The sequence below is a fragment of the Mesobacillus zeae genome (assembly GCF_003570705.1).
GTDB classification, from domain to species: Bacteria; Bacillota; Bacilli; order Bacillales; family Cytobacillaceae; genus Mesobacillus_C; species Mesobacillus_C zeae.
Map to the genome: position 1 here is coordinate 1 of NZ_QWVT01000017.1, position 50540 is coordinate 50540.

73 protein-coding genes are annotated in these 50540 nt (G+C 39.6%); 13 read left to right on the forward strand and 60 right to left on the reverse strand.

Going from position 1 to position 50540, the window contains the following annotated elements; all coding sequences use genetic code 11:
• Positions 1–56: 56 nt before the first annotated feature.
• Entirely contained in the window at positions 57–629 is a 573-nt protein-coding gene (plsY, locus tag D1970_RS10585) for a glycerol-3-phosphate 1-O-acyltransferase PlsY (RefSeq protein ID WP_119112840.1), read from the reverse strand.
• A gap of 756 nt (positions 630–1385) precedes the next feature.
• On the opposite strand from plsY, the gene D1970_RS10595 reads away from it, so the two are divergent.
• Entirely contained in the window at positions 1386–1640 is a 255-nt protein-coding gene (locus D1970_RS10595) for a hypothetical protein (RefSeq protein WP_142921012.1), read from the forward strand.
• 60 nt (positions 1641–1700) lie between these two features.
• On the opposite strand, the gene D1970_RS10600 is transcribed toward D1970_RS10595, so the two are convergent.
• From D1970_RS10600 to D1970_RS10780, 40 genes are all read right to left on the reverse strand, one after another.
• Positions 1701–2405, reverse strand: coding sequence for an N-acetylmuramoyl-L-alanine amidase (locus tag D1970_RS10600; RefSeq protein ID WP_119112843.1), 705 nt, complete (start codon positions 2403–2405; stop codon positions 1701–1703).
• Positions 2406–2455: 50 nt separating this feature from the next.
• A complete protein-coding gene (locus D1970_RS10605) occupies positions 2456–2692 on the reverse strand; it encodes a phage holin (RefSeq protein ID WP_119112844.1) in 237 nt (78 codons plus the stop codon).
• Positions 2693–2694: 2 nt separating this feature from the next.
• Positions 2695–2964, reverse strand: a complete 270-nt coding sequence (locus D1970_RS10610) for a hemolysin XhlA family protein (protein WP_246370330.1) — start codon at positions 2962–2964, stop codon at positions 2695–2697.
• A 71-nt stretch (positions 2965–3035) separates the two neighbouring features.
• Positions 3036–3170 (reverse strand): hypothetical protein, encoded by a 135-nt coding sequence (locus tag D1970_RS22995; protein WP_259339661.1) that lies wholly within the window; start codon positions 3168–3170, stop codon positions 3036–3038.
• A complete protein-coding gene (locus tag D1970_RS10615; protein WP_119112845.1) occupies positions 3170–3460 on the reverse strand; it encodes a YomQ N-terminal domain-containing protein in 291 nt (96 codons plus the stop codon). The genes D1970_RS22995 and D1970_RS10615 overlap by 1 nt, the downstream gene beginning before the upstream one ends.
• Before the next feature lie 14 nt (positions 3461–3474).
• A complete protein-coding gene (locus tag D1970_RS10620; RefSeq protein WP_119112846.1) occupies positions 3475–5571 on the reverse strand; it encodes an XkdV family phage structural protein in 2097 nt (698 codons plus the stop codon).
• 14 nt (positions 5572–5585) lie between these two features.
• Positions 5586–6221 carry a hypothetical protein gene (locus D1970_RS10625; protein WP_119112847.1) on the reverse strand — a complete coding sequence of 212 codons (636 nt, stop codon included), beginning with the start codon at positions 6219–6221 and terminating at the stop codon, positions 5586–5588.
• Positions 6218–7360 carry a baseplate J/gp47 family protein gene (locus D1970_RS10630; protein WP_119112848.1) on the reverse strand — a complete coding sequence of 381 codons (1143 nt, stop codon included), beginning with the start codon at positions 7358–7360 and terminating at the stop codon, positions 6218–6220. The genes D1970_RS10625 and D1970_RS10630 overlap by 4 nt, the downstream gene beginning before the upstream one ends.
• Positions 7350–7712 (reverse strand): DUF2634 domain-containing protein, encoded by a 363-nt coding sequence (locus D1970_RS10635; RefSeq protein WP_119112849.1) that lies wholly within the window; start codon positions 7710–7712, stop codon positions 7350–7352. Before D1970_RS10635 ends, D1970_RS10630 begins: the two co-directional genes overlap by 11 nt.
• A complete protein-coding gene (locus D1970_RS10640) occupies positions 7709–8050 on the reverse strand; it encodes a Gp138 family membrane-puncturing spike protein (protein ID WP_119112850.1) in 342 nt (113 codons plus the stop codon). Before D1970_RS10640 ends, D1970_RS10635 begins: the two co-directional genes overlap by 4 nt.
• Positions 8050–8850 (reverse strand): phage protein, encoded by an 801-nt coding sequence (locus D1970_RS10645; RefSeq protein ID WP_119112851.1) that lies wholly within the window; start codon positions 8848–8850, stop codon positions 8050–8052. The genes D1970_RS10640 and D1970_RS10645 overlap by 1 nt, the downstream gene beginning before the upstream one ends.
• Positions 8840–9202 (reverse strand): phage baseplate plug family protein, encoded by a 363-nt coding sequence (locus tag D1970_RS10650; RefSeq protein ID WP_119112852.1) that lies wholly within the window; start codon positions 9200–9202, stop codon positions 8840–8842. The genes D1970_RS10645 and D1970_RS10650 overlap by 11 nt, the downstream gene beginning before the upstream one ends.
• A 9-nt stretch (positions 9203–9211) precedes the next feature.
• Positions 9212–9763 (reverse strand): LysM peptidoglycan-binding domain-containing protein, encoded by a 552-nt coding sequence (locus D1970_RS10655; RefSeq protein ID WP_119112853.1) that lies wholly within the window; start codon positions 9761–9763, stop codon positions 9212–9214.
• The gene (locus D1970_RS10660; RefSeq protein ID WP_119112854.1) at positions 9763–13482 is read right to left on the reverse strand and encodes a transglycosylase SLT domain-containing protein; all 3720 of its coding nucleotides are present in this window, start codon (positions 13480–13482) and stop codon (positions 9763–9765) included. Before D1970_RS10660 ends, D1970_RS10655 begins: the two co-directional genes overlap by 1 nt.
• Positions 13483–13726: 244 nt before the next feature.
• Positions 13727–13987 carry a hypothetical protein gene (locus D1970_RS10665; protein WP_119112855.1) on the reverse strand — a complete coding sequence of 87 codons (261 nt, stop codon included), beginning with the start codon at positions 13985–13987 and terminating at the stop codon, positions 13727–13729.
• Between the two features lie 92 nt (positions 13988–14079).
• Positions 14080–14475, reverse strand: a complete 396-nt coding sequence (locus D1970_RS10670; protein ID WP_119112856.1) for a phage structural protein — start codon at positions 14473–14475, stop codon at positions 14080–14082.
• Positions 14476–14490: 15 nt separating this feature from the next.
• A complete protein-coding gene (locus tag D1970_RS10675) occupies positions 14491–15501 on the reverse strand; it encodes a DUF3383 family protein (protein ID WP_119112857.1) in 1011 nt (336 codons plus the stop codon).
• A 1-nt stretch (position 15502) separates the two neighbouring features.
• On the reverse strand, positions 15503–15988 hold the full coding sequence (locus tag D1970_RS10680) for a phage neck terminator protein (RefSeq protein WP_119112858.1): 486 nt from the start codon (positions 15986–15988) through the stop codon (positions 15503–15505).
• The gene (locus tag D1970_RS10685) at positions 15969–16328 is read right to left on the reverse strand and encodes a hypothetical protein (RefSeq protein ID WP_119112859.1); all 360 of its coding nucleotides are present in this window, start codon (positions 16326–16328) and stop codon (positions 15969–15971) included. Before D1970_RS10685 ends, D1970_RS10680 begins: the two co-directional genes overlap by 20 nt.
• Complete coding sequence (locus tag D1970_RS10690) at positions 16321–16950, reverse strand: hypothetical protein (RefSeq protein WP_119112860.1); 630 nt, start codon at positions 16948–16950, stop codon at positions 16321–16323. Before D1970_RS10690 ends, D1970_RS10685 begins: the two co-directional genes overlap by 8 nt.
• Before the next feature lies 1 nt (position 16951).
• Positions 16952–17296 carry a DUF4054 domain-containing protein gene (locus D1970_RS10695; protein WP_119112861.1) on the reverse strand — a complete coding sequence of 115 codons (345 nt, stop codon included), beginning with the start codon at positions 17294–17296 and terminating at the stop codon, positions 16952–16954.
• A 12-nt stretch (positions 17297–17308) separates the two neighbouring features.
• Positions 17309–17632, reverse strand: coding sequence for a hypothetical protein (locus D1970_RS10700; protein ID WP_119112862.1), 324 nt, complete (start codon positions 17630–17632; stop codon positions 17309–17311).
• Entirely contained in the window at positions 17632–18537 is a 906-nt protein-coding gene (locus tag D1970_RS10705) for a DUF2184 domain-containing protein (protein WP_119112863.1), read from the reverse strand. The genes D1970_RS10700 and D1970_RS10705 overlap by 1 nt, the downstream gene beginning before the upstream one ends.
• Before the next feature lie 18 nt (positions 18538–18555).
• Entirely contained in the window at positions 18556–19011 is a 456-nt protein-coding gene (locus D1970_RS10710) for a structural cement protein Gp24 (protein ID WP_119112864.1), read from the reverse strand.
• A gap of 1 nt (position 19012) precedes the next feature.
• The gene (locus tag D1970_RS10715) at positions 19013–20098 is read right to left on the reverse strand and encodes a DUF2213 domain-containing protein (protein WP_119112865.1); all 1086 of its coding nucleotides are present in this window, start codon (positions 20096–20098) and stop codon (positions 19013–19015) included.
• Between the two features lie 47 nt (positions 20099–20145).
• Positions 20146–20337, reverse strand: coding sequence for a hypothetical protein (locus D1970_RS10720; RefSeq protein ID WP_119112866.1), 192 nt, complete (start codon positions 20335–20337; stop codon positions 20146–20148).
• Entirely contained in the window at positions 20334–21728 is a 1395-nt protein-coding gene (locus D1970_RS10725) for a phage head morphogenesis protein (RefSeq protein ID WP_119112867.1), read from the reverse strand. Before D1970_RS10725 ends, D1970_RS10720 begins: the two co-directional genes overlap by 4 nt.
• On the reverse strand, positions 21685–23028 hold the full coding sequence (locus D1970_RS10730; RefSeq protein ID WP_119112868.1) for a DUF1073 domain-containing protein: 1344 nt from the start codon (positions 23026–23028) through the stop codon (positions 21685–21687). Before D1970_RS10730 ends, D1970_RS10725 begins: the two co-directional genes overlap by 44 nt.
• An 8-nt stretch (positions 23029–23036) precedes the next feature.
• Entirely contained in the window at positions 23037–24497 is a 1461-nt protein-coding gene (gene terL / locus D1970_RS10735) for a phage terminase large subunit (protein ID WP_246370329.1), read from the reverse strand.
• On the reverse strand, positions 24478–24984 hold the full coding sequence (locus tag D1970_RS10740) for a helix-turn-helix domain-containing protein (protein WP_119112869.1): 507 nt from the start codon (positions 24982–24984) through the stop codon (positions 24478–24480). The genes terL and D1970_RS10740 overlap by 20 nt, the downstream gene beginning before the upstream one ends.
• 71 nt (positions 24985–25055) lie before the next feature.
• Complete coding sequence (locus D1970_RS10745) at positions 25056–25328, reverse strand: hypothetical protein (protein ID WP_119112870.1); 273 nt, start codon at positions 25326–25328, stop codon at positions 25056–25058.
• A gap of 151 nt (positions 25329–25479) precedes the next feature.
• Positions 25480–25674, reverse strand: a complete 195-nt coding sequence (locus tag D1970_RS10750) for a hypothetical protein (RefSeq protein ID WP_119112871.1) — start codon at positions 25672–25674, stop codon at positions 25480–25482.
• Between the two features lie 135 nt (positions 25675–25809).
• Complete coding sequence (locus tag D1970_RS10755; protein WP_142921013.1) at positions 25810–27246, reverse strand: hypothetical protein; 1437 nt, start codon at positions 27244–27246, stop codon at positions 25810–25812.
• Positions 27247–27326: 80 nt separating this feature from the next.
• A complete protein-coding gene (locus tag D1970_RS10760; RefSeq protein WP_119112873.1) occupies positions 27327–27821 on the reverse strand; it encodes a sigma factor-like helix-turn-helix DNA-binding protein in 495 nt (164 codons plus the stop codon).
• Between the two features lie 105 nt (positions 27822–27926).
• Complete coding sequence (locus tag D1970_RS10765) at positions 27927–28106, reverse strand: DUF3954 domain-containing protein (RefSeq protein ID WP_246370328.1); 180 nt, start codon at positions 28104–28106, stop codon at positions 27927–27929.
• A gap of 61 nt (positions 28107–28167) precedes the next feature.
• Entirely contained in the window at positions 28168–28326 is a 159-nt protein-coding gene (locus D1970_RS22375; RefSeq protein WP_181213479.1) for a hypothetical protein, read from the reverse strand.
• 37 nt (positions 28327–28363) lie between these two features.
• Positions 28364–28573 carry a hypothetical protein gene (locus tag D1970_RS10770; RefSeq protein ID WP_119112874.1) on the reverse strand — a complete coding sequence of 70 codons (210 nt, stop codon included), beginning with the start codon at positions 28571–28573 and terminating at the stop codon, positions 28364–28366.
• 64 nt (positions 28574–28637) lie between these two features.
• Complete coding sequence (locus D1970_RS22380; RefSeq protein ID WP_181213477.1) at positions 28638–28793, reverse strand: hypothetical protein; 156 nt, start codon at positions 28791–28793, stop codon at positions 28638–28640.
• Between the two features lie 47 nt (positions 28794–28840).
• Positions 28841–29368 (reverse strand): hypothetical protein, encoded by a 528-nt coding sequence (locus D1970_RS10775; RefSeq protein ID WP_119112875.1) that lies wholly within the window; start codon positions 29366–29368, stop codon positions 28841–28843.
• Positions 29369–29408: 40 nt separating this feature from the next.
• A complete protein-coding gene (locus tag D1970_RS10780; RefSeq protein WP_119112876.1) occupies positions 29409–29603 on the reverse strand; it encodes a hypothetical protein in 195 nt (64 codons plus the stop codon).
• A gap of 192 nt (positions 29604–29795) precedes the next feature.
• Between D1970_RS10780 and D1970_RS23395 the strand changes: the two genes are divergently transcribed.
• Together D1970_RS23395 and D1970_RS10790 are read left to right on the forward strand one after the other, a co-directional pair.
• A complete protein-coding gene (locus D1970_RS23395; RefSeq protein WP_119112877.1) occupies positions 29796–29978 on the forward strand; it encodes an aspartyl-phosphate phosphatase Spo0E family protein in 183 nt (60 codons plus the stop codon).
• 64 nt (positions 29979–30042) lie between these two features.
• Positions 30043–30537 carry a hypothetical protein gene (locus D1970_RS10790; RefSeq protein WP_119112878.1) on the forward strand — a complete coding sequence of 165 codons (495 nt, stop codon included), beginning with the start codon at positions 30043–30045 and terminating at the stop codon, positions 30535–30537.
• A gap of 361 nt (positions 30538–30898) precedes the next feature.
• Here D1970_RS10790 and D1970_RS10795 read toward each other — a convergent pair whose 3' ends face one another.
• The 11 genes from D1970_RS10795 to D1970_RS10835 all read right to left on the reverse strand — a co-directional run bounded on the left by D1970_RS10795 (position 30899) and on the right by D1970_RS10835 (position 37929).
• On the reverse strand, positions 30899–31843 hold the full coding sequence (locus tag D1970_RS10795) for a DnaD domain protein (RefSeq protein ID WP_181213476.1): 945 nt from the start codon (positions 31841–31843) through the stop codon (positions 30899–30901).
• Between the two features lie 17 nt (positions 31844–31860).
• Positions 31861–32562: an MBL fold metallo-hydrolase gene (locus D1970_RS10800; RefSeq protein WP_119112880.1), complete on the reverse strand. Its 702-nt coding sequence runs from the start codon at positions 32560–32562 to the stop codon at positions 31861–31863.
• Complete coding sequence (locus tag D1970_RS10805) at positions 32562–33461, reverse strand: recombinase RecT (protein WP_119112881.1); 900 nt, start codon at positions 33459–33461, stop codon at positions 32562–32564. The genes D1970_RS10800 and D1970_RS10805 overlap by 1 nt, the downstream gene beginning before the upstream one ends.
• Positions 33461–35443, reverse strand: coding sequence for an ATP-binding protein (locus tag D1970_RS10810; RefSeq protein ID WP_181213475.1), 1983 nt, complete (start codon positions 35441–35443; stop codon positions 33461–33463). Before D1970_RS10810 ends, D1970_RS10805 begins: the two co-directional genes overlap by 1 nt.
• An 82-nt stretch (positions 35444–35525) precedes the next feature.
• Positions 35526–35708, reverse strand: coding sequence for a hypothetical protein (locus tag D1970_RS10815; protein ID WP_142921014.1), 183 nt, complete (start codon positions 35706–35708; stop codon positions 35526–35528).
• Between the two features lie 16 nt (positions 35709–35724).
• Positions 35725–35853, reverse strand: a complete 129-nt coding sequence (locus D1970_RS23000; RefSeq protein WP_259339662.1) for a hypothetical protein — start codon at positions 35851–35853, stop codon at positions 35725–35727.
• A gap of 207 nt (positions 35854–36060) precedes the next feature.
• Positions 36061–36213, reverse strand: coding sequence for a hypothetical protein (locus D1970_RS22385; protein WP_181213474.1), 153 nt, complete (start codon positions 36211–36213; stop codon positions 36061–36063).
• Complete coding sequence (locus D1970_RS10820) at positions 36210–36740, reverse strand: XRE family transcriptional regulator (RefSeq protein WP_119112884.1); 531 nt, start codon at positions 36738–36740, stop codon at positions 36210–36212. The genes D1970_RS22385 and D1970_RS10820 overlap by 4 nt, the downstream gene beginning before the upstream one ends.
• A gap of 53 nt (positions 36741–36793) precedes the next feature.
• Entirely contained in the window at positions 36794–37495 is a 702-nt protein-coding gene (locus D1970_RS10825) for an ORF6N domain-containing protein (RefSeq protein WP_119112885.1), read from the reverse strand.
• Positions 37495–37686 carry a helix-turn-helix domain-containing protein gene (locus D1970_RS10830; protein WP_119112886.1) on the reverse strand — a complete coding sequence of 64 codons (192 nt, stop codon included), beginning with the start codon at positions 37684–37686 and terminating at the stop codon, positions 37495–37497. Before D1970_RS10830 ends, D1970_RS10825 begins: the two co-directional genes overlap by 1 nt.
• Positions 37687–37698: 12 nt before the next feature.
• Entirely contained in the window at positions 37699–37929 is a 231-nt protein-coding gene (locus tag D1970_RS10835) for a helix-turn-helix transcriptional regulator (RefSeq protein ID WP_119112887.1), read from the reverse strand.
• A 160-nt stretch (positions 37930–38089) separates the two neighbouring features.
• Here D1970_RS10835 and D1970_RS10840 point away from each other — a divergent pair, with 160 nt between their 5' ends.
• The 8 genes from D1970_RS10840 to D1970_RS10875 all read left to right on the forward strand — a co-directional run bounded on the left by D1970_RS10840 (position 38090) and on the right by D1970_RS10875 (position 44111).
• Complete coding sequence (locus tag D1970_RS10840) at positions 38090–38431, forward strand: helix-turn-helix domain-containing protein (RefSeq protein WP_119112888.1); 342 nt, start codon at positions 38090–38092, stop codon at positions 38429–38431.
• 27 nt (positions 38432–38458) lie between these two features.
• Entirely contained in the window at positions 38459–38920 is a 462-nt protein-coding gene (locus D1970_RS10845) for a DUF4429 domain-containing protein (protein WP_119112889.1), read from the forward strand.
• Positions 38921–38964: 44 nt separating this feature from the next.
• Positions 38965–39600, forward strand: coding sequence for a hypothetical protein (locus D1970_RS10850; RefSeq protein ID WP_119112890.1), 636 nt, complete (start codon positions 38965–38967; stop codon positions 39598–39600).
• A complete protein-coding gene (locus D1970_RS10855) occupies positions 39600–40805 on the forward strand; it encodes an adenine nucleotide alpha hydrolase family protein (RefSeq protein ID WP_119112891.1) in 1206 nt (401 codons plus the stop codon). The genes D1970_RS10850 and D1970_RS10855 overlap by 1 nt, the downstream gene beginning before the upstream one ends.
• Positions 40792–41523 (forward strand): TatD family hydrolase, encoded by a 732-nt coding sequence (locus D1970_RS10860; protein ID WP_119112892.1) that lies wholly within the window; start codon positions 40792–40794, stop codon positions 41521–41523. Before D1970_RS10855 ends, D1970_RS10860 begins: the two co-directional genes overlap by 14 nt.
• 67 nt (positions 41524–41590) lie before the next feature.
• A complete protein-coding gene (locus D1970_RS10865) occupies positions 41591–42073 on the forward strand; it encodes an ImmA/IrrE family metallo-endopeptidase (RefSeq protein WP_119112893.1) in 483 nt (160 codons plus the stop codon).
• A 45-nt stretch (positions 42074–42118) separates the two neighbouring features.
• Positions 42119–43291, forward strand: a complete 1173-nt coding sequence (locus D1970_RS10870; RefSeq protein ID WP_119112894.1) for a tyrosine-type recombinase/integrase — start codon at positions 42119–42121, stop codon at positions 43289–43291.
• 589 nt (positions 43292–43880) lie between these two features.
• Complete coding sequence (locus tag D1970_RS10875; protein ID WP_119112895.1) at positions 43881–44111, forward strand: hypothetical protein; 231 nt, start codon at positions 43881–43883, stop codon at positions 44109–44111.
• A gap of 224 nt (positions 44112–44335) precedes the next feature.
• Here D1970_RS10875 and D1970_RS10880 read toward each other — a convergent pair whose 3' ends face one another.
• From D1970_RS10880 to D1970_RS10895, 4 genes are all read right to left on the reverse strand, one after another.
• Positions 44336–45607 (reverse strand): RidA family protein, encoded by a 1272-nt coding sequence (locus D1970_RS10880; protein WP_119112896.1) that lies wholly within the window; start codon positions 45605–45607, stop codon positions 44336–44338.
• Between the two features lie 394 nt (positions 45608–46001).
• On the reverse strand, positions 46002–46514 hold the full coding sequence (locus tag D1970_RS10885; RefSeq protein WP_119112897.1) for a DUF3189 family protein: 513 nt from the start codon (positions 46512–46514) through the stop codon (positions 46002–46004).
• A gap of 17 nt (positions 46515–46531) precedes the next feature.
• On the reverse strand, positions 46532–46807 hold the full coding sequence (locus tag D1970_RS10890; protein ID WP_119112898.1) for a hypothetical protein: 276 nt from the start codon (positions 46805–46807) through the stop codon (positions 46532–46534).
• 422 nt (positions 46808–47229) lie between these two features.
• Entirely contained in the window at positions 47230–47418 is a 189-nt protein-coding gene (locus D1970_RS10895; protein ID WP_119112899.1) for a hypothetical protein, read from the reverse strand.
• Between the two features lie 426 nt (positions 47419–47844).
• Between D1970_RS10895 and D1970_RS10900 the strand changes: the two genes are divergently transcribed.
• Entirely contained in the window at positions 47845–48537 is a 693-nt protein-coding gene (locus tag D1970_RS10900) for a YetF domain-containing protein (protein WP_119112900.1), read from the forward strand.
• Between the two features lie 131 nt (positions 48538–48668).
• Here D1970_RS10900 and D1970_RS22390 read toward each other — a convergent pair whose 3' ends face one another.
• Positions 48669–48812 carry a hypothetical protein gene (locus tag D1970_RS22390; RefSeq protein ID WP_181213473.1) on the reverse strand — a complete coding sequence of 48 codons (144 nt, stop codon included), beginning with the start codon at positions 48810–48812 and terminating at the stop codon, positions 48669–48671.
• Positions 48813–49004: 192 nt separating this feature from the next.
• Between D1970_RS22390 and D1970_RS23400 the strand changes: the two genes are divergently transcribed.
• On the forward strand, positions 49005–49187 hold the full coding sequence (locus tag D1970_RS23400; protein WP_119112901.1) for an aspartyl-phosphate phosphatase Spo0E family protein: 183 nt from the start codon (positions 49005–49007) through the stop codon (positions 49185–49187).
• A gap of 118 nt (positions 49188–49305) precedes the next feature.
• Here the strand turns inward: D1970_RS23400 and D1970_RS10910 are convergent, their stop codons facing one another.
• The 3 genes from D1970_RS10910 to D1970_RS10920 form a co-directional block, all read right to left on the reverse strand.
• Positions 49306–49488, reverse strand: a complete 183-nt coding sequence (locus D1970_RS10910) for a hypothetical protein (RefSeq protein ID WP_119112902.1) — start codon at positions 49486–49488, stop codon at positions 49306–49308.
• Positions 49489–49541: 53 nt separating this feature from the next.
• Positions 49542–49721, reverse strand: coding sequence for a hypothetical protein (locus D1970_RS10915; protein WP_119112903.1), 180 nt, complete (start codon positions 49719–49721; stop codon positions 49542–49544).
• Positions 49722–49983: 262 nt separating this feature from the next.
• Complete coding sequence (locus tag D1970_RS10920) at positions 49984–50271, reverse strand: hypothetical protein (RefSeq protein ID WP_119112904.1); 288 nt, start codon at positions 50269–50271, stop codon at positions 49984–49986.
• Positions 50272–50540: the final 269 nt, after the last annotated feature.

Here is a 50540-nt window from a genome sequence, read left to right on the forward strand (position 1 = left end):
TTGAAAAATGTTGACAAACTATTAGCTGGTTTAGCTTGACATTATACTCAATATTTTTAAATTATTTTGTTCTCTGTTCCATTTAGAATTCTCTTTATATTTTGTCGATGTAGAATGATTATTGATACGCTTATTAGTAGAGAAAGTGCTATGATAACTTTATCTTCAAATATTAGACTGTAAATAAATAATGCTATCCCAGCCAACATTGAACTTAGTGATACATACTTAGTAAATAACAAAGTTAGTACAAACACAACAAAACCAACCAAAACACCTAAAGGTGTCAAAAATAAAAAAACTCCAGTTGCTGTCGCAACAGCTTTTCCACCTTTAAAATTAGCAAATACAGAAAATATGTGTCCTAATATAGCTAATAAACCACAAACAATAGGATTAATCGTAGAACTAAGTATTAGTGGAAGTAAACAAGCAAGTGTACCTTTTAATATATCAGCAATTGCAACAATTACTCCTGCTTTTATGCCTAAAACTCTATAAGCATTAGTTGCACCAAGATTTCCACTACCATAATCACGAATATCTTTCTTATAAAACATTTTACCGACTATTAAAGCAAATGAAATTGAGCCTATTAAATAACTTAAAATCAGAGTTAAAATGTTCAAAGTAGTATTATCTCCTCACATAGTTTGTTATTTTAAGTATTTCTATTTGTTGTATATTTTTTCCTGCAATCCTTCTTGCGTTAAACTGCCCCATTACTTGAATAAGAAAAAGGCTTTACTCCCTATAGAAGTAAAGCACACCGTTTAGTTGAATATCTTTATCCCATTAGGTTGGATATAACATATTGAAAACCATAAGCCCCTAAAGAACTAATACTTGCCACTATAGCTGCAATAGATAATACTGATTGCTTTTTCGAACGAAACATAAAAAGAATGGATAAACATAAACTAATTAAAAAAAAGACAATCCATAGTTTATTTAATGTAAATGAATCAAAATTGATAAGGTAACTCGCTATGTAAATAACATTAATCAAAAGCATTAGGATTAAGATGAATCTTTTCAAATTAAACATCCCCTTTATTTTATAATTTATCCAAATTATAACACATAATCACTATTCCTTCTTGAACTAAACCGCCCCGTTACTTTAAGTACATTCCTTCACAAACATAAATATCCAAATCAACTGCAAAGTGTTATTCAATTATCTGGCCCAATTACGGAATAAGAAAAAATCCTGCATATCAACACAGGATTTATAATCAATCTTTATTTTAAATAATCGAACTTTGTATAAATGATTAATCATTTTTATAAAATTAACAGTGAGAAGGGCTTTTTATTTTTCATAAAATTGAAACAAGGGCTTTTTTCCAGCTTGTCGAATTTACCAAATACAGGAGAGTGATATGATGAAATCCAAATTAGAGGCACTTTTTGATGATAAGAATTTTTCGGTGGGAGTTAAGGATTGTGAAACCGGAGTCATGATTAATGAACACCAGGACTTAGTTACATATATGTTTTTATTTTATCAAGATAGTGTTGAAGTATTTTTAAGTGTTTTCGATGAGGACGTACCTTATGGTAGGGATATACTTGCCAAAGGGGCAGCTGATACATTGGATGATGCGGTGGCTTTAGCCTTGGACAAACTAGAATAATTAACATATTCAATAATTAATTAAAAGAGAATCCCCTTCTTTACAGAAGGGGATTTCGTCTTACTGTTTTCTCTTTTCCATATGCCATCCTGGAAATTCCTTTTTAATTTTCGCAAATGCAGCATCAATTTCATACTGATCAAATCCCCCAATTACAATATCATGCCAAACTTTTGTTGGTTTTGTATTTGGCTTTGGTTTGGATGCTTGCTGCTTCACTGGGTAATATCGAGTTCCTTCTCTCTTGCATGCTGCTCGGACAACACACTCATACATGCCCTCCCGGTAAGTTTTGTCTTTTAACTTAGCTGCGTTCGGACCATCCACAAAATCATATTCGATAATCGTCATGTTACAGCTGCCAGTTTCTCTGTGCATGAAATAATAGTCTTTACCATTGTTCCCCTTCCGGTCAAATGCTCTCCTTACAGGATATCCAGCCTTTTTAAATTCTTCGGCCAACATTTTCTCAAACTCTCCGTCAGAAAAAATTGAGTGAATAAATTCTGCACCGGATCCACCGCCCGCATTAAAATGATGGCTCATACCGAACTTGGCTTTGGAGTCACGTACACGCTTTGTCCGTGGTCCCGAGTCAAGCGTCTCATCTCCAGACCTGGTAAGCCCGGAGGTAAGTCTGTGCTCCTTTAATCTCCTGTCCACATACCTTGCGGCTTCCAAAGCATACACCTTTTCAATAATTCCGTTAGCCACTGCACCTGGGTCTGTGCCGCCGTGTCCTCCATCATTAATCCATCTTGCCATTATTAACCCTCTCCCTTTTCTTAAAATAAAAAACCGCCCTGGGGGACGACTTAAAGTTTGTTATTGAGTTCTAAAAATTCCTTTTGTTTCTTTGCTTTCTTGGAAACGTAGGTGTTTTTCCAGATTGAATAAAAATTAATAGCTAATGCAGCTCCAGCCGAAACCATAAAGACAAATGCCTCAATGCTCGCCTGATTGAACCACTCCACTGTTACACCAATAGATCCCAAAAATAAAAGGACAGCTGATAGAAAGCCGCCCAAAAGTGTAAAGATATCTTTTTTCATGATTAAGCTCCTCCTTTAAACACATCAAATACTATCGCTATGGCTCCGCCGACAAGTGCAATGATTGATGCCGAAATTAGAGCATTCGTGATTGTCCGCTTCAGCCACTTCGTATCTTCTTTAATTTCCGTCAGTGCATCTTTTATCCCCTGAATAGTTTGGTCTTGTAAAAGCTGTTTATCTTGTAGTCTCCTGATATCAGCCTTCATGTCATTGATATCTTTTTGTACTCCGGATTTCCATGGATCAATTTGTACGTTTTCTGCCTCCAATTCCATTCCCCCCTCTTTATAATTTCTATATAAATAAAAAAGAGGACTTCTTAGCCCTCATTACAACACGATTATTCAATTAAATCTTCTCTACCTTGTGCTGTTAGGTATGTTTCAATGCCCGCCTGTAAATCTGGCCGTTTCGTAGTGACAAATAGAAATGTGTACGCGCCGTCTATGATTCTTTGGGCCATATACGCAGCCATTAAACCCCACTCCCAGCTAAGATAAGATCGTCAAGCGCTGCCTGGATAAGAGCCACCTGTTTTTCTAGCTGTGAAGGTTCTGGTACTGGCTGTGGCGGGTTCTTTTCTTCTTCTGTTGCGGTTTCAACCCAGTCATTTTTAACCTTGTCGAAAATTGGTTTCCAGCATGGCTGTGGCAAAGGTTTATCTGTAAAATAACCGCTTTCTGGTTGCTCGTCATTTTCCAGCGTGATTTCTTCACCTGGCAGCCAATTCCCCTTTTCGTCGTAAAACTGATATGTGATTTTCATTCTGATACCTCCTTTTATTCATCAACCGGATAGCAAGTGTTAATAGGAAACCAAAAACCCGTTGACGGCACTCCACCAGACATAGAATACATTTCGACAATCCCTAGTGTACTTACTGACCACCGAGCAAATCTTGCAAACCCACTTCCATCTAAACTTGTTGGCATTGCGAAAACATGACTCACACCCGACGGTCTGTATCCTGTTGGCAGGGTGGCAATGGTTATCTCGTTTTGTCCAATATTTTTTACAGCACCCCTTAAATATACAATCCCGTCTCTTTTTGCGTATTGCAGTCCCGGAAGTCCGCTAGAATACGGTATAACACCATTTTGCAAAGTAGCATTTTTCCAATCCAACGCGTCAGCACTACCAAACTTAGACCAAGCATTCCAGACACCGCCTGTCATGTTCCTGATGTACATTGTATTGGCATTTGTTGCAGCTAACTGCATACCTGTGGTTGAGCTACCCATCATTACCCAAACACGATGATAAGATGTTGTGGCTGGTGCATTCAGCATACTGTTACCGTAATAAAAACCGCTGGTTATTAGTTTGTTTAAATCTTGACCGGAACAATCAATACTCAGCCCAGAATCCATAGTTAGCTTTGCAACCTGCGTAGCGTTTACTTTCGCTGTTGCCCCTGCTACGGTTTCAACTTCCTGCCAGGCCTTCCATGTGCCAGGTCCACCAACTTCCGGCGGGTTGCCCGACCTTACAAAAACATTGCCTACGCTATTAATAATCATTTGTGAAATTGTATCTGCTCCGCCTCTTGCTACAATCATTTGGCACCATTCTGTCGAGCCAGGACTATTCACAGGCGTTGCGCCTATGCGATAAAACCCGCTCTCAATGACTTTGTTTAAATCCTGACTAGTAGGAAGAATATTGTTAGGGCTATCGCCCAGGCCATGCCCACGCGCCCATGCTAGCGCTGCACTATATGCTGCATCAGCCTTTGTTTGCGCCCCTCCTGGCGTTTCTTTCGCGTTCCAGGTGTTCTTCTCTATATCGGAAACAAAGCGTTTTGTAGCATCTTCTGTAATAATTGACGCTGGATGCGTTGCAGGGTGAACATAGTTATTAGCATACGCTGCTATGCCATTTAATTTTGACACTGCAGCCGGATTCATAAACCCACTTTTTGTGGTTGTAGCATCTGGGTGAGCTGTAGATCCACCTGCTCCAATATGTCCAATAGGAGCAGATGCATTTTTAGCATTTGTTTCTGCTGTGTCGGCCACAGAATCAGCGTAGTTTTTTGCATTAGTTTCCGCTGTGGATGCCACTGCATTTCCATGATTCTTTGCATTTGTTTCCGCTGTCGAAGCAACTGCATTTGCATACGATTTAGCGTTAGTTTCCGCTGCACTTGCCTTTGTCTGGGCTCCACCAGGAGTCTCAAATCGTCCATCAGCTTCCGCCTTGCTGTAAGTGTAAGCTTTAGCAGTATCCAACGCTTTTTTTACTGCATTAGCAGTAGCAGCTTGAACAACGCTTGTACTGTCAATTGCATCATTCAGCTGTGCTATCCCTTTTACCGAAGTCGTGGCGTCAGGAAGGTTGGCAACCGCTATTTTACCGTTATTATCGTACTTAGCAAAAGTAACCCACGCGCCCCAAACACCATTATTATTGATTCGCATATACATGTTGCCGTTTATCCCAATATAAAACTGTGTACTATACGTGCCAGATAACGCCATGACCAACATATGGCCGTTTGTCCCCGGCCCATTAACAGGGCTGCTGCAATAATAAAAACCGTTCGTTGTCTGGGTATTTAAATCTGTGCCACTTGGAAGATTTTCAGATGCTCCACCCATGCCAAACCCCTTGACCCAATTCAAGACATTGTCGGCCTGAGAAAGGGGCAAGTCTCCTGTCGCATCTAAAGTCGCAACTCCATTCGCCTCCCCTTGTTGATCAATATTTATAGCCTCTTCTTGCAATTCTAGTAATGCGAGATAAATTGTGTTGAAGAGCCAATTGAACCAATCAGAAGGTGGACGGTCATTAGGCTGCCATCCTTCATCCAACTTGGTTTGCGGAGGCTTGCTGCCTGGGTATTTCCATTCTGGTAATTCTTTAATAAAAGGCATAATGACACTCCTTTCTAAAATGGCAATATCACATCTTCATTCGGATTAAATGTGGCACCCAACCGCCCACCGCTGCTTTGATCTAAAGGCGCAAATCCAAATTCAAATGAAGCTTCTATGTTTGAAGGTTGGGAAGAAAATATAAATGTTCCCCTGACATCGATATTCGTGATTCTTATTCCGGCACCTACAACCTGTTGAGTGATATAAGCGAATTGTCCGACTGACATCCCTACTTTGTTAAGGGCCGTCAACGGAAGGTCCTCTATCATAAGCGCTGCAGGCTCCCCCTGCTGATATAATGCTTTAAGCTTTATGGTGGATGGAGAAGTATTTAATGAACGCGACAATGCATCGATGACACTATTAATTGTCCCGTCACTTCTATTTCGGGCAATTCGCGCTTTGATTAGTACTCTCATAATCTCGTCTGTCGCTAATCCACGTTTTTGGCCCACGTTTTTCCCAATCTGTTCAAGTGTGCTTCCCTCTGCCTCATCTATGTTTCGCCAGTGATCAATCTTGGTCAAAGCTGTGTTCAATTGATCAATCTGGTTAGATAAAATAAGCATCAATCGACCAATATTAGAGTCGGCCTTTTTAGAGAAAGCGTCTGGTAAACTTTGAAGGATTGATTGAAAAATACTCATGATGCCACCACACTTATATTTTCAGGAAGGGCCTGGGCCACTTCTTGTGGTTCAATAGGAATATTGACGGCACTTAATAAGTCCGCTGTTTTTCCTGTTTTGATAGTCACATCCGTTACACCTTGAGCACCCATTACAGCCGCGACCAATCTCTGCAGGATAACATCATCCCCTTGTTCAAGATTATTAATTACATTAATAACTCCATTTCTAACTTGCGTTAACCCGTCAATTTCAAAGGTCGAATCCGTCACAAGCGTAATGTTGGCAAAGATATCGATTACTGAGGCTGGTGTATACTTAACAATGTGTTTATTGCCAGCTATATCTTCCATGGTAAAATCTGTGGTCCCGAATGATTCAATACCAGCTGTCATTTTACTGAAAATGGCCTCAGCCACAGCCGGGCCAGTTCCACCATGAGCATATATTTGAAAACTTTTCGGAGGAAGACCGTTTTCCGCTACCATTTTATTATTAACAGCTATATTCGCCGCCCGAACTCCTGGAACAGCTAATACTGCTGCGAGAATGGCGTTTGGTGAAGCGCTGCCCGCGCCGGCACCGGAAACGAGTAAACGTTCTGTAAGCTCTGCATCTGTTTCCCTATCCTGCCCACCGGCTGCCGGACCAGAGTTATTGACGGTGAGCACATCTGCATTTGGTTCACTTATGACAGTGATAGTCCCGGCAGCTACATTTCCCAAAGCACCTGGTGTCATACATACTGCCAATCCTAATCCTTTACCAGAGACGTCAAGTTGCACATCTTCCGTGAGCATAAAGTCAACTTCGTTAATGGTTTCAAACCGTGTCCCTACCTGGATTACATAATTCGGAGTGCCGGTGAAACTCAAGGTAACAATTGCTTCCTGTTCAGGTTTTCTGTTTGTATTAAAAAAAGGCGTTAAGTTATCCAACTGGACACCTTCCGCCTTTCCTACAAATGCACTATTATACACCTTCTCAGCAAGCTCCCAAGCTAAAGCCAGGAACCATGCAAAGAGTCTCAATATAAGTCCAAACGGACTCCTTGGCGATACATTTATATTATCACCAAAAAGCTCACGAGCCTTATCACTCATTTCTTCAATTAAATCAGCATAAGTTTTACGTTTAAAACCACTCTTATCCAGCATCCAATGACACCTCCTCCAATGTCAATTGGGATCCGTCACCCTTTTCCAAAGTAATATTTACAGTCCGATGCCTAATTTTTTTATTATCAAAAAAGGTTATATCCCGCACTGAAGCAATACGCTCTTCCTGAGACAACGCTTCAATAATGTCATCACGTACTTCTTCTTGGTTCGCTTCCTTACCAACCAAATTGGAATGTGATAGGCCATGTTCTTCCTCTAAGAAAAACTCTCCCTTGCTGGTTTGCAGAATGGCTTCCACCGACTGGACCAGTTCCTCATTGCCTTCTGCAAAAATCCAGTCGCCGTTCTCAAAAACCAGATCACCATCAATTATTTTTGGAGAAATCATTTGAACACACCCACAATCACGGCATCATTAATACTGTGTACCCTGGTAAAGCCAGGATCGAAAGTATGGGCGCCGGTCATATGGTCAAGAGCCCGATCAGCGAAGTTCACCCAAACAACATCCCCAGTAATCAATTCCCCTATATGTTTTAGTATAGGGACTTCAACCACAGGTGGATGATCGGATAGTTCTCCGTCTTTGTCTTTGGTTTTAAACAATATTTTAATATCTGCTGTTCCATTTGCATTCATTGTTATGACTCTGGCAGGTGCTGCCACAAATAAATGAAGACCAACCTCTTTCTTAAGATGGTTGAAAAACTGAGTGTCATTGGCCATTAAATCACCTTCATTTCTGTTCTGAACTCATCGCCGTTACAGAGGTGTTTACCTTTTTTCACGCGGTATTTCCCATTAGCGGTCTTACTCTCAATTTCGATAATGGATGCCACTGTTATCCTGTGCTGAAGCAAACTCATAACATTATAGCCGCGCACTCCATCCTCATCAAAAGGTTCTGGTGATTGTAATAACCCGGTACTATCTTCTAAACGGAAATGCTCAACCGTGCCCTCTTTGATTGATCTGATAACTCTCCCGCCTCGACGATTGTACATAGATGCACCACAATCCTTCACTACCTCGATTAAATTGTTTTCTATGTTCCCTGTGACTGTGTATCCCTTTTTGTATATCACGTTTTTAGGAAGTTTGAGCTCTAGCAATTTAAAACCCAATACACTAGCCAATCTTTTAATAATGACATCAGCCTTAGTACCAGCTTTAAAGGTGATAGGTTTTGCTGTTTTCTTCTTTGCTAAATCCTCGCCCTCAAGCATCTTGATAGTAGTCACTTTATCAACCCCTTCACGACGGGTAAAAAAATGGGATATTTCCCCTTGAGCGAGCACTCCGTAATCCGATTTATAACCAGCCTGTACAGTAAGAGAGCTGCCTTTTTTAATCCGACTAATTGAGTTTTGCGATAGGTTGTAAATCATGACACTTGTTTCATTCGGCTTTTCATCATCGTCAAATGGCACTTCAAATTCAATATGGAGTTCACTAGATGTAAATTCCGCTTTATAATCTCCAGAAACCTGAATTTTAACGATACGGCCAAATAATTTACCCGTCATAACCGTTCCCCTCCAAGCTTGGTTCATCCGGAATGTTAGCCACATTATCAATATATAAAAATGTTGTGACCATAAAGTTATCTAAGGTGACCCTGATAGCTTTCCCGGATTCATCCATAGGTACAATGGCCGGAGCTGGCAAACGTTGATCTATCAGGTTACTCCACAACGGCCTATTGAGAACTAACTTTTCGCCAATAACAATTGGGATTTGATTGGCGTCGTAAAGATTTATTGTAAAAAAATCAAATGATTGATTATAGTTCACTTCAAAAATAAAAGATTCATTACCTAGGTCGATTTCGAATTGCTCAGGTAATGAATCTTTATCAATTGGAATGTAATCGAGCATTGAATCACCTTATTTCACCCTTAGTTTGACCCCTATTGGAATCCTTCTATCCGGATACTTATTCCATTTCCTTAATTGTGGAATAGATGTTTCGTACTTTCTTGACAGCCCCCAATAAGTATCACCTGCTTTTACTCTGTGATAAACAGCTTTACTTTTTTTAGTTGGTTTTTTACTAACAGGCTTCTTTTTCCCACTATTTTTCACCTTCACCCAGGGGGTTGTCGCAATTCTGATAGTTTGAAGCTTAATAGAGATGTTTGACCCATTTGATATGGAATAATCAACATCACCGTCAATACTTAAGATGATGACATTTTTTGCGATATTACGGCCTACGTAAGTAAACATGGTGCCTTTTTTCATTTCTCTCTTTAGGTACTCTTTATCTTCTTTGTAGTTGGAACCAATTATAGATCCGGAAATTGAAACCTCATCCGGTTTTTCTTGAACGTGATCAGTGAAAGGTATTCCCTTTTCAACAGGGTAGGAAGTGGCATCTACAGCACTGGAATCCGATTCTTTTTCAATAAAAAGCTTTACCCTGCCCAGTTTGGCCATTAGACTACCACCCCGCTATCAAAGAGATTAATTAGTTTTTGGTAGTGCTCATCTAAAGCTTCTTGCACTTGCTGCTTTACTGGCTTACCGCCGGAATTACCGCTAGTTCCGTAAATATTTACTGTCGGTTTGTAATCAATATAGTACTCATTGGAACCGGAAGAGAATGAATCAACAGTAGGATTGTAGGAACCTGATGCAATTTTCCTGCTTTCACGGTTGTTGAAGATTTCTGTCCCTTTCCTCAATCGCATCAGCTCTGGACCTTGTTCACCTACCCAAGCCCACTCTGATTTCTTAAGAGGACCATCGGTTCCAGAAGCGTATCCTTTATACCCACCACCTCGAGCCATACTGAGCATGCCTGGTGTGTTAAATACTGAACCATAACGAGCCTTAATATATCGAATTGCTGCTACAGCATTGTGAACTGGATTGTAAATGTCATTCATGCCTGGCAATTTATAAGCGCTAAATGTGCTGTTTATTGTCTGAAAAAGGCCTTTACTAGGATGACCAGCTCTAAAATTCGAGTCCCACAAATTTATTGCCCTTGGGTTATACCCTGACTCCTTCTGCGCCTTCACGAGCATCGCCGGCATCCAACTCATTGGTGTACCAGTTATGCCTAACGCCTGGGCAATCCATTGCTTTACTTGTGATGGAGCTGCTGCACCACCAGCAAAGGAAGAGCTAAATCCCTCCATCTTCTTTTTCAGAAACTCTGTAGCTTTGCCTTTCAAAAATTTAACGGACCCCATTCCGAATTGATTGAAAGCACCAGACATTTTCGGAAATTCTACTCCGAACTTTTCAAAAATCTTTAAAGCGAGCTTAGATGGATTGGAAATGTAAGACCAAACATCTAGGCCAACATCCTTAACCTTTCCTGCGACTTTTTTAGTTCCGTCCCAAAGATCACCTGCAACATTTTTGGTTCCTTGCCACGCTCGGCTTAGGAAGTTTCCATCAGAACCCTGACCTTTTTTTCCTTTTTTGTAAGCTGGAAATCCTGCTGCTAACAACTCCATGGATTTCCTAAATGGCATAACTTCTGTCCCTTTAGGCAAATTCATTAAAGTGTCTTTCCCTGGAGATAATCCAATATGTCCTCCCGGTGTCCGGTAGAGTTCCGGACCGCCGCCGTCTCCTAAAATAGCTGGGCCACCCGGGTGGAATCCTGTTCCTTTAGCATACTTAGGAGGCTCCCATTGAGGAATAGTAAAATCGATACCGATTTTACCCATCGCCCAATTCAAACCACTGGTAGCACCATTTATAACTTTTGCAAAACCTGACACTAGTTTATTGCCAAATGATTTGACACCTTTTAGCGCTTCGCCGGACATATTCTTTATTCCCTGACCTATTTTCCCCGGCAATGCCTTTGCTGCATCGATAATATTTGAAAACCGAGTAGTTACCGTTTCCTTGATGAGTGTCATAATTCTGCCGACTGAAGAGTGCATTGCTGAAAATCCTTTAGATACAAATCCCCCTACCGCTTTTACACCACCGAAGAAAATATTCTTCAAAGTTGACCAAAGAGTAGATATAATAGTCCGCATGCCAGAGAACAGTAGCTTTCCAGCACCAAGAATGCGCCCTACAAACAATAGATTCACATAATTCCATACAAATTGAATGGCGCCAAAGAATACTTCTTTGATACCTTCCCACATCTTACTGAAATCACCAGTAAACAGCCCTGAGAAGATTTTCACCAGGCCCATTATAATATTCAGGGCACCGTTTATGACCCCTTTGATGTTTCCCCAAACGGATTTTATCAATCCTAATACCAAAGGCCATACAGCTTGCATGATAGCCCAGACAAAACCCATAACAAACTTGACTACCGCAACTATTGGAGTGAAGAAATTTTTCGCTGCCTGAAGGATCTGGGCGCCGTTCTCGTTCCAGAATTTTTTAAGCTGAGATAGCTTTTCACCCGCAAATGAAGTGATTGCAGCCATCGCCTGCATGAGATATGGACGGATAAAACCCCATACAGAGACTGCAGCAGACTTAATTGAGTTCCACCCGCTAATGACCGCGTTACGGAAAGTCTCAGAACGTGTCCATAAAAGATAAAAGCCTGCTGCTAATGCAATAATTGCAACGGTAACCAAGGCTGCTGTTCCTGCTGTGGCCGCTAAGCCTTCTACAACTGGTTTGATTACTGTCCAGGCCGCCGCAAAAGCAGCTTTCATGCCCATAACATATCCAATTCCGATTGCTAAAGGCGTAAGAAATAATAAAATTGTTGTAAGAAGATAAACAAACATACCAGCAATCTTGGTAATCCAAGGGCTAATTTCATTCAGCTTTTGAACGAATTCTCCAACCTTTGTCCCCATATCAACCATTTTAGAAGCAAGAAATCCCCATAGTTCCACAAACGGAGCAAGGGCATCTGCCCAGGTACTTTTGAAGTTTTCCCACGACTGTCCAAGAGGTTTGATGCTATTTTGCAAATCTTTTATTTTGTTATCAGTTTCCTGCTTCAGTTTAGAAAGCTCATCAGTTGCCTGAGTCCTGGCAAGCGCCATTTTATCGCGCCAGGTTCCAACGTACTTGTCTAATTCAGGACGGCTCATACTATCCAAAGTCTTAATCTGTCCAGCAGCTGCCGGCCCTGCCTTTTGGAGTTCTTTTAAAAGCCCTTCATCAACACCTTTTTTAGTAAGGCTTGAAAGACCATTTCTCCAAGTTTGCATAGCTTTCAACTGGCTATCCAATGCTGTTTGAAGGTCGCTGCCTCTGACCTTAGGTATGGATACCTTCTCAAACAAATCTACAAAATATGCAATTTCATTTACTCGATCCTGCCAGGCATCCTTATAAACTTTAGTTAGTCGTGCTTGTTCAGCACGTACATCCGAAGGATCAGGACCTAAAGCAGAATGGGCCATAACAGCAGTGAATCCAAGCCAAGCGATGCTTAGGATCATAAGAAGAGCTTGTTGTCTCATAATTCCCTGATTAATAAGCCGTACCTGATCCTGCAAAGCTTTCATGCTGGCATTCGGCCCGAGTATTTGAAGTGCCAATGATGCTGCGTTTCCCGACCGAGCCATGCGGTCCAGACCATCTGTAACCTTTAACAACGGCTTATTAACCTTGTATATCGCTCCACCCATACGGTCGTAGTTATCGCTGATTTTGGAGCTTTGGCTGCTCATGGCAGACATAGTGGCTACTGTTTGGATAAAACCCTGTTTCATTGACTGATTACTATTAATCATCTGGTCTGTAATCTTCTTATGAGTTTTACCAAGTTTAGTGATTTCCTTCATGAAATCATTGGTAGAACCCTGATAATGTCCCATCTGCATGCCGAGCTTTCGCATATCATTTTTGGAATTCATTAATTCCATCCGATATTTTTTCATATCATTATGATTACGAATCATCGACTGCTGCATATCTTTGGACATGCTTGACCATTCATTCGCCAACTGGTGAGCACTAATACCGGATGTCCTGGCCAATTGCCGGATAAAATCCATTTGACGGGTGACTTCTTTATTAAAGGTTTTAGTTTCCTTGATCATATCGCCCATGGCAGAGTCGTAAGTTTTTTGCATCTTCTGGACTCCAGGATTCATCCCTTTTGTCTTTCTTGAGAGCTCATCCATCTCTTTGTTTATCTCTGAGACAGGTGATTTTTCTATGCCAAATCCAAGCTCAACAACCATGCTCCGCAGTGCTTCCATACCACCCCCTCCTTTCTTTTGAATTTAGCAATACTATCTTCTACGAGGCCGTTTTGGTTTGCTACTCGAGTTAATCGCTGCTTCTTCTTTCTTACCGTTAATGTCGATTGCCATGTTTGCCTTTAGTAATTGATGTCTGGACATTTGTATGGCTTCGCTATAGGTGATGACTTTGGCAACGATAGGCCGCCAAAACCACCACTCCTTTTCGACTTCTTGTTTTAACTTGGTTTCGCTAAAGCTGTTATTTTCCTGTTCTAAGAAAGGAAAGCGCTTCTTTGATTACCTCTTCCAAACCATCGTTTTCATCGAAATAATCGAAAGATACTTTTGGGTCAACAACGATATGTTTGAACACCTCATCAGCTGTCTTTTCAGAAGACGGCACGCCATTATCCTGAGTAATACGGTCTTGAATCCTCATGTATTCACGGGATCCAGGATGCTGTAATGTGTAGTCAATTCCTTCAACAGTAATTGTTTTCTGAGTTCCGATTTTAGCCATTTTAAAAATCTCTCCCTTTAAATGTAAATTAAATAAAGCAGCCCGATTGGACTGCCTTGATCGATTATTCAGCTTGCGTTTAGCCACTTAAATCACTCTTCTGTGTAATCAAAAACCTGGAATTCGAATTCCCGGGAACTTGCTTCATCTCCGATTTCCTTTGATGGTGTTTTCTTTACCCGAGCCCTTGTTCCGCCGGCTTTTTCTTTTTGCGTGCCATCGTTATAGTTGACCCAGATTGGAAACTCTTCTTTCGACTTAGCCTTGTCCATTAAAAAACGATAGGACGGTGACGTCTGAGAAAGTGTGATTGTAATTGTCCCAAGAGGATTATTAATCTCTGAGATAATCGGTTCACCTTGAGCACTCACCTTTGTACTAAAGAACTCCTCGTCCTTTTCTGCACTGATAAAGCTCCCTTCATCGAACCCCGTAATAAACCGGCTGTCTACACTGACAGTGGCATATGCTGCATTATAAGTACTCATGTTTATTTACCTCCCCTAAGCTAGTATTTCACCCTGAATTTTCGCCTCATGAATGGCTCCTGCAAGCTCAAAGCTAAAAGCCAAACCACCATATATGCGTTTTGACATTTCCTCTGCAGGCAACTCTTCCCGACTTTTTGCTGTTACCGTATAAAGGGGCTTTCCGTCTGCATTTTCAGCAATAATCCCATTAATAAATCCTTGTTGAAGTACAGTTGTAATTTGATCATCTAACAGATTGATTCCTCTATGGTCAAAAGGAATTTTGCCATTGTTTGCGAAGGCAGATTGAATACTATTTTCGATATTGACTTTGATCCACGATTTCCCGTGCATGACATCAATGTACTCTTTGCTTGCAACAATTCCTTCACTCGTTTGGGGAGTTCCAGCCTTATTAACATAAGCAATGGCCCCATCTTCATGAATGAGGCCAAGTTCTGTTGAATCAACATCAATTGGAGTTATTCCTGTCAGAGTTTTAAACTTCCAAGTAATAGATCCTACTGTTTGACTGCCAAGTTCACCTACAAGTGCAGCATCAACTTCTTGATTCACGATAGGATGGTAAAAGTTAATGATGTAATCATACGCATTAGACTTAAAAGCATTTCGGCTTTCAGAATCAATAGTTTTAGCTACATACATTTTAAATTTCTTTGCTTCAATAAAATCTGCCACAGCAATTTGTTCAGCTAGATCAGCATCAGCAGTTAGGACAAAAAACCAATCCTTATCGTAGTATTCTGCTACCGCACCGGCTGGGCTTGAAATTCCTCCTGTAGCAGCAGGATCATATGTTGCAATTGTTAATGAAGCAGGGCGATGTTTTTGAGCGAATACTGCAGCTGCTTTCTTGTATGCTGTAGTTGTCTCAACAAAGTCTTCTTTCACCGCTGTAATGTCCGTAAACTTTTTTATTGTACTGGTGCCTGTTTTTTCAGTCAGGATAAGTGGGTTCCCTAGACCGACCAATCCAGATGGCTTTACCAGGTCAATCGTTACAGTAACGTCTGATAATGGCATACTAAATACCTCCTATATTTATAGTTTCGATAGTTTCTGCCAGCTGACGGATCTGTTCGCTCGTTGCCCTGAGCTGAACATCGAAACCATGTTTGTACTCATATTCGTCTACTAAAAATGTTGTCCGATCTTGGATATTTCCCACTGAAACAACAGCCATGTTTTTATCCCTGATAAATCCCTGGCCTAAAAAAAGAAACCACTGATGGACCTTATAGGCCGATTCAATCGTGGTTTCTACATTTCCCGCATAAAAGCTAAAGGAAATAGTGAATTTATATTGTTCAGTCCGCTTTTCAAAAATTGATGTTCCTTCTTTATATTGAGTGACCGCCCCCCTCCCTCTTCCCTTGATATAAGGAGAAGTAAGGTTGTAGATGCCAAAAGGGCGAGCTGGCTGTGGGGCTATTGTATTACCCTTTACAATTTGAACGCCTGTATCCAGTTTAATACGAGCAATTACCTCTTTAATTATCGCTAGATTCATTGCCTGCCCACCTCGCAATATAGGCGTTTACGTCCGTATATTCACTTAAATCTTTAAAGTTTTGCACGGTGTATGTGGTGTTCTTATACCTGACTTTCTGGCCTTCAACGACAGAATAAACGGTTAGGATTTTCCTGTCTTTCACACTGTATGTGCCATTTTCCGCATACCTTAAATCATCATCAGAAAACGGAAGAATCACTCCTGTCATCTCTACAGGAGCAATCACACCAGGCTCCCAATCTCCCCCATCTGTCCAGTGCCCATCACCTGCAGCATATGCAGTAAACGGAACACTGTATTGATCGAGCAGGCTTTTAAAAGACATCATCTCAGGCATTTTTCTCCACCACTTTCCATGTGACTCGAGACCTCAAACCACCAGTGTCAATCAAGGGATTAGAAGATCCTTTATTGGCAACCGTACTTTCCGAGTTTGCCGGATTCTTCATGCTGGTCATTTTCTCTTGAATATCGGCCGCAACTTTCGCCCCTAATCTTTCGTACAGGGTCTGCACGTCCATTTTACGAGCAAGTACTTGGTTGACCATCCCTTGCATAAAACGAACCCATTCATCATTTTTTTCATCGAATGTTGAACGCATGAAGGAACGCTCTGGTATGGTTACGGACTTCTTCAGTACAAAAAGTACCTCAAAACCATCTTTCCCTTTCGGTATAGCCAATACGTCCGTCCCTTTCGGTCTGAAAATACCAGGGAAGTCCGCAGCGCTTTTTCCATAAGCTTTAGGACTTACTGGGATAGTCAGCGCAGCTGCACTCTTTGGCTTGATGGTCATCCCGTATTCATGCACATTTGCGATCATGGCATAGAAAGAGTCATCTTCTCCGAAAATCCCAATTTCGACCGAATGACTGTTCAACTCATCAAGGATTTTCATCAGACGCCCAGTGTTATCTACAGAATTGGTTATCTTGGCATAGGCCTTTTTTCTGACCATGTTAAAGCACCGTTAGATTCAGCTTTTTGCGATCGGTCCCAGAAAGGCTGTTTAAAATGCGTTGATATTCCAACCCGAATGAAGTTGATTCCAATGCAGTTCCACCTGAACCAGAATCACTGTAGGTTCTTTCGATGACGTCTACCTTTTCTTTCACAACTTTCCTGACGTCCATGGACGCCAGGTGTGCTGCCAGATAACGTGTAAGCCTCTCTCTTTGATCGTCGGGAATAGTTAAAGAGGATACCTCAAGAGTGGCATCCTCAATAAGCATGTTCAGTTGAACATCCGTTAAGGAGGCAAACTCCTTACTCATAGACCGGACACGGTCTAATGTGGTTGTCATTGAATCTTCCCCCTATTCTTCAGATTCGTCAGCTTTCCCCTGAATGACAACTGCTTGGGAGTCGATAGCTTCCAGAACAGCTTTTCGTTTTTCTACTGTTTTCATTTCTTCCAAAACTGCCAAAGAGAACGTATCTTTCACCAAATCAATTGCATCATCGGGTTTCATGTCTTTAAGCCTCTTTTGCAGGATGATTTCACCATCATCAATAAGCTTTTTCATGAGTGGATGGGAGCTGAATCGCTCGAAATCGCTTGATTCAACTTGATTTGCACCAGGCACTAGCATAACTTCCTCTGCATGACGGACATATTTACCTTTGTTATGAACTAACATTAGATTCCCTCCCCGCGCAAAATAGCCATTGGATAACGCACGATAGCTCCACCGGTACGCTCTTCAAGAGGTACTTTGTAATTTGGAAACTTATATTCTTCCGGATGACGCTTGATATCCATTGGAATCAGCACTTCCACAACATCCGGAGAATTGTCCAAAATCAAGAAACAATCGGTTCCCCCTGTTCCCTTACCTTCCAGATCAGATGTAAATTCGATTGTAGAGAACCACCCTTGAGTTTTAAGGTATTGGAGTACGGTTTGTCCAGTGTACTCGTTATATTCCTTTCCGAGTTCCTCCATGGCTGCAGGAGTCACGATTAAAGTATTTGCACTGTGACCTGGCAGCTTTTCAATTGGGGTCCTCGCTTTACGGATATCTGCAACAATCTCCTTACCCGTTTTATCTTTCCACTTTGTAGATGCACCGGCCGCGTTGTTTGAAACAGCCATTGTCTGGATCCCTTCAGCATTTGTTACACCAAGGATATTGTGTTTAGAATCACCGACCCAAACAAGGCGGTTTTCTTTTTCCGCAATCGCCTTACGAGCTGTATCAGCCTTCGTTGCTTCAACTGGACGGCCTGCCATAGCAGCTTGACGCAGTTCCTGAACAGATACACGGAAAGCAGCAGCGATAGAATAAATCTTTTCTGTGTGCCGCTCCATGTCCGCGTCAACGAGTGGAATATCATCAGCACCTGGTGCAAGGATTTTTGCAGCACCGGAACGTTTAATGACATCGTAAGAATAGGTTTCAGCACCTTCGGGAACATCGGTCTTTACATTGAAGATTGTGCGTGCTTTTAGTTCTTCCTTCTTTGCTTCATAAATACGGTTATCGATGGCCTCAAGGTCCACCGGACGAATAAGAGCATCAGCTCTGTATTGTTGTTGAGTCATTTATCCCTTCACTCCTTCTTATGGTAGGTTGATTTCTACTTGAACTAATTGACCTGCTGAAGCATTACCTTTAAAAGTGCCTGACGGAAATGCAATTGCACCTGTAAAGCCCGTAGCAACAAATCGATTGGTTGCAGGGTCCACTGCAGCTGCATCACCAGAAATAACATCGCCGCCTGCTTCCACCCAAAGAGTCCCTTTTCGGACAACTGGAACAGGATCATATTGGAGGAATTTTTGATCATCGGCCTTTGTTACCCACTCATGAATTTCTTGTGCAAGGGCAATACCGTATGGCTTACCTCCTGTTTTAACAACAGTGACTGTATTTTTGTCTGTTCCAAGCTGTAGGGCTGCTCCAAAAGGAATAGCCTCAGCTGCAGCCTTTGTATCAGCTTGGTAATCTTGATAGTTTGCAAGCTTACCTTTTCCGCCGGCTTCCGGCATGTACTTGCCGTAATCAGTGATTGCCATATTAATTAGCTCCTTTCATATTTAGACGTTTATTCTTCATTTCTTCAACATTCTTGCTGGCTGCTGATCCATCACCAGAGAATAAATGATTGGAACCGGTTGATGAGAATCCTGCCTGTTTTGCCTGACCTATTGTTGCATCATAGAAGGCATTAACATAATCCTCTGATTTCCCATCACCTTTAAAGTCCGGCTTCGCTTTAGCGATGACAGCTTCCTTGATCTCTCGTTCCGTTTTGCCAGTGAAATCAAAAGAGTCACCCAGCATTGTTCTTGCTCCGCTAATCAATTGCACGCGGGCTTCAACCTTCTTGTCCAGTTCATCAGCAGATAACTGCTGTTTCTTCGCTTCCTCCAGGTCTGTTTCTGCCTTTTTCAGTTTTGCTTCCTGGGCATCAAAACGACCTTGCAAAGTATCAAATTCTTTCACCTTCGTACTAGCTGCATCCAGTCGAGCCTGCTGTGCATCCAAAAAAGATTTCACTGTTGAATCAACTTCATAGTCTTTACCATCAATCTTGTAAGTTGGCATTTCCTTGTTTCCTCCCTTTGATTCAATTTGCCATGCATCAGAGTCATTGCGAATAGCCACTTCCGGCCCCGCCCTACCCTGGTCAACAATGGCAATATGATTAATTTCTAAATTACGCTGAACAAACTGATAAGCATCTCCGTTATAAGTCCCCTGCTCGGCTACTACATCAGACATAAAACCAATACTAATTTCCCTCTTACCATCCCTTATTTTTTGAATCAAAGCCTCATCAGTAATCGTCATTGACACATAGAGTTTAAGGTTTCGGACAACTGCATCCGTATGTGATAGACCTTTTGCATAACGATTGTAATTTTTTAAAGTTACCGGCTCATTGGGATGGTCGTCAGTAACCGGCTTAGAACGAGCAGAACGAATCGTCCTATCGCTGAATATTTCATCAGGCAGTTTGGCCTCCATCTGGACTGTTCCGTCCTGCCTTTGATATGGAAAAACACCAGGGCGAGTGATCGGCACTGTGACCGTCAAATAGCCTTCTGGTGTTTCTCCGTAGTCTTGTATAAGAGATCTATCATACCTTTGTAATTTCACACTTTCTCACCCCCTTTCGCAAACAAAAAAGCACCGATTCAATTAAATCAGCGCCTTTTTCGAAATGCTGCTCTTGGATCAGAATGGTTTTTTTGTGTTTCTCCATTACTTGATTTCCTTACAACATTATTTAAATGAGTGACCATTTCTTTATCCCACTCCTTTTTGGGAATCGTTTTTAACATGTCACTAATTTTTTGAGGATCTTCAGTTTTCAAAAACTCATCTTTTAAACTCATGACATCAGCTCCTCTATAAATTTTAATAAGTTTTTATCTTTGGCTAATAAATTTTGCGGATTAGTAATAAATTCTCGATATCCTTCAGCAAAATATTCACCAACCGATTCAGGATTTATGCCTACCCCATTATCATTCATAATGCCTACATCATAATATAGCCTTCCTTGGTATTCACTGATAAATCTATCATCTTTTAGTAACCAAACAGGAATATCATATGATTCTACATCATAATAAATATCGGCCATAGTTTTATTGCCTACAAGCTTACCCATTAATTGTTGATAAACGTGGTTATTTTGAAAGTTCAGTTTGGTCTCAATTGCATGGCCAAGTTCATGAACTAATTCTCCTTTTTCCATTCCTTCAAGAATACTCAATACACCGGTTTCTCGATTGTAATTAGAGCTTCCTACCTTTACAATCCTAATTTCTTTCACGGCTTCTGACAATAATTCACGGTGAGTGTCTGGAATCATTGCCAAATCATCCTTAATAGCTTGAATGTCATCAGGATTGTCTGTTTTGCTTGCCTTAATTCTAAGGAAATCATGTTTCTGATTACTATTGATTTCATCCTCATCAAACACGGGGATTGCAACACACCTGCAACGGTAATCAGTACCAGGCAGGCCAACCACCGGTGGATGCGAGTAGGAAAACACCTTATTGCTTAGGACGCGATGAGAATCCCGCACCTTTTCATCTTGGGAAGTTAACCATTTGAATTTGTTAACGCCCATACTTTGATGCCGTTTTGCGGTCATCTGCCCTGTAATGGATCCCGCCTGGTCTACAGCAATAAACTGAGCTCTCTTTAATGACATTCCCGTCTGCTTCATAAGCTGCTCTCGCATATCCTTTATGCTCTTCCCGTTTTTCACGCCCTGATGAACAATGCTTTCAATCTTAGGAAAGTAGTCATCACGGATAGAACTGATATAACTGACGTTCTCTGTTATGGAAGACCGCATAAATTCATCCAGCCAAGGCTCGTACTGCGTGGGATCTATTCCCTTAATCCGACCTTGGTCCGCCATGTTTTTCGAATTAAAAGTATTAATCCCGCCAACAAAGCTGTTTGCCAAGTCCAACACTGCTGATGAAGAAAAAATCCCAAGGGAGAGTGCCTTGATCATATCAATTGCCCTTTGAATCACGTCGAGTGGAGCGTCTGCACGGTATTGCATATCATCCTGCCGGTTACGGTATAGCTTAATCTGTGGAATAATCTGCTCGTCAAACATCTCCATTGTGGCTTTACCTAAGGCTGTAATTAGCTTTCTCATGCCCCGGTAATAACTAACTGCCACCGCATCAGGAAAACGTGTAGGAGGAGCAATTCTAGCCATTTGAGCCACGTTCTTTCCACGATGAGTAAACTTCATTGGCCATCTTCTCTAAGTCAGTCTCGTCACCTGAGAATTTTGTGACATTCGTCAGGCCGAACTGGCCAAACCGAGTTTCTCTGATTTCATCTACCATGAGCACTCCATTTGTGAGATAGATATTGTCTGTTTCAGCAATGATTTTTCTAATCTCTGCATCTGTTTTAGAATCTACCTCCCACAATGGATTAAATTTAAGTTCCCATTCTACTTTGGCAGGATCTATCCGTCCCCCAAGTTCATCCTCTGACCATAAGAGCAAGCGAATAATGCGTTCTACCAATGGACGTAGCTCGTTCTCTTGTTGGGCAGCAATGCGAGAATAATAGTTCATTACATCGTATTGGGCCCCGGTGATGGTTCCAGCTTCTTGCCCCTTTATTACACTCTTAGGCATTCGAGCTGCTCCGGCAAGCATTTCCCAGACATAATCAAGAAGGTCTTTAATACCCCCGACTGGCGTGCTCTCCTTCTTAAGTTCTTCATCTTTACCTATGATGGCGAGCGCTTCAGTGCGAAACATAAAGTCCATGAGCATACCAAGTTCATTTTTGTCCGCTGGAGACATACCTTCGATACCGTCCGATTTGTACACCTTGAAGGCGAAATCATAAAGCATCTGGCCAACAGACCAAAGGGATGTATCCAGGATAGTGATAATATCGTATAGGGGTTCCAGCAAAGGCTGCCCTCTATATTCGTCCTCAAGCCTACGTGTCTGGTCATGTATCAGGCGAGAAGCATGTACGTTCTCCTGGCTAAGTCCTGCAATCTGATTGCCCATCCTTGACCGTCTATTAATTTGGAATAATTCCACCTGGCCGAATAGGGGACTGAACATATCCTCATTGATGATGAAATCACTAACCTTCATTCCAGAAAAAGCATGAATATAATCCAATCTCTTAAGTTTGGTTTCATCCAAGGATTCATTTAAAGAGAAAGGTACTGATTGAGTAACTCCTAAGGAAATGAATCCATCTCCTCTTAACCTCTCAAAGGAACGCATCTTCTTGAATGCTTCCTTCGCGTTTAGGTCCCTCAACTTGTGCATGATATCATCTTTCAGTTTTTCATCCTTCATTTTCAAAGTGAACCAGCTACGGGTCATATCCTCAGCCGGAATATCAATGATATTCTGGATGATTCGATTATTTGCGTACAGATTGGAGAGGTCACCATCAGAAAGCTTTCTCCGCAAGCCAGGCTGCTGCCGGACAAGGGCATCTTTGCTTTGGCCCTTCCCATTCCCAATCATGAAGTCGTTCCTTATTGCCTTTGCCTGATCTATTGTTTTCATCTTCCTAATCACCTCCCCATCAAACGTTTATATCTATCTAGCGGATTGCTCTTAGCCGTATGAAGCTTATTTAACACTTGAGTCATCCCATCAACCTGGTCATCGTGTTTCCCGTTAGGGAAGGACGTAGTCTCTTCAATAAAGTCATTCACCCACGGGGCTATGAGAGGATGCGGCAAATAAACATTGCCGGCTTCCACCAACGGGGAAACTGCATTTGCCCGAACTTCTTTGCCGCCTTCCGGATTGACGGCAATAAGACCACTGATTTCATCCTGCAGCATCTGGATGACAGCCGGGCCATTTGCCTTATCTTCCACGTATTTGGCTTTTGATTCAGGCCATTTCTCGGTCATATGTCGGATGGCCTTAATCGTTTCTGGAAGGTTCATTCGTTCACGAATCTGGTCTAATAAGAAAAAATTAGCCTGTTTCTTTCCCCATGCTTGTCCTACTACAAAGTCAGAGCTTTTACTGTCCTTAAATGTACAGTCCCATGATTGCGCCTGTTTATCCCAGATTCGAGGAAGGATGGCAACATCCTTTGATAACTCTAAACGTGCTCTTGTTGCTTCATCTGGTACATAGAATTTCCACCAATGACGATTAAAAATGTTTCCGCCAGCAGGAGATGGACGCTGCTGAAACAGGGATGCCCACGTTCGTGATCCTACTTCAATTTTCTTATTCTTGGCCCATTCTTCATCAAATCCAAGCTCCGGGCATAAAGGTTCACCAATTTCCCGGCCAAGGGCATCATCCTCATCCTCCGCTATAGCTGGCAGTCGCAATCTTTCCCATCTATGAGGAGAACGTTCAATCAAACGCCCTATCAAATCATCCTCATGCCACCTTGTCATAATAACAATAACGCTGCCTCCTTTATGAAGACGAGTGGACAAGGTAGATTCCCATTCATCCCATACCTTTTGGCGGATTGTATCGGAATTGGCCTCTTCTGCATTTTTAAACGGGTCATCGATAAGGAGTAGATCTGCCCCCTCACCAGTAATTGAACCTCCAATTCCAGTGGCAATCATTCCGCCGCGTCGGCCTTCAACTCCCCAATTGTTCTGAGCAGCATTTACACCGGATATCTCGACATCGAAAAGAGCTTTGCCGTATTCCTCCACCTTCTGGCGATTCAAACGTCCAAACTTCCTAGCCAGGGAATCAGCATAAGAAGCAGCAATCACTCGTTTATCAGGATTCCTAGAAATAAAATAAGACGGGAACGATTCAGTTACCGTCATTGATTTTCCATGTCGAGGAGGCATTTCAATCATGATAAAACGCTGCTGTCCATTGGCTATTGGCTCCAAATGCTCACAAATAAACTCAGTATGGCGAAAGTGAGTATAATTCCCTCGATGGACATGTACTACATAATCACGAAAAGAACGCCTGGCCAGTTCCTCCCGGGCCATTTTAGCAATTGCCTTTCGTTGGTCAGTTGTCAGAGTTGGCAAGCTTCCTCAACTCCTCGGCGGTTAACCCAGATAAATCAATTTGATTTGTTACACCGCCACTGTGCTCAATATCCTGCTTATCTCTCCATTTATCAGGTCTGCGGTTTTTAAGCCAAAAGATTGCGGCTGCCGTTTCTGGGGCCTGTTGCTTGGTAACTTTTTTAACAATTTCAAGTTCAAACTCTATAACTTTACCTTCCTCGTTCACAAATGGCTTAACTGGTACTTGCTCATAAGTTAATTCATCAAATGCATAACCAAGTGCTCGTTTGAGAAGTGCATTTTCTACTTGGCGATCAATAACTTCTTTGCCTCTTTTTAAGGCCTCGCAAATCTCGCAATACCTTTCTTTCCATCTATAAAGTGTAGCAACGTTTATACCTATGTTCTTAGCAATTTGTTCATCCGTTAGGCCATCTCTTGCCCATCCTTCCACCTTAATTAAGCCTTCATTCGTCAGCCATTCCTCATATTTACCTTTAGCCATGTTTCATCACCACCACCTCCGCATTTCATTGTTTTTGAACAAAGAAAAAAGCACCCCGAAGGATGCTGATATTATTTTTCGATACTATTTAGAAATTCGTTTTCCACTACATCAATGCCATGTGCTGTAATCATGTAAGCGTGAATTTGACCACCCTTCACAGATCGTTCAACTAAGCCCTTCCTTACCAAATAATTATAAGCTAGCTTTTCTTCTGGTGCATCTATCAAATCATCCATTGACAATCGATATGGAGCACCATTGTTATTAAAGTAGCTATCATATAGTGTAGAAAGAACTTTTTCCCTTAATGCCCTTCGCTCAATAATCTTATCCTTTAACATTCCTACACCTCCCTTCGCCTATAATTTCGACAAAAGGAGATAATTTCCTGCAAATTAAAAAGAGCACCCAATTGGATGCCAACTTAATGTCCTACTGTCCCCGGGTCCAATTTATGACCGCCGTTACCAGGATCCTTACATGTTTGATTTCTCATGTCCATCCCTCCTCTAATCTATATATTTCGATAAATAGAGACAATCCCCTGCTACGAACCCTTCCAATAAGCTTTTTTATTTGTAGCCCATAACAATCATCACAGATACCATCATTGTCCTGGTATTCCCGTTCAACTGTGATTTCTGCGTTACATTTAGAGCAAATCATTTTCTCTGTAACCTGCTCCATGACCTCATCTCCTTTTTGCTTACATAATTCGGGAAAATGAGAAAAATTCCTGCAAAAAAAACCAACCAATAGTGCTGCTAATTAAAACTATTTACATATATACATTATTTGTACGACAAAAAACAATTAAAAAGTCTAATCAGTTTCTTCCTCTTCTTTGCTGTTATCCTTAAAACGACTGAGGCGAATATCCCTAAGCTCATCTTTAGTTAGCATTGAGCGCTTGTTTGGGTGACTATTAACAAAGTTTAGTACTTCTTTTCTTAATCGTTCTTGATCAATAACGAATGCATAAGGCTTGAATTGATTAATAAACCAATTTAAATCCTCTTCAAGAACTTTGTTCACCCTTTTATCATATAAATCTATAACATTTTGTTCCAAGTAATCATACCTACCACCATAATCGTTAAAAGAAATCTCTACCTCAAAGCCATTTAATAATCTCGCCATCTGAATTAATGTATTATTTTTGCAATTACGGTTTCTTATTTTCCCGATTTTAAAAATATTAATCTCTGTAAAGGAAATTTTAGGTTTTACTTCAAGTAATGTAGCTCCGAAATATTCCATGAACCTGGCCACACCAAAGTACAACTTTATATCAAAATTATTAAGACTTAACATAAACTCATTTTCCTCTTTATGGAAATCCAACTTACCTATATAGTTTATTTTTTTTGCAAAAATTCGACTTACGTGTTCAATAAAATTAGGTTCCGTAATTTCCTGTATAGTGTTTTCATCAATAAAACCCGTAATTTTTAGTTTTTTAATTACCCCAAGTTTATTTTGTTTTTCCAACCATCTTATAATTTTATTGGTTGCAACAAAAATACTATCTTTATTTTTAGCACTATATATTTTCATTTCATTTAATATAATTTCTTTTTTCTGTTTAGCGTGTTTAATATCCTCTATTGCCTGTTTTGAAACCTTGCCTGCTAAATACTTTTGGAATAACTCTCGTGTAAATTCTCCAATTTCCAAGTATCTTTGCTCTATTTCCAAAGGTATTAGTATATCAAATTTATGCAATTCCTTGTCCCATTGCTCTATTTCCCTTTCAATTCCGGGTATGGCTAAAGTAATTTCTTTTAATTTGCTTTGTTCACTCATCTCTTTTTTTATCTGTTTTATGCCTTTTCTACCAGGATATTCAATATTCGGGAACTCTTCGATACACTTACTACCAACTATTAGTTTCTTTTGATTCAGTTTATTTTCGATATAAAACAGTTCTTTTAAACGAGGATATCCACACAAATCGCATGGAACTCTTTTCTCCTCTTCTAAAATTGTATCAAACGGATGTGTTGAACCTTTCCATTCATCTCTGCATGAATTTACTATCCTATCTAATAAGTCATTAGTTAATAAGACTTGTTCCGAACTCCAATCACTTATTTCTTTATTTACTTCCTCAGACTTTGCCTTTTGAAAATTAATAGCAAATGAATTTAAAAACTCATATTGCTTTGCGTTTTCACTATAAATAAGTAAAGTTCTAATTTTTTCGTTTGTCAGTAAAATCTTTGCAGAATGAGATATTTCAACTTTAATTTCAACCATCCAAACTCCCCCTGTTTTGGAACGCATATCCTTTTTAATTATATCAATTTTTTTACTTTCCTCATATAAAAAAGCCTTTTTCATGAAACAAGAAAAAGGCTCTGATTTTTCCTATCTTGAATTTTCTTTTCAGCTCTTTCTAAATGAGTCTGAACAGTACTTTTTTTCACCCCTAACAATTGGGCTGTATAATCAAAGGTTAATCCTTCGGCATGAATCATAATAAAAACATCTTTTTCCCTCTCAGTTAGTGTACAAAGTGCATCTTCGATCATCTCCTTTTTAAAATTACTAATCCCGCGAGTAATTGTGCTATAAAGGGGTTTAACATGAAGTGCGTTTAGAATAGCTGGATCTGTTAAGTATACACCTTGTTTATCAATCCCTCGTCTACTGTCTGGGTTTCTTCCGATTCGCAACCATTCAATTGAATATTCCAAGTCACTTATCATATTACCAATTAGTTCTTTATCAATTTTATCTTGTTCTGAAAGGATTTCTTTACACTCAATTTTTCTTCTCATCTCTTTAGCCAACCTCAATGACCTTTTGTATTCTAAAAATAACTTTCTCACATTTCCAACTCCTTTTTTCAAAATTCAATCTAGGGCTAAAATAAAAAGGACAGCAAATAAGCTTTCGCTTACTCACTGCCCTCGGTTTTTCCGACAGACATATATTTAAAATTTTAGAGATTGTTCTAACGTCCCATGACACGGCTTTCCACCCTGCCAGTTGATAATTTGCTTTCCGTAACCTTCTGGAGGAGAAGGCACCTGCTTTAGTTGCCCGTCTCGAACAATGTAGGTGGCGTTTTTCATGAGATCAATCTCTGCAGTCATTTTCTCTCTATCTATCAAACTGACCCCTCCCGTATGGTATGATATGAATGAGTGTAGCCGGGAGAGATCCTGGCTTTTTTTACTTTGCTTTTTTAGCAGCAGGCCACTTGTGATCTATGCGGTCGATAGTAGAGGAACGTTTTGCAGCCTCTTTTGTCGGCCTGATGGGGTGCTTTGCTATGTAGGCCAGGCGCTCATCTTCGGTCATTTTCCATGATGTTACACTGCCGGTCATCATTGTTGGTCCTCCTTCCCTGTATGGTTCGAACCGTTAACTAAAAGTAAGTTTTCAATAAAGAAATCCTCGAATGGTATAAATGCAACTTAATTAATATATTTTCTTTTTCTTTTGAATAATCATCACCGGTAAAATTAGCAGCATTATTTTCTAACGTCTGTAATCTTAACAGCCATTTGCTAAAGTTTTCTGTTTGCTCAATCAGATCATTCAATCTTGCTTCTTGATTGTCTGGAACATTATACATTTTTACTCTCCTCTCCTCTTAAACAATAATTTGATTCCATGCCGTCATATCTTCGGACTGTGCATTAAGCGACTATCTTTTTCACGAGCTCTGCATTGATCCATCCTTCGAAACCCTCTAATACAACCACCAACGGACCAGTACCCAAGAACTTGAATTCATCACTTTCACAAATAGTTTGAACACCCTCGTACTCTACTTTATCGCCTTTAATTAACATTCCATTTCCCTCCTTTTACTTCGCAGTTTATGTCAACTTGATTCGGACTACGCGTTAAATTTTGCTTGAATCTCTCTTTTGATAATCTCTTGAATTTCTTCTTCGTTCGGAATTACGGATTTTACGGTTTCTTCAACTCTTTTATCAATTTTTTGAAATAGTTCGTTGTCTGCATACTCTCTTGTCTTATCCATAATCCAGTGTTCTGCCCTTGTTGTCTTGTCACCACTTGGACTTGACTTCATATAGCGTCCTGACAATGTATTTGATGTCTTTGAATATTTGTAGCAAGGTTCATCCAAATACTTTTGCAGCGTTTTTTTGATATAAGTATCAACGTCTGTTCTGCGCGGTTTTGTACAATGATAAGAAAAATCTTCCTCGCCAACTATAATGGTTTGCAAATACGAATCAACGATTGGAGCGATAATCCGTTTAACTTCTTGCTCAACCATCGACTCTGCTTTTTCTTTAACAAGCTTTCCAATTTGCTCCGATGCAATTTGTGATACCAAATTTTCTAACTCATAATTCAAATCCTCTTTACTAATTTCGAGATTAATATTTGCTTTCATCCTTCATTCCTCCTATTGCGTATTTTTTGTCAACTCCACATCACTCTTTCTTCAATATCCGCTTAATATCATACAAAGCTTCTTTGCTATTCCAAACTTGGCGATCCAAATTGATAAGGTGGTCCGATTGATCAACAAGCTTGCTCCAATTCCGATGGACAGAATAGAACACGAGCAGCAGGGTCAAGAAATTTGCAGCAAGGAACCCAAGAATCGATAAATTTATTAAATTCATTTGTCACTTCTCCCTTTTGATGTTTCAGTCTAATTTTTTAAAAGTTAGTTTGACTGGTCTAATTAGTTATAGCAACTTATACCCAACGAGGTAAAACTGTCATTTTTTATACATAAAACCTATTAAATTGGTTATCATACACTGGTAAAATAAGTATTGTTAGTGTCTATATTTGTCAAAAGGGGTCTGATAATGGAAACTGCCACTATATTAATATTGAAAGAAATAAAAGAATACATCGAGTTCTTGAGGAACCACATGATTTCTACGGGAGCGGAGTTTGGTTTTCATCATGAGAGAACCATTAAAGCTAGCCAGGAACTCGATTATGTTATCTATAAATATCAAGTGATACAACGTCGAATATTAGCTTAGTAACATTTTTGGTGAATAGTTAGGTACTTTAGCTGGTAATTTGTCGATTAAAAAGGAGATTAAAATGGAACTATCTAGATATGCTGAAAAACTGTTATCTCAATTAAATCTCTATATTCTTCCGCAGTACGTATGGTTAATCATTACCTACTATTTAATGATTAACGTGTTCTACGATTATTCCTCGCATCTTTTTAAGAATGACATAGAGCTCTTTAAAAAAATTCCAACTGAAGCTTTTGAATTTAATTCGATGGTTCTAGGTGAAATAAACAAATGGCTTCCACTTGTTTGGTTTTTGTCTTTTGCCTTTTTATTTAGCGGCTTAATTATCGTGCTTATCCGCTTTTTTCCGTTTTTAGAAAATCTCAAGATGTCTTTTCATGGAAGATACGGATTATTCCTTGGTGGATGGCTACTTATAACAGCTATTTCAATTCAACTCTATAATTATGCTGGTCACTTTTTTCCACTCTTTATTGTTGCCGTCGCCTTAATTAAAATCTGCGGTGAGGAGTATTTTTCAAAAAAAAATATATTCTTTAATAGAGATTATTAAAGTCAGCATTATCCTTTTAAACTTTTAGACTCTTAAGGTTCTGGATACACAATGATTCATTGCTTCAATCAATATTCTCTTTACACTTATTACGGACGGTTGAATACTCGTCAGTTCATGATGTTTTGTACCTCTCTGAATAACAGGTACTGCAGGGGCCCTTTGTCGCAAATCCATTTGGCTTCTTGCAGTCCGGGCAAGTGCAGGATAATGTCCTCCACCGCCGTTTGCATTCGGGGCAAAGAAGTGTTACGAACATCCCCCGATGCTCCATGACATTTCCAACAGTCTTGCAATGTGGGCAGTTGGGGACAGTTTTGACGTTGCTCATGACGTTCTCCTTTCAAGATGCTTTATTTTTTCACATGATTCCGAGCCTATCTAACTCAGCATTTCTTTCTTCCTCAGAAACTCTAGGCTTAACCTCTTTGTACTTTTTCAATTCCTTTTGTAGTTCAGCCTTTTGTCTTTCAAAATCCAAATCGTCGATTTCATTTTCAGTCTGGGAGGAAAATTGGCTCTTTTGCTTCCTAAACCAATCGGGCAGTTGTTCTTTTCTATCAGCCGAATTACCTTGCCTAGGTTTGCTTCGCTGCTTCGATTGCTGGTCCTTAAAGGCAAGAGCTGATGCTCGTGCTTGATCACTGGAATCTATCCCTTTCACAAACCACTCCTGGAGAATCTTTTCAACATAACTAAAGTTTAGGGCTCCCCTTTCGACTGCTAATTTCATAGCCTCTATAACCAGCTCGTCCGAAAGGTCATCACACCACATACTAATTTTTTGAGAGATATAAGCACCGATCACCCCGAATCCGTTTTGCTCGTAAAACGAAAAAGGGTTTATTGGCAGCTCCTTATCATCTTCTTTTTCTGTTTTGTTTTCTTTAGTTTTGTTTTGTTTAATTAATGCGGAAGGATTGCAGGAAAGGTTGTCGGAAACATTGCAGGAAGGATTGCCGGAAAGATTGTCGGCATCTATTTCCGACAAATCTTCATTATCGGAAACTTTGTGAGCAATATTTGCCGACAAATCACTAAGTTTATAAACAGCCGACTTACTTCCCTTTCTTGATTTAAAATCAAGGAAACCTTTTATCTTTAAATCATTTCTTGCATTCGTAATGGTTCTTTCGGAAAGGCCTGTTTTAACGCATAGCACCGATACAGCTACCGTAAATTCTCTCTGCCATCCAGCCTTATTGTTTACGTGCACCAATGCGTGCCATAAAGCAATTGCTGATGTGCTAAGTGAATTTGTTTCGAGCCGATCATAGAATGCGTTAATCAACTTAATGTAGTTCAAGATGTACTACCCCTCCTTTAGGGAACAAAGACCATTTTCCCAGTAAGCTCCATGATTTCTTTTTTGAACCGTTCCTCATCGCTGTTACTGTCGCTAAGATGTAGTAGCCATATCTCCTGGACTTGTTTCAAATCATTTGCCCTAAAAAAGTCTTTTACGTTCTCCAGACTAAAATGTGATTGCATTAGTCGTTTCTTCATGACCTTTGGTACACTGCCAGCTGCTATGTTTCTATTTAGTATGTTCAGGCTGTAGTTACACTCAATCATGATGTGTGTGAGCCCTTGGAAACGGTATTTGATGTAATAGGTATCTGTTGCAAACAAAAGTTTTTCCCCGGCCTTATTGACCATCAAGAAGCCGTATGGTTCGCTTACATCATGCTGCACATCAAACGGTAGGATAGTCCAGGTGCCCAATGTAAAAGGCTCCTTGGTCTTAACTGTTTTAATTCTGTGATGATCTAAGCCGATAGCTTCCTTGGTCCCAGCAGACATGTAGGTGTTAATCCCGGCTTTCAAAAGGTCTTTTAAGCCGCCACAATGGTCTTTATGTTCGTGGGTGACTAAACATCCAGCTATGCTTGAAGTCTTGAAATTAACCCGCTTCTGTATCTCACGAAAAGCAATACCACATTCCAAAAGGATGGGGGTGCTACCATCAGTAATGTGATAGCAATTCCCCTTTGAACCAGTGGCCAATGTATTGATTTCAATCATTAGAACCCTGGACCGCCTGTCCCAGTTTGTTCAAAACTCATTTGTTCTTGCTGATTAGCCTGTTCTTCAGGTTGTTTGGTTTCTTCTGGAGTATCTTCATACTCAATATCTATGATTTCTACATTTGCGTTCTGTTGGATCTCTTCTTGAACAAGAGCCTCTTCCCTAACTTCATCAGCCCTGTTGATATGCTGCATGACTAGGCTGCTGTCATCACTCGAGTTTAAGAATTTCTTACAAGCTCGGTTGATAACTGTTTTCTTGGCCATCTCCTGCTTGAATTCATCATGAGTACTGCCCTTTTTCTCAACCGTTTGATCCTTCCCCCAGAATTGCGCCTTGCTCCAGGCCTGCCTTAGTTCATCGATAGTCATTAGCTCGTGATATGCTGTATCATCCGAGAGAACAATAGTGGCATACGCTCCGATGATTTTGTCTTTGTTAATGTTGCCGAATTTTTGCTTATGTGTAAGATTGACGATCCGTCCATTCACCATTTCATAATCCACATCATCGCCTTCATAGATAACTGCAGCATCGATGCTTTTAGCTCCGGTTACGCGTTTGGTAACCGCCATGGTGCCGAAATAGCTCCTTTGGAAAGTTAATTGGTTACCGTAGACAATGAAATATCCTTGTTTCTTTGCTGGATTCAAACCCTGAACCACCATATCTAATAAAGAGTTTGCAATGCTGTCCTTTGTACATACATTCAGGGCAGGTTGTTTGTTTCTATCTTGAACGTTCTGTAAGATTAACCAGGCGCTCTTCATAGCATTCTCAGGGCTATAATTAGCCGGGAAGTGAAGCTCTCCACTTTCTTGGAAAGACTTCACTCTCTCCGCTACTACATCAACAGTGTCTCGTTTTAACATTGCAAGTTGGTTTTGATTGCTCATTAGATAGCCTCCTTCATTTCACCATGCTGTTTTTCGATTCTTAGCACCTTGTCCTTTTCAGAGACCACAAGGCTGATAACCTGTGAGTTTGTATCAATTAGCTGAGTAACGGCTTCAGCATTATCTACAAAGATCGGGGCCCTGAATTGAAAGTGCTCGGAAAGTGTATTGATGATGTCCAGGCCAACATTAATCTTGGCTGCATTATTCAAACCGCTGCTGTAAGGTACACCCTGGTACAATGTCTCGCAGACTTCCTGGAGACCACCGTTGATCTGTTGCTCAAACAACTTGAATCTTGCGTATTTAAATCGGCTGTTGATTTTCTCCTCGAGCATGTTGACCTTGGAACGGATAAATTCCTCTGTGAGGTAAAGCTCTTCTTCCAGCTTTTCAAACTCAGCTGCAAGGTATTTCTGTTCCGTCTCTAATTCCTCGATACGTTTTTCAGACTGCTGGGCGTATGCGAACTTCCCAACCTCGGACTGCAATTGGTCCCTCTTGGACTTTAAAGAGATAATCTCAGTTTGTATGTCCATGATCGATTGCTCGGCCATTTGCTGCAGGCTACTGATCTCAGTTTGAATAGCTTGTTTTTCCTGAAGCTTAGAGACGTAATCACTATTTTCCGTTACATCCACAACAAGGCTTTCTGCTTGGTGCAACTGGGTTTCCAACTTGACTGCGAGCTCTTGTTTAGCAGCTACCTGGCCATTAAGCTTTTCATATTCCTTGGCCAGTTTTTCGTTTTCGGAAAGGAAATGCTCTTTTTGTTCCTTGCCGCGTTTCCCCTTGGCTTTAACCTCTTCCAGCTGCTTTGCCTTCTTGAGGTTAAATTGTGAGAGGGCCTTTTCTTTAGCGTCAGTAACCTGTTCTTCAGGAAGGCCTTGGCCACATGCCGGGCACTCGCAGGCTTCGGTATGAGTGAACTCCTGATCATTAACTGTGTGCCAGTCCTGCCGCAGCTGTTCCAATTGGGCTTCTATGCGCTTGATGTTGTCATCGTTATAGCGCTTTTGCTGTTTAAGGTTTTCGATGTCTCGCTGAATGATTTTCAGATTGGACTCTTCTTCCTGCAACCTGGCCCTAAGCTGATAAACATGTTCTTTTGAGCCGGATTCATGAGTGCGCTTGATTTGAAGTAAATCCATTTCGATTTGTTGGATTCGAGTTTGTTTATCAGCAATCGCTTTTCCGTTCCTAATACTGCTGATCTGCGTCATCTTGTCATCAATTTCCGCATTTATGCAGGAAATTTCGGACACTAGTGATTCCTTATCCACCCTATCCAGGCTTGGCATGTTGTGATTGATTTCGCTGATTCTAACCGGGATCTTATCGATTTCTTTATTTATCTCAGACCGACGGGCAGCAATCACTTTTCTGTGGTTTTCGATGGATCTTCCTGCCAAGATGTCTGGAAGCTTTACAAGTGATTGATTGCCCGTGATGACCTCGTCATCCGAAATGTCTCCGCAAATTTCGAGGAGCACCTTCCTCCGGTCCTGCCATTTGACCTGCTCATTAAAATAGCTTGGTGAGGTAATGAGTTTGAAAACATCCTCGTCAACCAGTTCCGAAATCAGCCCATCATATTCTTTCTTCTTAGACGGAACCCCGTCGATATAATAATCTGTTGTGTGCCCGGTGAACTCTGCTTGAACGGCACCGCGTTTTTTTGTCCATTTCTCCGAAAAGACTTTTTTTAAGGTCAATTTATGTCCATCAACTTGAAATGTGGCCTCAACAGAATGCTCCAAATTATGAATGACCTGACCACCGCTTAATGTTTTGATGGCGAAATCTTTTTTGTTTTGCGAATCCTTATCAAACAGTAACCACAAGAAACCGTCAAAAAGAGTGGTCTTTCCAGTGGCATTATCACCGTAAACTTTCATGCTTTCGCCGCTGGCATCGATGATGATGTTTTTGACGCCTTTGAAGTTTCTTAAAGATAAATTAAGCAGTCGAATTTCTTTCAATGCATTTCCCTCCTTGTTTATAAGGGTGAAGCCCCTTATAATGGACTTAGATGATATTAATAAGTGCTTCACCCAGACACGTTTAGCCGGCGTGTCTTTTGTTTTGTTCAGATAAGATAAATTCAGAGTACTCATAGCCTTCTTTCATTTCCTCGTAGGCTCTGGATCCGCCCAGGGTGGCATAATGCTTTTTCAGCCATTCATACATCCAACGGTTTTCCTGAAATGCAGGCTCGTAAATAATCCCTGCTTTTGTTTCAATCAAGATTCCCACTCCTTTCTTAAGCTTCTTGCACTTCATGACTCCATGCCAGGTCTTCATTCCCGCAGAATGGGCAGTATTTAGGCACATAACCCTCCTTTACTGCAAACTCTTCGTCACAAGCGCAATAGTAGACATCGAGCATCATCGAAAGCCTCCTTCCAATTCAATTTTCAAAACTCAACTGGTGCTCATTTGCACCGTCACGGACCGGGAAAGGGAATCAGGGAAAAAGGAGGGGGACCCGGCCCATGACGGCAAAAACGAGTTTGCCGCACCACTAATCAAGTGATAAAATAATAGTGTGATGATTATCCCTGCTTGCCCCGCAGGGAGTGTATTAAAAGCAGTGAGCTTAGCTTGCTGCTTTTTCTTTTTGGCTGAATAGACGTCTTTTTGCTTCAACTTCGACCGCCAACAACATTGCCCGATTCTTTCTCATTTCCCGGCATATTTCCTTAACCTCAGCTGCCTTCATTAACCTACTTGCGGATAATACTTGGTTCATTTTCTAATAAGCCTCCTTTGAATTAATTTGAGCTTGTGTTGGGTCCATATCTTGACCCATGGAATTTTGTATTCCTTACAGATCACTGCAACATAGTGATTCAGCGCAGTAATAGCATCAACGCTTTCCATTAATGATTTTTCAATCACAGTAACATCCATTTGTTCTACAGTATGAGGTTGTACTGTGAGTTTCCTTGAAGCCTCGAGGACAGCTGTCAGTGCCTCCTCGAGCTCTTCTTTCGTTTTCAGTGTGACTGAGCTTCTATGTAGGTCAGCCGCATCCCCGTCCAATTTGATAGGCCCCCAGCCGATATACTCTGCAGATGCTTCCATCGCCACCCAGGGATTATTGTGTTTTTCAATGTAATAGTTACTTAATTCAGGCTGTACCTGATAACGGCCATTCTCCTGATGGGAGATTGATTCCCTGGAGCCAAAGTACTCGTCAAATGTCATTTCTAGCTGTGTGACTCCCGCTTCTCGTCTGGCCGTCTTGGCAGCCTTTGATGCTCTACCAACCGGCATAACAGCATATCCCCTTTCTACCGTCCAAATTGTAATAACCTAGTAAACTTAAATTAAGATACTTTTCTAGGAACCCAGTTCTCGATATAGCGCAGTGCCGACTGAAGTTCCTTGCGTTTCACATCTTTATAGGAGGCTACTCCAAACCGGTCTTTGATTTCCCGGTGAAGCTCCCGAAACAGGCGTGATCTCGCTTGCGAGTCGCTTTCCATTTCATAGATTCTCGCAGCCACTCCCTTTTGTAGTCGCCGCTGTTCCCCGCTGGTGAGCGTGATCTGCTCCTCAACTTTGAAATCAACAGTAGTGATTAGCTTACGAAGTTCATTTTGTTCCTGCTTGATGGCCTGCGTGTCCTCAACCAGGTCTGCGGTGGTGCGCAGGACTGTTACGAGGGCCTGATCCTTTGAAAGAGGAACGATATTATCTTTGATGGTGTAATACTCATCAACAAGCTTTTCGTATGCATCCCATGCTTGATCAGTATTTAAGGACTTTGCGTGAATCCATGCACCCTTCTCTGTCCAGAGATACAAGATGGAAGTAAACTTTAGGCTATCGTCAAATTGACGTGACCCTTTGAACTCTCTTAAATCTTCACCAGATAAAGCGAAGAAATGCTTACCTTGAACGTAGCGTTCTAAATTCCTTTGATAATTACGATTGATGATTTTACTTTCTGTTCCAAATGCTTCAGCTAATTGAATGGTAGTAAGAACACGTTGGCTATTTTGAATGATTGGTTGTAGCTGATTCATTAGATTGCCTCCTCATAGTTTCTTGATTCTTGCTCGGCCATCCAGGAGTCTATCGTCTCTCGATTAAACAGGATACGCCGGCGAACACGTACATGAGGAATTTGCTTCTGCCGGACCATCGTGTAGATCGTGTCTATGTGGACTCCGATGTAATCCGCTGCCTCCTGGGCTGTGATAGTTTTTCGTTGCACGGTTTGCACCTCCTATGCAGTGTTTGATTTTTGTCGCTTATCGCTACAATTATTTTCAAAAAAAAGCACCCAATCAAAACCAATATATCCAGCTATTTTCTTTGCTACATCAACACTAGGTCTTCTAACACCAGATTCAATTTGTGAGTAGTACGGCCGCTTGATTCCTGCTGCTTCAGCCACTTCTTCTTGTGTTCTTTTAGCAGCTGCTCTTTCTTCATGCAGCCAAGTTCTTGGTTTCATAAACTCACCTCTTTCTGTAGCGTTTTGCTACTTTATATTTATAATATACAGTAGCGTTTTGCTACAGTCAAGTAACTTTGTACTGTTTTGCTACAAATATTTCATTGTAGCTTTATGCTACAGTATAATTTAGGTAAATAGATTGAAATGAGGAACTTTTATGTTTGGTGACCGACTAAAAATGTTGAGATCTGCAAGAAAATGGACGCAAGAAGAAGTCGCGAAAAAGTTGGAAATTTCCAGAGGTACATATGCCCATTATGAAATAAATAAGCGTCAGCCAGATTTTGAAACTCTAAAAAAGCTCTCAAATTTATATGAAGTTACTATTGATTATCTTTTGACTGGTGAAGATCAACAAGGCGCGACAGATGAAATGTGGAAAGAAATCCTTGATCCACAGAAACAGTTGTTTTTTAAAGACTTGATGGATGCCCCAGAAGAGAAAATCGCGGAGCTAATAAAAATATGGGACATTATCAAAGAAAGAGATAAAAAATAATTAAATTGGTTAGGAGAGGTAAAGATTATGGAAGCAAAAGGGGTTAATGGCCAATTAGAATTGGTTGGTAACAAAATCATTATAAAGCGCAAAGGTATGCTAGCAAAAATGACCCAGGGTCTGAAAGGCGACAAAGAAATACAGATCAAACAGATTTCTTCAATGCAAATTAAAAAAGCTGGCGCTTTAACAAACGGATATATTCAGTTCACTTTCTCGGGAGGAAAAGAAAATAAAGGTGGCCTTTTCGATGCTACTAAAGACGAAAACACCATCATGTTCAATAAAAAACAAATGCCAGATTTTCTGACCCTTAAGGAAGCGGTAGAAGCTAAAATTGATGAACTAAGTACCTCAAACCATGTACAAGCTTCTTCTGCCCCAGTGGATGTTGCAGACCAGATTAGCAAACTAGCAATCTTAAAGGACCAAGGCATCCTGACGGAAGATGAATTTAACGCTAAGAAGAAGCAATTACTGGGGGTTTGATATCCCGCCAACCGAAATTTATTTAAAAAATTTGGAGGAGTATTATGGGGACATCAAAAAGGAAATTATCGAGTGATATAAAAAAAATATTAAAACAGAAACCAATTACGCAGCTCAATGAAACTGCTCCTGAATTGTCAAAGAAAATATTAAATCCTAATCATCTTAGTTCAAGCTTTGACACAGAAGATACTATAAACGAGTCTATTAAAATTATTACTAAACACTTTATAACTATATCTTCCAATGGATTTAAAGGTAAGACAAAAAAAGAGTTGGCTAGCGACTCAATTACTCAACAAGAATTTATAGAAATGATATTAGATCAAATTGAGAATCAAGCATATATTAATTCTGAAATTCTCGAAAAATCATTAAAGATTGTTATGTGTAAGTTCTTGGAGATAGAGGAATTCGATGTATACTCGTTTGCACATCACCTATTTTATGAAATCATTTATCAAGTCCTCCTCGGTGATTTGAATGACAATATTAAGGATGTATTTGAAGATTTTAATTACGATCTCATTAAAAAGATGGTAAAAAATCTAACTGATCAAATTATGAATGATTCTGTTTATGAAAAGGTCAATCTTTTTATTGATAGAAAATTATATTTAAAGGACGTTTTAATCCATATTTCAAAACAAACATCAAACGCTAGTTTTGGGGAATTCTAATGGAACAAGAAATAAAATACTTATCAAGTTTACATCTAGACCTGTTAAAAGATTTAACTTTTAATTATGAGGAAAACAGTACTCTTGTGCTTGATCTTGTTACTGTTATGGCAGCAATCTTTAGGGAAGATGTGCATACTAAAAAGTATAGTAAACCGCGCGTAATTCAATTAATTATCCCTGTTTTCAATCCAGTAATTTGGACTTCTTCCGTGAGGAAGGTTGAAGAACTTACAAGATGGGTATCTGGAGATACCTTTAAGTTTTCTTTTATCAAAACTCCATTTACCTTCGATGGATTCATGAGTAGGTTAGAATTGCCTTCATCGAATGCAGTTACTTTATTTTCTGGGGGATTAGATTCTTTCTGTGGGGCATTTCATAATCTTGCAAACGGAATAAAGAGTGATTATGTAGGTTTTATAAATAAAGGTGAAGAAAGAACTAAGCAGGAAGCAGTTGCAACGTTTTACAAGGGCATTTTTGACGACACCACTGAGATAATTCTAGTAGAAAAGCCATTTCAAAGAAAAGAATATTTTGTACAGTCAACAAGGTCATTGTTGTATTTAGCCCTTTCTATTGCTAAGGCATTTTTCAATAAATCCAATGACGTTTACTTATATGAAAATGGCATTTTATCTTTAAACCCTGAATTGAAAAATAGATACACCACAAAGACAACCCACCCAAGAACTATTTTTTTATATCACGAATTACTATCAGGAATAGGTATAGCACTAAATATTCATCATCCATTTCTATTTAAAACAAAAGGAGAAATTATTAATTCGTTAAACCTGACATTTAAAAAAGCAATAAAAAAAACTTTTACTTGTGGTCAAAGTCGTACAAATCCCGAAAGAAATCATCATGGCCAGTGTGGCATATGTATCCCTTGTTTACTTAGAAAGATTTCCTTAGCTGCGTATGATAACGAAAAGTTCGATGTTGAATACCAATATGGTTATGAAATTAAACCTTCAGATATTAGTGAAGACGTTTATAGAAAAGACTATATTAGCAACTTAGACTATTTTAAGACATACGTTGGTCTAATTAGAGCTGGTAACGCTCACCTTGAAATTAAGACGAGGGAGAAGTACTATAAGGGTATTCCAGACTTCAGAGAAAAAAACCAAGAAATGTTTAATAAATTCTCTGAGGAGTACGAGAGGTTTTTGATAAAATATGCCCCTGATTGATACCCATGTACATATTGACTTTTATCCAGAGCCAGAAAAAGTTGCTTTACAATATGAAATGCTACAAATTTATGCTCTGTTCGTTACAAATTTACCTGAGATTTTTAATAAGCATTTTAGCGCCTTCCAAAAGCTTAAGTATGTAAGATTATGCCTCGGGTACCATCCCCAAATTTCGAGCGAGTACGAATTAGACGTAGAACTCTTCAAACGCCTTGTAGAAAAAACTAGGTATATTGGAGAGGTTGGACTAGACTTTCATAATGAACATGAAAATATAAAAAATAGACAAATAAATGCTTTTGAATTTGTTACCTCTCCTTGCTTTAATAAAGGAAGAGTTTATTCTATTCATTCGAAGCAGTCTGAAGATTTAATTTTGGATATCCTAATTAAAAATAATGTTAAACATGCAATTTTCCACTGGTATAGCGGGAAAATTTCGACATTAGAGAAAATAATTGAACAGGGATACTACTTTTCCCTTAATCCAAAGATGTTAACAACTAAAAACGGAAATAAAATTATTGATCGTATACCGCACAACAAAATTTTATTTGAAACTGATGGCCCATTTGCTCGTTATAACAAAAAAATTATTTATCCAACTGAACTTTCAAAGATTTACTCTGATTTTGGAAATTTAATCCCATCATTTAATGACTTAGTTTTTAATAACTTTAGGAGACTTCTTATAGAAAAGGACCTGTACAAATAAAATACTCTCTATCTGAGAGTTTTTTGTTACGCAAAAACAGAACATATATTCTCATTCGGAGGGTCATATGAGGTACCATACAACATTGCTGGAAGACTGGATTCAAAATTTCTACTTTAACATCGGGGTTTTTCACCCTCACCAATTAGATATTGAGGATATTATCCATAGGGTTGGATACTCCCTAACATATCGAAATATTTCAAGCAGATTTTATAATGATGAAGTAATTATTGACGAACGGTTGACGCCACAACAACAATGGCAGGAGTTTGCTCACGAACTATGTCATGCAGAAAGGCATTCAGGCAATCAACTGATAATGCCACAACAATTTATTGAGCTGCAGGAATACCAAGCGAACCTATTTGCCTATCACTTTTGTGTGCCAACTTTTATGCTTCGAAACATCGTATTACCTTCTAATAGAAAGGAAGCTGCTCTTTTAATTTCAGGAACTTTTAATGTTGAATTCAAATTTGCTGTGTTTCGACTCAGGATATATGAACGACAGCATCGGTTTGAGATGATTTCCGGTTGTCGTTATTAACAGGAGGAGAAATCTATAAAAAAAAAGACCTAATGGGGTGGGAAAATGGCTTACATTGAAAAGAGAGGTAAAAGCAGCTTTCGATTAAATGTTGTTATTGGTTATGACAAAAAAGGAAAAGCTTTATTAGAACGTAAAAATGTAAAGGCTAAAAACGCAACAGAAGCAAAAAAACTGCTAACCCTTTTTGAAGCAGAAATATTAAATGGTAAATATGTTAAAGTTGATGACAGAATGACGCTAGATCTGTTTTTTGACGAATGGCTGGAGAAGCATGCTAAAGAGAATCTAACACCAGACACCTGCCAAAATTATGTCAACATAATAAGAAAACGCATACTCCCAGTATATGGACATATGAAGTTGAAGGACATTAAACCCATTCATATTGTAAATTTTGTAGATGATTTAAAAAAGAATGGAAAACGACTAGATGGGAAAGAAGGTTCTCTCTCTGCTTCATCTATAGCTAATTGTCACAGAGCATTTAATAACCTTTTGTCTTTTGCTGTTAAGTTGGAGCTCATAAAGGATAACCCCGCAAAAGCAGTTAAGCCGCCTAAGGTAAAAATTAAGAAGTCAGATGTATATTCAAAAGAAGAAATCGAAGTACTCATATCTAACTTGGAAAAGTATCCTCTTAGGTGGCAAGTATTAATAATGCTTGCTTTGACTGCTGGTGCCAGAGAGGGAGAAATAGCGGCTTTAGAGTTTAAGCATATTGACTTTGAAAAATGTCGCATTCAAATCGAACAATCTCTCACCGAGGTTACAGGAAAAGGAATTAAATTAAAGCAAACAAAAAATGAAAGATGGAGATATGTTTCTGTCCCCTCTTCTTTGCTTACGATGTTAAAAAGGTTAAAAGTTCAACGATCACAGGAGCAAATGATTGTTGGAGACATGAGGGAATGGACTAGTCACTTCTTTATTTTTGCAAATGAATTCGGTAAGCCGATCCGGCCAGATAGTATAAGTCAGTGGTGGAAGAGGTTTACTACAAGGCACAAGATGAAGCATATTCGATTTCATGAACTTAGACATACATCGGCAACCCTTTTAATTAATGAAGGGGTACATGCAAAAGTAATTAGCGAACGTCTAGGCCATGCAGACATATCAACGACAATGAATATTTATGGGCATGTATTGACCGAAGCAGACCAAACGGCTGCGCAGCACTTTGATTCTCTTTTCAGAAAAACCGGAGAAAAATAACCACTCCCATTTTGGGAGTGGATTGGGAGTGAAATTCAACAGTTTCACTCCCGAAAAGCTAGAATCAACCCATTTCTATCCTACGAACTATTGATATCATAAGGAATCCTCCACTCCCCCATGCCCCATTCTCCCACACACCATCCGTTTCCTAAACTGTAGGTCGGAGGTTCGAATCCTCTCTGGGACGCTACCAAAACCCTTGTATATCAAGGGTTTTTCTTTTTATATTCTTAAATATTCTCCTCAATAATGGTTTTTGGGGCAGGATTGGGGCAGGATTATTATTTTGCTGTTTAAGTTGCCATTTTATATGGTTATTTATATATAAAAGGACCCTTTAAGGTCCTTACATACTAAATTTGATTAAGAGACTACTATCCTGTCAAAGTGGTAAGCACCGCAGGATTGGCAATATTATAATTGGACAAACCCTTTCGTAACAAGGCTTTCGCCTGACTGAACCATGTTTAACCATGATAGAAAAAGGTCATTGTTGACGGTGTTCGTCAACAATAATATTCTTTGCTTTTTAACATTCTGCATGGGATATAATAAAGAATATAAAAATTTTTTCTGGAGAATAAAAATGAATGTGAGTATAACGATAAAGTACAGCTCTCCAGCCGGAGAAACGACACAGAGTGGAACATTTCAAATTGCATACGAATGGTGGAAAGAAATTAATATGACTGGCTTTATGAATGAGTTGGTTAGCGTGGTTATAAATGAGGATCAAGACCTTACGAATGAAGTTAAGCAGTTCGAAAAACAACAGAGAATTTCAGCTTTTAACGCTGCTGAGGACTTGCCTTTTTAAACGTAACACCCCACTCATCGAGTAGGGCGCTTTTTTATTGTAATATGATCCAGTTAAAATCATCAGGATATTTAAAGATAATATCTTGGAATTTCCCACGATCTTGAATAAACTCATTGCGCAGAAGTTCAAGAACTCATGAGAAGCCTCCTTTAAAAACCTCTATGTTAGCAAAATTTGAGCATTCCACCCTCATCTTATGTATCAAGGGGTTGGAGCAGCGTTTATGCTATTGGAGGTGTTCCTTCAGCGTTTGCTACAACTACATCGATTTGGACTAAAGCATCTTTAAGTAAAGCTGATACGCCAACTGTTCTTCGTGCAGGAACACCGCCTGGGAAGAATGTCGTGTAAACTTCGTCGACTGCATCAATATCTTCAATATTTTTAAGGAAGATATTTACTTTAACCACATCTTCCATAACGTGGTCGATACTTTCTAAGATTGCCTTAATATTTTTTAAGCACTGTCCAGCCTGCTCTTTTACATCACCAGCTACCATTTCACCAGTTTTTGGGTCCAAAGGTAATTGAGCTGAAAGGTGATTGTAATGAGAAAACGCTACAGCTTGTGTAGATAGAGAACACTTTGGTGCATTTTCAGTGTTGTTTGCCTTTATGATGATTCCATGCCTGTCTTCAACAGCTTGTGGAGGTGTACCATCTCCGTGTGACACCACTGCTTCAATTTGTACCAAAGCATCCATAGGTAAAGCTGAAGCTGCAACTACTGTCCGTGCAGGGACATAGGCTACGGCCCTGGCGATAGCCGAGTCTGGGAAAAATGTTGTATAAACTTCGTTTACGGCTTCAATATCCGATAGGTTTTTAAGGAAGATATTAATTTTAACAATATCGTCAAAAGGAACGTCGATACTTTCTAAAATTGCCTTGATATTTTTTAAGCACTGTCCAGCCTGCTCTTTTACACCGCCAGCTACCAATTTACCAGATTTAGGATCGATAGGTAATTGAGCTGAAAGGTTATTGTAATGAGAGAAAGCCACAGTTTGTGTAGATAGAGCACTTGTTGGTGCATTTGCCGTGTTATTTGTAAGCTTTATGAGGTCGCCTGCTTGTGGTGCGTTTGGAATTGTACCCTCACCGTTTGAAACAAGTGCTTCAATTTGCACCAAAGCATCCATAGGTAAAGCTGTCACTGCGACTACCGTCCGTGAAGGAACATAGGTTGTGAAGAATGTTTTATAAACTTCGTCTACAGCGTCAATATCTTTGATATTCTTAACGAATACAGTGATTCTAACAACATCGCTCATAACATGATCGATACTGTCTAAGATTGCCTTGATATTTTTAAAGCACTGTTCAGCCTGCTCTTTTATACCACCAGCTACCAATTTACCAGATTGGGGTTCGATAGGTAATTGAGCTGAAAGATTATTGTAATGAGAAAAAGCTACAGTTTGTGAATATGGACCGATACCTTTTGAAGCATTTTCCGTATTTCTTGCTAACACTGTGTTATAGCCGCTCATGATATATTCTCCTATTAGATAATTTTTTCATATAGATATAATTATTAACTCAAATTTCGCCCAGTAAAAACCGGTTTAAACCATGGTTGCGTTAACCTCTCGAGTGGTTACTCTAGGTGCAATTATAACAGGCATTCTTCGTTATGAATAAGTGTTTTTTGTGAACGTTTTCATAACGATGCAAAACCATTTTTAATTCTTTTTTCATATTATTTAAAATGGAGTTTCGTTCTCTATCCGGACAATTTGTAGTTTGATCGAGATATCAGAAGCAAATGGAGTTAATAATCTATCCAAATTATAGTAACTTTTTGGGCCCCAATTACATAAAATGAACTATAACAAAAAAAGTCCAATTTCAGGCCACCCTTTTCCCAGGGGGGGTTTTAACTCTTTATGCTTGGTATTTCTTATTATCAATCTTAACGATTTCAAAGTTTGATTCCTTCGCAATTTTTTTTGTGTCATTCACCAGTTGTAAGATATTGCCATAACATTGTTGAGCACCTTTTATGAGAAGCGGGACTCCTATTCCATCAACGCCTAACCCCCTTGAGAAAAAACCCCCTATTGTCATAGCAAGGGGTACAACAGGTGAGGTATTGGAGAGTATTATTTTTTCTCCAATCTGATTACGGCTTATTAATATTTCGCTAAAGTGGTGAAGCGATTCAATTGTAAGCTTTGATGATCGTCTGCCAAGTGTGTAAACTGGATTTCCTTCATCGTCTTCTCCATGTAAAATAAATTTTCCTGCATCATCTTTATTTAACTTATTAAAGTATGGCAAAGCCAATATCTCTGCTTTTTCGGGGATTTTTTTAGGATCATTTATAATTTTAAGGTGGTGGGCAGCTGCTAATGAAGTGGTATGTGTTCCACCAAAGTCATGATAGATGTAAATCAAATTTTTCGCTCCTATTCTCAAGTGTTTCTATACGCCTTTATTTGTGTTTTTATTGATGAATAAAAGCCTACTCCCGCATTACCATAAAAAAATCCCATAAAAGTACCTGTCCAAAGGTTATTCCTGTGTGCAAAGAAAATTGAAATGATTAATCCAAAAACATTAGCCACTGCAGGTATGTATGGCTTAGGAATATTCAGTAACCACTTACATATTTGAGTCAATAATACGACTAGGGGGACAGCAATAACTGCATCCCAGAAGTTTGTATGTACAATTGGAAAAACTTCCATTCTGACACCTCATTAAAAATCACTCATCTATATGGATCTATATTCTATATTTTAAATTATGTTGTAAATTTTATAAGTTTATACAATATTTATGGAGAATTATTAATTACATCAAAGTTAAAAAACGATCTATTTTAGAAGGAACCAAGTATATGTTAAAGTCTGTCTTTATTTTATTTCCTTTATTTCATTAATCAGTCTTTTAGATTAGTCCAAAAGTTATAAAACCAACCTGCTCCGTTAGTTGAATATTAAAATTAACATCAATCTTTAACAGCGCCTTTCTTTAAAGTGCATGGATGGCTATTCTTCATTTTCATCCTCATCAAACACAGGGATTGCAATACACCTGCAACGGTAATCAGTACCAGGAAGACCGACTTCCCGGGGGATTCCAATAGTATAATGATATTGTCGAATAATTACCAATTGCCGGGAGTGATCCTGGCTTTTTTATTTTGCTTTTTTAGCAGCCGGCCACTTGTAATCAATCCGATCAATGGTGAGGAGCGTTTTTCAGCCTCTTTCGTAGGCCTGATGGGATGCTTGGCTATGTATGCCAGTCGCTCATCTTCGGTCATTTTCCATGATGTTACACTGCCGGTCATCATTGTTGGTCCTCCTTCCCTGTATGGTTCGAACCGTTAACTAAAAGTAAGTTTTCAATAAAGAAATCCTCGAATGGTATAAATCCAATTTAATTAATATTTTTTTCTTTTATTTTGAATAATCATCACCGGTAAAATTAGCATCATTCTTTTCTAATGCCTGTAAGCTTAAAAGCCATTTGCGGAAGTTTTATGTTTGCTCAATCAGATCCTTCAATCTTTCTTCTTGATTGGATGGAACATTATACATTTTACCTTCCTCCCCTTAATCAACAGTTTGATTACATACCGCCGAATCTCCGGACTTCTACATATTGGAACTTTCCGCCTTCTCATAAAATTTAATGAAAGTATCTATACATTAAACCGAAAAAAATTAGAGACAATAACATAATAATTCACATTCAATATAAAAGGGGTCTAATGACTATGTCAGTTCCAGAACTAGTTCTCAGAATTGCTATTTCTTTTGCTACGTTGTTGGTGCTAACGAGAATTATGGGAGGAAAAGAAATTTCTCAAATGACTTTTTTCAACTTTGTATCAGGGATTTCGATTGGTGCTATCGGTGCTTCTGTGGCCATTGATGCCTCATTAAGTATTCGTAATGGGCTAATAGCATTGGGACTTTGGAGTGCTTTTACCATTTTTCTTGGATTTTTAAATATAAAATCCAAACAGGCCCGTATAGCTATTACAGGACAACCAATCATCCTTATTAGAAAAGGTCAAATTATGGATGAGGCCCTTCGTAAAGCACAGCTGGATGTAGAGTCTTTAATTAGCTTGTTACGTAAGAAAAACGTATTTGCTGTTTCTGACGTTGATTATGCAATGTTTGAGACAGACGGTAGCCTCTCAGTAATGAAAAAGGAATCCAAGCCACCTGTCGTCAAGAGCGACATGAATCAACAAGCTAATAATGTTTTCCCTATCTCTATGGCTGTGATCACTGATGGGAAAATCGACATAAAAAATTTAAGAAAGCTAAATCTTGATAAAAAGTGGCTAGATCAACAGTTAAAGTCAGCTGGTATTAACTCTGTTGCTGATGTATTTTACGCCCAAGTTCAAAAGGATGGGACATTGTATATTGATAACAAGAATGATGTTCTTAAATAAGTTTCAGGAATGAACAGAGCGAGTGATAGCCCCTTTTTTAATTTTTTCTCCTATATTCCGCAATATGCCTCAACTACGCATCAATCATTCTTAAAAATCCTCTTGATTTCATACAAAGTTTCTTTGTTGTTCTATACTTGCCGATCCAGATTGATTAAGTGATCAGTTTGATCAACAAGCTTGCTCCAGTTCCGATTAACGTAATAGAACACGAGCAGCAGGATGAGGAAGTTCACAGTAAGAAATCCCAGAATTAAAGTACTCACTAAACTCATTTGTCACTTCTCCTTGTTGATGTTTCAGTCTAATTTTTTAATAGTTAGCTTTACTGGTCTAATTTCCCTCGGGGTTTACACCCATCGCGGAAAAAATTGTCACATTTTGTTCATATGACCCAATTAGGTAGTTATCATTCACTGATAAAATAAGTATTGTAAGTGTCTATATTTGTCAAAAGGAGTCTGATAATGAAAACTTTACCGGTCCTCACGTTGAAAGAATTACGTCAATACATCGAATTCTTAAGGAACGATATGATTTCTCTAGGCAATCAATTTGGTTTCAATCACGAGATGACCATTATAGCTAGCCAAGAACTCGATTATTTTATCTACAAATATCAAGTGATTACTCGAAAAACGGACACTTAATGTTACCATCCGTTACGTTCCCGAATTTCGCTAACCTCTTCGTGTAAGAACGGATCGATGCTCTTTATATCATTCGCCAAGATTTTAAGAAACCGACTGAAAATGATGTAGAAGACTTTTATAAATTATTGCCAGCCTTCCTATGAGTAACGATGTGGGTTTTATCAAAGAAAATTATGATCCCGTGGAAATGGAGTTGAGTATCAAGATATTCATCTGACCAATCGCCGCATTCAGGACCATCACAGAGATAACGATCAACTTTATTTTTCGCTTTGAAAGCAATAACGGGAATACCCATCTATTTCTCCTCCAGGAGTTCAGGATTTTCTTTATTGAGCAGCAATCCCATTTCTAACAAAAGGTCACGAAAAGGAACAAAATCTCCATGAAATCCTGCAACTCTTTGTAGCCAGTCTGATCTTTGCACTTTGGGAAATCATACTTTTCTTCTTCGGATTCGCACGACCTGGCCTCTGGTGATGGAGTCCTTTGCCGCAGCCCTTCCAAAATCTCCGCGATTGTTCTGGCCATCCGGAATCCTCCTCTTTGCAAGTTTCTGAGAATTTGCTGGTGATGCTTGTCCAAGATATAGCCGACACAGTAAGACAGGCTGTTAATTCGGTCCCGAGCATGCTTCGGCTTGTAAGTATCAAATCGGTCTTTAAGGTAAACAAGGGCCTCCTGTATCGGTACGCCGCCCGCAATAATCTCCTGGGCTGCAGTTTCATCTGCTGGAGAACAAGCAAATCCGTAAGCTCGAAGTTGAATAAAGGTCTATAAGGACTTTCACTGCTTAACTCGAAGTATGTGATATTTCTCCAGACGGCACTGGATCACCACTTAATGGGCCGGTCGTAGGCACCCCGTCACTTTCTTCGTGTGCGTAATCAGCAGCAGCAAAATCATTCTTAAGACATTCTTTATCATTCTTGTTTATATCCGCGGACTGTTCCCTGCCTGTTACCTTACTGTTACCCTCAACACATTTTTGTTGGTATAAATCCCAATTAACGCCCCACTCATCGAGTAGGGCGCTTTTTATATCAAGACTCTGACAAATGATAAGGTTGATAATTCCCATAAAAAAATTGACCATCTCTTATAAATGGTCTTAACCTTTTACGAAGCACCCGTTACTTGAATAAAAAAATTGCCGAAGCAGTATTAAAAATTAATGGAAATACACTAAATAGTTTCTATCCTTTTGGCTTTTTGATATTTGATTGATATAACCTGCGATAGCTGACAGTAAAGATATAAAAGCAATTATCTTTAAAACACGAAAAGGATTTACACCAATTTGAGAACCTAAAATATGGATCTAAGTCAATATCTTGGACACAAATAAGT

Bases quoted from the DNA above. Each gene is read 5' to 3' on its own strand.
- D1970_RS23400 (WP_119112901.1), top strand. From the start codon at position 49,005: ATGAAAACTTTACCGGTCCTCACGTTGAAAGAATTACGTCAATACATC.
- D1970_RS10790 (WP_119112878.1), top strand. From the start codon at position 30,043: ATGGAACTATCTAGATATGCTGAAAAACTGTTATCTCAATTAAATCTC.
- D1970_RS10800 (WP_119112880.1), bottom strand. From the start codon at position 32,562: ATGATTGAAATCAATACATTGGCCACTGGTTCAAAGGGGAATTGCTAT.
- D1970_RS10600 (WP_119112843.1), bottom strand. From the start codon at position 2,405: ATGGCAAGATGGATTAATGATGGAGGACACGGCGGCACAGACCCAGGT.
- D1970_RS10895 (WP_119112899.1), bottom strand. From the start codon at position 47,418: ATGATGACCGGCAGTGTAACATCATGGAAAATGACCGAAGATGAGCGA.
- D1970_RS10915 (WP_119112903.1), bottom strand. From the start codon at position 49,721: ATGGCCAGAACAATCGCGGAGATTTTGGAAGGGCTGCGGCAAAGGACT.
- D1970_RS10665 (WP_119112855.1), bottom strand. From the start codon at position 13,987: ATGGCTAAAATCGGAACTCAGAAAACAATTACTGTTGAAGGAATTGAC.
- D1970_RS10710 (WP_119112864.1), bottom strand. From the start codon at position 19,011: ATGGCAATCACTGATTACGGCAAGTACATGCCGGAAGCCGGCGGAAAA.
- D1970_RS10920 (WP_119112904.1), bottom strand. From the start codon at position 50,271: ATGGGAATTATCAACCTTATCATTTGTCAGAGTCTTGATATAAAAAGC.
- D1970_RS10630 (WP_119112848.1), bottom strand. From the start codon at position 7,360: ATGCTGGATAAGAGTGGTTTTAAACGTAAAACTTATGCTGATTTAATT.
- D1970_RS10745 (WP_119112870.1), bottom strand. From the start codon at position 25,328: ATGTTAAAGGATAAGATTATTGAGCGAAGGGCATTAAGGGAAAAAGTT.
- D1970_RS10650 (WP_119112852.1), bottom strand. From the start codon at position 9,202: ATGCTCGATTACATTCCAATTGATAAAGATTCATTACCTGAGCAATTC.
- D1970_RS10820 (WP_119112884.1), bottom strand. From the start codon at position 36,740: ATGCCGGTTGGTAGAGCATCAAAGGCTGCCAAGACGGCCAGACGAGAA.
- D1970_RS10780 (WP_119112876.1), bottom strand. From the start codon at position 29,603: ATGAATTTAATAAATTTATCGATTCTTGGGTTCCTTGCTGCAAATTTC.
- D1970_RS10640 (WP_119112850.1), bottom strand. From the start codon at position 8,050: ATGGCCAATGACACTCAGTTTTTCAACCATCTTAAGAAAGAGGTTGGT.
- D1970_RS10720 (WP_119112866.1), bottom strand. From the start codon at position 20,337: ATGAGTTTAAAAGATGAGTTTTTGAAAACTGAAGATCCTCAAAAAATT.
- D1970_RS10835 (WP_119112887.1), bottom strand. From the start codon at position 37,929: ATGAAACCAAGAACTTGGCTGCATGAAGAAAGAGCAGCTGCTAAAAGA.
- D1970_RS10770 (WP_119112874.1), bottom strand. From the start codon at position 28,573: ATGTATAATGTTCCAGACAATCAAGAAGCAAGATTGAATGATCTGATT.
- D1970_RS10840 (WP_119112888.1), top strand. From the start codon at position 38,090: ATGTTTGGTGACCGACTAAAAATGTTGAGATCTGCAAGAAAATGGACG.
- D1970_RS22375 (WP_181213479.1), bottom strand. From the start codon at position 28,326: ATGATGACCGGCAGTGTAACATCATGGAAAATGACCGAAGATGAGCGC.
- D1970_RS22390 (WP_181213473.1), bottom strand. From the start codon at position 48,812: ATGAGTTTAGTGAGTACTTTAATTCTGGGATTTCTTACTGTGAACTTC.
- D1970_RS10775 (WP_119112875.1), bottom strand. From the start codon at position 29,368: ATGAAAGCAAATATTAATCTCGAAATTAGTAAAGAGGATTTGAATTAT.
- D1970_RS22385 (WP_181213474.1), bottom strand. From the start codon at position 36,213: ATGAACCAAGTATTATCCGCAAGTAGGTTAATGAAGGCAGCTGAGGTT.
- D1970_RS10880 (WP_119112896.1), bottom strand. From the start codon at position 45,607: ATGAGCGGCTATAACACAGTGTTAGCAAGAAATACGGAAAATGCTTCA.
- D1970_RS10705 (WP_119112863.1), bottom strand. From the start codon at position 18,537: ATGACTCAACAACAATACAGAGCTGATGCTCTTATTCGTCCGGTGGAC.
- D1970_RS22995 (WP_259339661.1), bottom strand. From the start codon at position 3,170: ATGGCTGCGTATATGGCCCAAAGAATCATAGACGGCGCGTACACATTT.
- D1970_RS10675 (WP_119112857.1), bottom strand. From the start codon at position 15,501: ATGCCATTATCAGACGTTACTGTAACGATTGACCTGGTAAAGCCATCT.
- D1970_RS10625 (WP_119112847.1), bottom strand. From the start codon at position 6,221: ATGAGTATTTTTCAATCAATCCTTCAAAGTTTACCAGACGCTTTCTCT.
- D1970_RS10595 (WP_142921012.1), top strand. From the start codon at position 1,386: ATGATGAAATCCAAATTAGAGGCACTTTTTGATGATAAGAATTTTTCG.
- D1970_RS10865 (WP_119112893.1), top strand. From the start codon at position 41,591: ATGAGGTACCATACAACATTGCTGGAAGACTGGATTCAAAATTTCTAC.
- D1970_RS10805 (WP_119112881.1), bottom strand. From the start codon at position 33,461: ATGAGCAATCAAAACCAACTTGCAATGTTAAAACGAGACACTGTTGAT.
- D1970_RS10685 (WP_119112859.1), bottom strand. From the start codon at position 16,328: ATGCCTGAGATGATGTCTTTTAAAAGCCTGCTCGATCAATACAGTGTT.
- D1970_RS10750 (WP_119112871.1), bottom strand. From the start codon at position 25,674: ATGGAGCAGGTTACAGAGAAAATGATTTGCTCTAAATGTAACGCAGAA.
- D1970_RS10695 (WP_119112861.1), bottom strand. From the start codon at position 17,296: ATGACAACCACATTAGACCGTGTCCGGTCTATGAGTAAGGAGTTTGCC.
- D1970_RS10680 (WP_119112858.1), bottom strand. From the start codon at position 15,988: ATGAATCTAGCGATAATTAAAGAGGTAATTGCTCGTATTAAACTGGAT.
- D1970_RS10740 (WP_119112869.1), bottom strand. From the start codon at position 24,984: ATGGCTAAAGGTAAATATGAGGAATGGCTGACGAATGAAGGCTTAATT.
- D1970_RS10860 (WP_119112892.1), top strand. From the start codon at position 40,792: ATGCCCCTGATTGATACCCATGTACATATTGACTTTTATCCAGAGCCA.
- D1970_RS10850 (WP_119112890.1), top strand. From the start codon at position 38,965: ATGGGGACATCAAAAAGGAAATTATCGAGTGATATAAAAAAAATATTA.
- D1970_RS10870 (WP_119112894.1), top strand. From the start codon at position 42,119: ATGGCTTACATTGAAAAGAGAGGTAAAAGCAGCTTTCGATTAAATGTT.
- D1970_RS10900 (WP_119112900.1), top strand. From the start codon at position 47,845: ATGTCAGTTCCAGAACTAGTTCTCAGAATTGCTATTTCTTTTGCTACG.
- D1970_RS10660 (WP_119112854.1), bottom strand. From the start codon at position 13,482: ATGGAAGCACTGCGGAGCATGGTTGTTGAGCTTGGATTTGGCATAGAA.
- D1970_RS10890 (WP_119112898.1), bottom strand. From the start codon at position 46,807: ATGGAAGTTTTTCCAATTGTACATACAAACTTCTGGGATGCAGTTATT.
- D1970_RS10655 (WP_119112853.1), bottom strand. From the start codon at position 9,763: ATGGCCAAACTGGGCAGGGTAAAGCTTTTTATTGAAAAAGAATCGGAT.
- D1970_RS10725 (WP_119112867.1), bottom strand. From the start codon at position 21,728: ATGAAGTTTACTCATCGTGGAAAGAACGTGGCTCAAATGGCTAGAATT.
- D1970_RS10855 (WP_119112891.1), top strand. From the start codon at position 39,600: ATGGAACAAGAAATAAAATACTTATCAAGTTTACATCTAGACCTGTTA.
- D1970_RS10845 (WP_119112889.1), top strand. From the start codon at position 38,459: ATGGAAGCAAAAGGGGTTAATGGCCAATTAGAATTGGTTGGTAACAAA.
- D1970_RS10635 (WP_119112849.1), bottom strand. From the start codon at position 7,712: ATGATTTCTCCAAAAATAATTGATGGTGATCTGGTTTTTGAGAACGGC.
- D1970_RS10690 (WP_119112860.1), bottom strand. From the start codon at position 16,950: ATGGTCAGAAAAAAGGCCTATGCCAAGATAACCAATTCTGTAGATAAC.
- D1970_RS22380 (WP_181213477.1), bottom strand. From the start codon at position 28,793: ATGTTAATTAAAGGCGATAAAGTAGAGTACGAGGGTGTTCAAACTATT.
- D1970_RS10730 (WP_119112868.1), bottom strand. From the start codon at position 23,028: ATGAAAACAATAGATCAGGCAAAGGCAATAAGGAACGACTTCATGATT.
- D1970_RS10825 (WP_119112885.1), bottom strand. From the start codon at position 37,495: ATGAATCAGCTACAACCAATCATTCAAAATAGCCAACGTGTTCTTACT.
- D1970_RS10605 (WP_119112844.1), bottom strand. From the start codon at position 2,692: ATGAAAAAAGATATCTTTACACTTTTGGGCGGCTTTCTATCAGCTGTC.
- D1970_RS10615 (WP_119112845.1), bottom strand. From the start codon at position 3,460: ATGAAAATCACATATCAGTTTTACGACGAAAAGGGGAATTGGCTGCCA.
- D1970_RS10755 (WP_142921013.1), bottom strand. From the start codon at position 27,246: ATGGTTGAAATTAAAGTTGAAATATCTCATTCTGCAAAGATTTTACTG.
- D1970_RS10700 (WP_119112862.1), bottom strand. From the start codon at position 17,632: ATGTTAGTTCATAACAAAGGTAAATATGTCCGTCATGCAGAGGAAGTT.
- D1970_RS23395 (WP_119112877.1), top strand. From the start codon at position 29,796: ATGGAAACTGCCACTATATTAATATTGAAAGAAATAAAAGAATACATC.
- D1970_RS10620 (WP_119112846.1), bottom strand. From the start codon at position 5,571: ATGCCTTTTATTAAAGAATTACCAGAATGGAAATACCCAGGCAGCAAG.
- D1970_RS23000 (WP_259339662.1), bottom strand. From the start codon at position 35,853: ATGATGCTCGATGTCTACTATTGCGCTTGTGACGAAGAGTTTGCAGTA.
- D1970_RS10875 (WP_119112895.1), top strand. From the start codon at position 43,881: ATGAATGTGAGTATAACGATAAAGTACAGCTCTCCAGCCGGAGAAACG.
- D1970_RS10645 (WP_119112851.1), bottom strand. From the start codon at position 8,850: ATGACGGGTAAATTATTTGGCCGTATCGTTAAAATTCAGGTTTCTGGA.
- D1970_RS10670 (WP_119112856.1), bottom strand. From the start codon at position 14,475: ATGAGTACTTATAATGCAGCATATGCCACTGTCAGTGTAGACAGCCGG.
- D1970_RS10910 (WP_119112902.1), bottom strand. From the start codon at position 49,488: ATGGGTATTCCCGTTATTGCTTTCAAAGCGAAAAATAAAGTTGATCGT.